Origin of the sequence: Streptomyces sp. NPDC060209, from assembly GCF_042728155.1 — a bacterium.
In the GTDB taxonomy this organism is placed as follows: domain Bacteria; phylum Actinomycetota; class Actinomycetes; order Streptomycetales; family Streptomycetaceae; genus Streptomyces.
Map to the genome: position 1 here is coordinate 1 of NZ_JBHWZS010000027.1, position 53,419 is coordinate 53,419.

At 70.3% G+C, this 53,419-nt stretch carries 52 protein-coding genes; 35 read left to right on the forward strand and 17 right to left on the reverse strand.

The window, feature by feature from the left end:
- Nucleotides 1–38 precede the first annotated feature (38 nt).
- The gene (locus ACFWFI_RS08130; RefSeq protein ID WP_387387001.1) at nt 39–905 is read right to left on the reverse strand and encodes a chitosanase; all 867 of its coding nucleotides are present in this window, start codon (nt 903–905) and stop codon (nt 39–41) included.
- A 104-nt stretch (nt 906–1,009) separates the two neighbouring features.
- Nucleotides 1,010–1,813, reverse strand: a complete 804-nt coding sequence (locus ACFWFI_RS08135) for a chitosanase (protein ID WP_387387003.1) — start codon at nt 1,811–1,813, stop codon at nt 1,010–1,012.
- 64 nt (nt 1,814–1,877) lie between these two features.
- On the opposite strand from ACFWFI_RS08135, the gene ACFWFI_RS08140 reads away from it, so the two are divergent.
- Nucleotides 1,878–2,561: an alpha/beta fold hydrolase gene (locus ACFWFI_RS08140; RefSeq protein ID WP_387387006.1), complete on the forward strand. Its 684-nt coding sequence runs from the start codon at nt 1,878–1,880 to the stop codon at nt 2,559–2,561.
- Between the two features lie 53 nt (nt 2,562–2,614).
- On the forward strand, nt 2,615–4,759 hold the full coding sequence (locus tag ACFWFI_RS08145) for a hypothetical protein (RefSeq protein ID WP_387387009.1): 2,145 nt from the start codon (nt 2,615–2,617) through the stop codon (nt 4,757–4,759).
- An 86-nt stretch (nt 4,760–4,845) separates the two neighbouring features.
- Here ACFWFI_RS08145 and ACFWFI_RS08150 read toward each other — a convergent pair whose 3' ends face one another.
- Nucleotides 4,846–5,454 carry a TIGR03086 family metal-binding protein gene (locus ACFWFI_RS08150; RefSeq protein WP_387387011.1) on the reverse strand — a complete coding sequence of 203 codons (609 nt, stop codon included), beginning with the start codon at nt 5,452–5,454 and terminating at the stop codon, nt 4,846–4,848.
- A gap of 117 nt (nt 5,455–5,571) precedes the next feature.
- Between ACFWFI_RS08150 and ACFWFI_RS08155 the strand changes: the two genes are divergently transcribed.
- The 3 genes from ACFWFI_RS08155 to ACFWFI_RS08165 all read left to right on the forward strand — a co-directional run bounded on the left by ACFWFI_RS08155 (nt 5,572) and on the right by ACFWFI_RS08165 (nt 8,697).
- Complete coding sequence (locus ACFWFI_RS08155) at nt 5,572–6,564, forward strand: fibronectin type III domain-containing protein (protein WP_387387013.1); 993 nt, start codon at nt 5,572–5,574, stop codon at nt 6,562–6,564.
- Between the two features lie 99 nt (nt 6,565–6,663).
- Nucleotides 6,664–7,236 carry a QsdR family transcriptional regulator gene (locus tag ACFWFI_RS08160; RefSeq protein WP_387387016.1) on the forward strand — a complete coding sequence of 191 codons (573 nt, stop codon included), beginning with the start codon at nt 6,664–6,666 and terminating at the stop codon, nt 7,234–7,236.
- A 111-nt stretch (nt 7,237–7,347) separates the two neighbouring features.
- Entirely contained in the window at nt 7,348–8,697 is a 1,350-nt protein-coding gene (locus ACFWFI_RS08165; protein WP_387387018.1) for an alpha/beta fold hydrolase, read from the forward strand.
- An 89-nt stretch (nt 8,698–8,786) separates the two neighbouring features.
- On the opposite strand, the gene ACFWFI_RS08170 is transcribed toward ACFWFI_RS08165, so the two are convergent.
- Nucleotides 8,787–9,449, reverse strand: coding sequence for a lysophospholipid acyltransferase family protein (locus ACFWFI_RS08170; RefSeq protein WP_387387021.1), 663 nt, complete (start codon nt 9,447–9,449; stop codon nt 8,787–8,789).
- Nucleotides 9,450–9,705: 256 nt separating this feature from the next.
- Between ACFWFI_RS08170 and ACFWFI_RS08175 the strand changes: the two genes are divergently transcribed.
- Both ACFWFI_RS08175 and ACFWFI_RS08180 read left to right on the forward strand, forming a co-directional pair.
- On the forward strand, nt 9,706–10,557 hold the full coding sequence (locus ACFWFI_RS08175; protein WP_387387023.1) for a maleylpyruvate isomerase family mycothiol-dependent enzyme: 852 nt from the start codon (nt 9,706–9,708) through the stop codon (nt 10,555–10,557).
- 127 nt (nt 10,558–10,684) lie between these two features.
- Complete coding sequence (locus ACFWFI_RS08180) at nt 10,685–11,041, forward strand: hypothetical protein (protein ID WP_387387025.1); 357 nt, start codon at nt 10,685–10,687, stop codon at nt 11,039–11,041.
- A gap of 33 nt (nt 11,042–11,074) precedes the next feature.
- On the opposite strand, the gene aceB is transcribed toward ACFWFI_RS08180, so the two are convergent.
- Together aceB and ACFWFI_RS08190 are read right to left on the reverse strand one after the other, a co-directional pair.
- On the reverse strand, nt 11,075–12,694 hold the full coding sequence (gene aceB / locus ACFWFI_RS08185; protein ID WP_387387026.1) for a malate synthase A: 1,620 nt from the start codon (nt 12,692–12,694) through the stop codon (nt 11,075–11,077).
- Nucleotides 12,695–12,948: 254 nt separating this feature from the next.
- Complete coding sequence (locus ACFWFI_RS08190; RefSeq protein WP_387387028.1) at nt 12,949–13,554, reverse strand: nucleotidyltransferase family protein; 606 nt, start codon at nt 13,552–13,554, stop codon at nt 12,949–12,951.
- A gap of 202 nt (nt 13,555–13,756) precedes the next feature.
- Between ACFWFI_RS08190 and ACFWFI_RS08195 the strand changes: the two genes are divergently transcribed.
- The gene (locus ACFWFI_RS08195) at nt 13,757–14,062 is read left to right on the forward strand and encodes a DUF5955 family protein (protein ID WP_387387121.1); all 306 of its coding nucleotides are present in this window, start codon (nt 13,757–13,759) and stop codon (nt 14,060–14,062) included.
- Between the two features lie 139 nt (nt 14,063–14,201).
- Here the strand turns inward: ACFWFI_RS08195 and ACFWFI_RS08200 are convergent, their stop codons facing one another.
- Entirely contained in the window at nt 14,202–15,002 is an 801-nt protein-coding gene (locus ACFWFI_RS08200) for an IclR family transcriptional regulator (RefSeq protein ID WP_356531687.1), read from the reverse strand.
- A 332-nt stretch (nt 15,003–15,334) separates the two neighbouring features.
- Between ACFWFI_RS08200 and allB the strand changes: the two genes are divergently transcribed.
- The 3 genes from allB (at nt 15,335) to ACFWFI_RS08215 (ending at nt 18,230) form a co-directional block, all read left to right on the forward strand.
- The gene (gene allB / locus ACFWFI_RS08205) at nt 15,335–16,678 is read left to right on the forward strand and encodes an allantoinase AllB (protein ID WP_387387032.1); all 1,344 of its coding nucleotides are present in this window, start codon (nt 15,335–15,337) and stop codon (nt 16,676–16,678) included.
- Nucleotides 16,679–16,680: 2 nt separating this feature from the next.
- Nucleotides 16,681–17,796 (forward strand): allantoicase, encoded by a 1,116-nt coding sequence (gene alc, locus ACFWFI_RS08210; RefSeq protein WP_387387035.1) that lies wholly within the window; start codon nt 16,681–16,683, stop codon nt 17,794–17,796.
- 104 nt (nt 17,797–17,900) lie between these two features.
- Nucleotides 17,901–18,230: a putative quinol monooxygenase gene (locus ACFWFI_RS08215; protein WP_387387038.1), complete on the forward strand. Its 330-nt coding sequence runs from the start codon at nt 17,901–17,903 to the stop codon at nt 18,228–18,230.
- A 53-nt stretch (nt 18,231–18,283) separates the two neighbouring features.
- On the opposite strand, the gene ACFWFI_RS08220 is transcribed toward ACFWFI_RS08215, so the two are convergent.
- Nucleotides 18,284–19,120 (reverse strand): aldo/keto reductase, encoded by an 837-nt coding sequence (locus tag ACFWFI_RS08220; protein WP_387387042.1) that lies wholly within the window; start codon nt 19,118–19,120, stop codon nt 18,284–18,286.
- A gap of 203 nt (nt 19,121–19,323) precedes the next feature.
- Between ACFWFI_RS08220 and ACFWFI_RS08225 the strand changes: the two genes are divergently transcribed.
- On the forward strand, nt 19,324–19,947 hold the full coding sequence (locus tag ACFWFI_RS08225) for a dihydrofolate reductase family protein (RefSeq protein WP_387387046.1): 624 nt from the start codon (nt 19,324–19,326) through the stop codon (nt 19,945–19,947).
- A 22-nt stretch (nt 19,948–19,969) separates the two neighbouring features.
- On the opposite strand, the gene ACFWFI_RS08230 is transcribed toward ACFWFI_RS08225, so the two are convergent.
- From ACFWFI_RS08230 to ACFWFI_RS08240, 3 genes are all read right to left on the reverse strand, one after another.
- Entirely contained in the window at nt 19,970–20,584 is a 615-nt protein-coding gene (locus ACFWFI_RS08230; RefSeq protein ID WP_387387049.1) for a TIGR03086 family metal-binding protein, read from the reverse strand.
- A 9-nt stretch (nt 20,585–20,593) separates the two neighbouring features.
- Nucleotides 20,594–21,061 carry a hypothetical protein gene (locus ACFWFI_RS08235; RefSeq protein WP_387387052.1) on the reverse strand — a complete coding sequence of 156 codons (468 nt, stop codon included), beginning with the start codon at nt 21,059–21,061 and terminating at the stop codon, nt 20,594–20,596.
- 97 nt (nt 21,062–21,158) lie between these two features.
- A complete protein-coding gene (locus ACFWFI_RS08240; RefSeq protein WP_387387054.1) occupies nt 21,159–21,812 on the reverse strand; it encodes a TetR/AcrR family transcriptional regulator in 654 nt (217 codons plus the stop codon).
- Between the two features lie 222 nt (nt 21,813–22,034).
- Between ACFWFI_RS08240 and ACFWFI_RS08245 the strand changes: the two genes are divergently transcribed.
- The gene (locus ACFWFI_RS08245) at nt 22,035–22,955 is read left to right on the forward strand and encodes a DMT family transporter (RefSeq protein WP_387387123.1); all 921 of its coding nucleotides are present in this window, start codon (nt 22,035–22,037) and stop codon (nt 22,953–22,955) included.
- Here ACFWFI_RS08245 and ACFWFI_RS08250 read toward each other — a convergent pair.
- Complete coding sequence (locus tag ACFWFI_RS08250; RefSeq protein ID WP_387387056.1) at nt 22,945–23,148, reverse strand: hypothetical protein; 204 nt, start codon at nt 23,146–23,148, stop codon at nt 22,945–22,947. The two genes, ACFWFI_RS08245 and ACFWFI_RS08250, sit on opposite strands and share 11 nt — an antisense overlap.
- Before the next feature lie 143 nt (nt 23,149–23,291).
- Between ACFWFI_RS08250 and ACFWFI_RS08255 the strand changes: the two genes are divergently transcribed.
- From ACFWFI_RS08255 to ACFWFI_RS08275, 5 genes are read left to right on the forward strand one after another with little or no spacing between them, the layout of a single operon-like run.
- Entirely contained in the window at nt 23,292–24,509 is a 1,218-nt protein-coding gene (locus tag ACFWFI_RS08255; protein WP_387387058.1) for a sensor histidine kinase, read from the forward strand.
- Entirely contained in the window at nt 24,506–25,234 is a 729-nt protein-coding gene (locus tag ACFWFI_RS08260; protein ID WP_387387061.1) for a response regulator, read from the forward strand. Before ACFWFI_RS08255 ends, ACFWFI_RS08260 begins: the two co-directional genes overlap by 4 nt.
- A gap of 30 nt (nt 25,235–25,264) precedes the next feature.
- The gene (locus tag ACFWFI_RS08265) at nt 25,265–26,437 is read left to right on the forward strand and encodes a cytochrome P450 family protein (protein WP_387387063.1); all 1,173 of its coding nucleotides are present in this window, start codon (nt 25,265–25,267) and stop codon (nt 26,435–26,437) included.
- Between the two features lie 15 nt (nt 26,438–26,452).
- Nucleotides 26,453–26,872 (forward strand): PaaI family thioesterase, encoded by a 420-nt coding sequence (locus tag ACFWFI_RS08270; RefSeq protein WP_387387065.1) that lies wholly within the window; start codon nt 26,453–26,455, stop codon nt 26,870–26,872.
- Between the two features lie 16 nt (nt 26,873–26,888).
- Nucleotides 26,889–28,085, forward strand: a complete 1,197-nt coding sequence (locus tag ACFWFI_RS08275; RefSeq protein ID WP_387387067.1) for a cytochrome P450 family protein — start codon at nt 26,889–26,891, stop codon at nt 28,083–28,085.
- 6 nt (nt 28,086–28,091) lie between these two features.
- Here ACFWFI_RS08275 and ACFWFI_RS08280 read toward each other — a convergent pair whose 3' ends face one another.
- On the reverse strand, nt 28,092–29,096 hold the full coding sequence (locus tag ACFWFI_RS08280; RefSeq protein ID WP_387387070.1) for a Gfo/Idh/MocA family protein: 1,005 nt from the start codon (nt 29,094–29,096) through the stop codon (nt 28,092–28,094).
- Nucleotides 29,097–29,189: 93 nt separating this feature from the next.
- Here ACFWFI_RS08280 and ACFWFI_RS08285 point away from each other — a divergent pair, with 93 nt between their 5' ends.
- From ACFWFI_RS08285 to ACFWFI_RS08330, 10 genes are all read left to right on the forward strand, one after another.
- Complete coding sequence (locus tag ACFWFI_RS08285; RefSeq protein WP_387387073.1) at nt 29,190–29,951, forward strand: GntR family transcriptional regulator; 762 nt, start codon at nt 29,190–29,192, stop codon at nt 29,949–29,951.
- A 242-nt stretch (nt 29,952–30,193) separates the two neighbouring features.
- Complete coding sequence (locus tag ACFWFI_RS08290; RefSeq protein WP_387387075.1) at nt 30,194–31,177, forward strand: sugar ABC transporter substrate-binding protein; 984 nt, start codon at nt 30,194–30,196, stop codon at nt 31,175–31,177.
- Complete coding sequence (locus ACFWFI_RS08295; protein WP_387387077.1) at nt 31,174–32,223, forward strand: ABC transporter permease; 1,050 nt, start codon at nt 31,174–31,176, stop codon at nt 32,221–32,223. The genes ACFWFI_RS08290 and ACFWFI_RS08295 overlap by 4 nt, the downstream gene beginning before the upstream one ends.
- Nucleotides 32,220–33,080 (forward strand): ATP-binding cassette domain-containing protein, encoded by an 861-nt coding sequence (locus tag ACFWFI_RS08300; protein ID WP_387387081.1) that lies wholly within the window; start codon nt 32,220–32,222, stop codon nt 33,078–33,080. The genes ACFWFI_RS08295 and ACFWFI_RS08300 overlap by 4 nt, the downstream gene beginning before the upstream one ends.
- Nucleotides 33,081–33,212: 132 nt before the next feature.
- Nucleotides 33,213–34,379, forward strand: coding sequence for an ROK family glucokinase (locus ACFWFI_RS08305; RefSeq protein ID WP_387387083.1), 1,167 nt, complete (start codon nt 33,213–33,215; stop codon nt 34,377–34,379).
- A gap of 75 nt (nt 34,380–34,454) precedes the next feature.
- Nucleotides 34,455–35,156 carry a hypothetical protein gene (locus ACFWFI_RS08310; RefSeq protein ID WP_387387085.1) on the forward strand — a complete coding sequence of 234 codons (702 nt, stop codon included), beginning with the start codon at nt 34,455–34,457 and terminating at the stop codon, nt 35,154–35,156.
- A gap of 669 nt (nt 35,157–35,825) precedes the next feature.
- Nucleotides 35,826–37,088, forward strand: a complete 1,263-nt coding sequence (locus tag ACFWFI_RS08315; protein WP_387387126.1) for a bifunctional 3-oxoadipate enol-lactonase/4-carboxymuconolactone decarboxylase PcaDC — start codon at nt 35,826–35,828, stop codon at nt 37,086–37,088.
- Nucleotides 37,089–37,100: 12 nt separating this feature from the next.
- Nucleotides 37,101–37,748: an MBL fold metallo-hydrolase gene (locus ACFWFI_RS08320; RefSeq protein WP_387387087.1), complete on the forward strand. Its 648-nt coding sequence runs from the start codon at nt 37,101–37,103 to the stop codon at nt 37,746–37,748.
- Between the two features lie 34 nt (nt 37,749–37,782).
- Nucleotides 37,783–38,562: an exodeoxyribonuclease III gene (locus ACFWFI_RS08325; protein WP_387387089.1), complete on the forward strand. Its 780-nt coding sequence runs from the start codon at nt 37,783–37,785 to the stop codon at nt 38,560–38,562.
- Between the two features lie 107 nt (nt 38,563–38,669).
- Nucleotides 38,670–39,419: a Clp protease N-terminal domain-containing protein gene (locus ACFWFI_RS08330; RefSeq protein WP_387387091.1), complete on the forward strand. Its 750-nt coding sequence runs from the start codon at nt 38,670–38,672 to the stop codon at nt 39,417–39,419.
- 83 nt (nt 39,420–39,502) lie between these two features.
- On the opposite strand, the gene ACFWFI_RS08335 is transcribed toward ACFWFI_RS08330, so the two are convergent.
- Nucleotides 39,503–40,282 (reverse strand): SDR family NAD(P)-dependent oxidoreductase, encoded by a 780-nt coding sequence (locus ACFWFI_RS08335; RefSeq protein WP_387387094.1) that lies wholly within the window; start codon nt 40,280–40,282, stop codon nt 39,503–39,505.
- A 107-nt stretch (nt 40,283–40,389) separates the two neighbouring features.
- Between ACFWFI_RS08335 and ACFWFI_RS08340 the strand changes: the two genes are divergently transcribed.
- The 5 genes from ACFWFI_RS08340 (at nt 40,390) to ACFWFI_RS08360 (ending at nt 44,156) form a co-directional block, all read left to right on the forward strand.
- Entirely contained in the window at nt 40,390–40,851 is a 462-nt protein-coding gene (locus tag ACFWFI_RS08340) for a DUF6278 family protein (protein ID WP_387387096.1), read from the forward strand.
- Between the two features lie 102 nt (nt 40,852–40,953).
- Nucleotides 40,954–41,697, forward strand: coding sequence for an amino acid ABC transporter ATP-binding protein (locus ACFWFI_RS08345; protein WP_387387099.1), 744 nt, complete (start codon nt 40,954–40,956; stop codon nt 41,695–41,697).
- 11 nt (nt 41,698–41,708) lie between these two features.
- Nucleotides 41,709–42,623 (forward strand): glutamate ABC transporter substrate-binding protein, encoded by a 915-nt coding sequence (locus ACFWFI_RS08350; protein ID WP_387387101.1) that lies wholly within the window; start codon nt 41,709–41,711, stop codon nt 42,621–42,623.
- 16 nt (nt 42,624–42,639) lie between these two features.
- Nucleotides 42,640–43,284: an amino acid ABC transporter permease gene (locus tag ACFWFI_RS08355; protein ID WP_387387104.1), complete on the forward strand. Its 645-nt coding sequence runs from the start codon at nt 42,640–42,642 to the stop codon at nt 43,282–43,284.
- Nucleotides 43,281–44,156, forward strand: a complete 876-nt coding sequence (locus ACFWFI_RS08360) for an amino acid ABC transporter permease (protein WP_387387106.1) — start codon at nt 43,281–43,283, stop codon at nt 44,154–44,156. The genes ACFWFI_RS08355 and ACFWFI_RS08360 overlap by 4 nt, the downstream gene beginning before the upstream one ends.
- Before the next feature lie 249 nt (nt 44,157–44,405).
- Here the strand turns inward: ACFWFI_RS08360 and ACFWFI_RS08365 are convergent, their stop codons facing one another.
- The 3 genes from ACFWFI_RS08365 to ACFWFI_RS08375 form a co-directional block, all read right to left on the reverse strand.
- Complete coding sequence (locus ACFWFI_RS08365) at nt 44,406–44,825, reverse strand: hypothetical protein (protein WP_387387108.1); 420 nt, start codon at nt 44,823–44,825, stop codon at nt 44,406–44,408.
- 46 nt (nt 44,826–44,871) lie between these two features.
- Complete coding sequence (locus ACFWFI_RS08370) at nt 44,872–46,158, reverse strand: phospholipase D-like domain-containing protein (RefSeq protein ID WP_387387111.1); 1,287 nt, start codon at nt 46,156–46,158, stop codon at nt 44,872–44,874.
- Nucleotides 46,159–46,587: 429 nt separating this feature from the next.
- Nucleotides 46,588–46,770 (reverse strand): hypothetical protein, encoded by a 183-nt coding sequence (locus ACFWFI_RS08375; RefSeq protein ID WP_387387114.1) that lies wholly within the window; start codon nt 46,768–46,770, stop codon nt 46,588–46,590.
- Between ACFWFI_RS08375 and ACFWFI_RS08380 the strand changes: the two genes are divergently transcribed.
- Both ACFWFI_RS08380 and ACFWFI_RS08385 read left to right on the forward strand, forming a co-directional pair.
- Complete coding sequence (locus ACFWFI_RS08380) at nt 46,769–52,930, forward strand: RHS repeat domain-containing protein (RefSeq protein WP_387387116.1); 6,162 nt, start codon at nt 46,769–46,771, stop codon at nt 52,928–52,930. The genes ACFWFI_RS08375 and ACFWFI_RS08380 overlap by 2 nt on opposite strands.
- Nucleotides 52,931–52,966: 36 nt before the next feature.
- Complete coding sequence (locus ACFWFI_RS08385; RefSeq protein WP_387387119.1) at nt 52,967–53,377, forward strand: hypothetical protein; 411 nt, start codon at nt 52,967–52,969, stop codon at nt 53,375–53,377.
- Nucleotides 53,378–53,419 lie beyond the last annotated feature (42 nt).

The window sequence follows — 53,419 nt, forward strand, 5'->3', positions numbered from 1 at the left end:
CTTCACGGGGCCCGCACGCGCACGCTGGGCGGGTGGCGTCAGCCGATGTGGAAGCTGTCGCCGTAGACCTGCCAGTCGAGCGGCGGGTCCAGATTCAGATTGCCGTTCCGCAGGAACACCCGCTGGGCGGTGTCCACCCGGCTGGTGTCCGAATGGGCCTCCTCCTGCTTCATCGCCCAGACCCGCGCGTCCAGGAACGCGTCGAGGTAAGCCACCTCGTCACCGCCCTGCGACGGCGGGTTCGCCTGCGCCAGCGCCATCTGCCGGATCGCTCCGAAGCCCGTGCTGTCGTTCCCGCCGCCGTGCATCACGACGGCGTCGTAGTACGCGAACTGACCCAGTGTGCCGAGGCCGTCGGCCTTGCCCTGGCGCACCGCCGGGTCGAAGTACACCCGGTCGCGCTCGTCGTTCTGGGCCTGCTGGAACGCGGGGTCCGACGCGGCCTCGGCCCAGTGGCCGGTGAAGCCGGGGTCGAGCCCCTCGTGCGAGTCGGTCCCGTCCACCTTCCGCAGCGCGGGCAGGTACGAAGCCAGGACGTTGCCCGGCTTCCGCTCGGTGTACAGCTCCACCAGGTCGAGCATGTCCCCGGTGCCGGAGCAGAATCCGATGATGCCGGCGGTGTAGCCGCGGCCGTCGCCGATGTCCTCGATGTAGTCGTACTGGGCCTTCCAGTCGAGCGTGGAGTTCTCCGCGCTCGACACCAGCTGCATCGCGATGTCCTTCTTCGCGGGGTCGTCGAGACCGGTCGCGGCTGCCTCCAGGTGTGCGGCCGACGGCGTGGGGGCGCCGGCGTGGGCGGTCGCCGGAATCGCCGTGAAGGTCAGCCCGAGGGCCAGCACGGCGAGTCCGACGGTGCGGGTGAATCGGGTGGTGCGACGCGAGGTGCTGTTGTGGGGGTGATGCACCAGTCCTCCAGCAGGAGTTCGTCGTTCCGATATTCTGTTAGGAAACTTTCCTACCAGAGCTCGGAGCGCGCGGTAACCCCCCGTGCACGGACGGCCCGGAGTCTTCAGCTCGCGTCGATGCGGAAGCTCTCCCCGTAGACCTTCCACACCAGCGGGGTCTCCAGCTGGAGCTTTCCCTCTCGTACGAAGACGCGTTGGGCGGTCTCCACGCGGCTGGTGTCGCTGTGCGAGGGCTCCTTGCGGATCGCGGCCACCCTGGCGTCCAGGAAGGCGTTCAGATACGCCTCCTCGTCACCGCCCTCGGACGGCGGTTCGGCCTCGGCGACGGCCTGGGCGCGTATCGTCCGGAAGCCGACCGTGCCCTCGGCGTCGGCGTAGCCGTGCATCACATAGGCGTCGTAGTAGATGAACTGCCCCAGGGCGCTGAGCCCGTCCGCCTCGGCGCGCTCGACCGCCGGATCGAAGTAGGTTTCGTCCCGCTCGGCGTCCTGCGCCGATCTGAGCACGGGATCCGCCGCCGCCTTCTCCCAGGCCGCGGTGAAGGTGTCGCCGAGCCCTTCGTGCGAGTCGGTACCGTTCACCGCGCGCAGCGCCGGCAGGAAGTCCTCCAGGGCGTTACCCGGGCGCTTCGCCGTGTAGCGCTCGACGACCTTCAGCAGGTCCCCGGTGCCGGAGCAGAATCCGATGATGCCGGCGGTGTAGCCGCGGCCGTCGCCGATGTCCTCGATGTAGTCGTACTGGGCCTTCCAGTCGAGCGTGGAGTTCTCCGCGCTCGACACCAGCCGCATCGCGATGTCCTTCTTCGCGGGGTCGTCGAGCCCCTTTTCGGGAGAGCCGGAACCGGACCCGGAGCAGCCGGTGAGGACGAGGGCCGCGACGGCGGCGAGGGCGAGACGTCTGTGCTTCACGCACCAAGCGTGCCAGGTCGGGGGCCGGTGCCGGCCGAGGCCCGGCGCCTGTAGCGTTCGGAATATGGAAGATCAGTCTGTTGTGGACGTCGGCGATGTGCGGCTGGCGTATCGAACCTGGGGCGACCCCTTCGGCTCGCCCGTCGTGCTCCTGCACGGGCTCGGCGGCTCGTCCCTGAGCTGGGAGGCGGTGGGCACCCTGCTCGGCGAGGAGTGGAGGGTGTACGCCATCGATCTGCGCGGGCACGGCGAGAGTGACTGGCCCGACGAGTACGGCTTCGAGCAGATGCGGGACGACGTCCTGGAGTTCCTCGACGCCTGCGAGCTCGACCGGGTCGGCCTCGTCGGCCACTCGATGGGCGGAGTGGTCGCCTATCTGCTGGCCGAGGAGCACGCGGACCGGGTGGAGCGGCTGGTACTCGTCGAGACCCCGCCGCCGTTCCCGGGACAGTTGGTCGCCGACACTCGTCCGACGGGACCGGTGGACTACGACGAGAACGCCCTGGCGGCCGTCCGGGCGCAGATCGCCGAGCCGGACCCCCACTGGGAGGAGGAGCTGGGGCAGATCGTCGCTCCGACACTGATGATCGCGGGGGGCCCGGAGAGCGGTATGCCGCAGGATCGGCTGGCCGACATGGCCTCGCTCATCCCCGACTGCCGGCTGATCACCCTGGGCGGCGGTCACCAGGTGCACAAGAAGCACGCGGATCAGGTCGCCCAGCAGATCACCGAGTTCTTCACCAGCTGAGGCAGCCCCCGCGCACGGGGGTGCTGTCAGTGCCGGGTGCCATGATCCGCGGCATGGATCTCAGCCGCTTCCTCGCCGAAGTCGACACCCACCCGTGGGCCGGTCTCACGCACGCCTACGGCAGCGCCGCCGATGTGCCCGACTGCCTGCGGGGGCTGGCGGGGGAGGACGACGAGAAGGCCGCGGAGGCTCTCTCCGACCTGTACGGCAGCATCCTTCACCAGGGGTCGGTGTACGAGGCCACGGCCCACGCCGTGCCGTTTCTCGCCCGGATCGCCGCCGCCGGGATCCGTACCGCGGACGTGGTGGCCCTGCTCGGCGGCATAGCGGAGAACGGCGTGGACGACGGCGAGAGCGACGAGGCCGCCGCCCGCCGTGCCGTGACCGCCGAACTGCCTCTGCTGCTGGCGTCGCTGGAGGCCGGGGACAGCGGCGTACGCCAGGCGGCGGCCTGGGCCGCGGCCATGACCGGCGCGACGGGCGACGTGTACGGGGCGCTCCGTGACCGCTTCGCGGCCGAGACCGATCCACAGGTCCTGGCCGAACTGCTGGGCGGTCTGGTCCACCTGGATCCGGCGGGCACGGCCGCGCTCGCCTCGGAGGCAATCGGGCCCGACAGGCCGGCCGAGGTCCGCATCGCCGCCCTGATGGGATGCGTGGACGCGGGGGCGGACTGGGGTCCGGATCACCACGACGCCATGCTCGCGCTGCTGCCGGCCGACCACCTTGTCGCCGACCGCATGGACCTCGACCGCAGCGAGCCCCTCCAGTACGTCGTCTCGGCCCTGCTGCTCAGGAACACTCCCGCGGACCGCGACGGCGCGTACGGGCTGCTGGGTGCCGCGCTGCGCACCGGGCGGCCCGGGGTGCTCGCCGAGGCCGTCTGGGCGTCGGAGTCCGTCGTGCAGGTCTCGCGAAGTGCGCGGGAGCGGCTCGCGGGCCCGCTGTGCGACGCGATCCGCCGGGACCCGACGATCACGGAGACGGTGCTGCCCCTGCTCCGGCTGCTCGGCGGACACGCCGCCGAAGCCGGCCCCCTGCTGGCGGAACTCGCCTCGCGGGACGACGGACAGGCTGACCAGGCACTCGCGGCGCTGGTCGACGTCGACACCGACCGGGCCGTGCCGTTCCTCGCCCGTGACCTCGCCCGGCGCCCCCGGGCCCTCGACGCCGCGTGCGGAGGTCTGCTCGGCTCACCCCGCGTTCCCTGTGACGCCGCCCTGCTCACAGCCGTGCGCGCCCGCCTGGCCGAGCCGGACGCGCTCAGCGGCCAGGAACCCTACCGGTACGCGGCCCTGCTCGAAGCCTGGGGGAGCAGGGCGTCCTCGGCCCTGCCCGAAGTGCTGGCCGCGCTCGGGAAGTTCCCGCAGCAGATGACGAGGGCGGTGGCCGCGGTCTGCGGCCCCGAGGACCGGGCCACGGCGGGCCGGGTGCTGCGCCGGGAAGCCCGGTCGGGGCAGGAAGGGAGGCTCGCCGCGGCCCGGGTCCTGTTCGAACTCACCGACGAAGCGCAGCCCTTGCTGACCGTCCTGGCGGAGAGGCTGGCGGACGGTGACGCGCACGGGGTGCGTGAGGCCGCGTCGGTCGCCGCCGCCATGGGCCCACGCGCGGCGGGACTGCTGGCAGCCCTGTCCGCCGCCACGAGCGACCCCGCCGCGAACCGCACCGTCCCGGATCTCGACGCCGACGTCGCCGTCGCAGAGGCGTTGTGGCGGATCGCGGGCCGTGCGGAGCAAGCGGTGCCTCTGCTGCGGGCCGCGCTGGGGGAGACCGAGCTGAGCTGGACGCGGTGGACGGTGGCCCGGGCCGCACGAGTCACCGCACTGCTGGGCGGCGAGGGACGACCGCTCACCGAGGCCCTGGAGCGGCTGCTTCCGGAGCCGCTCCACAGCCCGGTGATCGTGCTCGCGCTGCACGCCGTCGCCCCGGAGAGGCTGGACGTGCGTGCGGCGGCGGGGCTCCTGCTGGACTCGGCGGAGCAGGACGCGGACCCCTTCACCGCTCTCGACGCGCTCTTGGAGCTGGGCCCCAGCGCCATGACCGGCGAACACCGCCGCCGGCTGACGCAGCTGGCCGAGCGGGATGTGCGGGTGACCGCCTCGGGCGCGGACACGGCCACCACATCCGCCGACGGACGGTTCCAGGAGCGGGCGCGGGAGGTGCTGCGGGCGCTGCGGGGCCCCGACGAGGAGGCCTGACGGCCGCGGGGCGGGCCGGGTGCCCGCCCGGCCCCGGAGCGGCTCGGTTCCCCGCCGCCCCGGAGCGCACGTGCGTCCGGAGGCCGTCAGCCGCCCGGTTGCCAGTCGGGCCGGCGCCCGCTCAGCGCGATCACCCGGTCGACCAGTGGCGCGTCGGCAGGCACGGGGACCGGCGGGCCGAAGATCGCGTCGGGGCCGGACCTGTCGTCGTCCCCGGGCGCCAGCAGCGCTTCCGAGGAGTGCAGGCTCGCCTCGTCCGCCCGGAAGTCCTGTCCCGTCGATCTGGCCAGGTCCCAGCCGTGCACGACCAGCTCGTTCCGTACGACCAGTCCGGCGATCTGCCCGGGCAGATCGACCCCGCCCGCCTGGGTCATGCCCTCCTGGGCGGCCGGGGAGCGCCAGGCCGCGACCAGCTCGTCCAGCAGGGGTGGCAGCGCCGTGCGCCAGTCGGCGGGAAGTACCGGCAGGGACGATGTCGGGGGAGTGCCGGTCGAGGTGCCGATCTTCTTGTGGGCCGCGTCGCGGAAGGCGACGGTCAGCCCCAGCAGGTGCCCGAGCAGCTCCCGTACCGAGTAGTCGGGACAGGGCGTGGGGCCGGCCAGCTGCCGGTCGTCGACGGTGCCGATCAGCTCGCGGATCTGCCGCGCCGCCGGTTCGAGATCGAGGCCGGGTGCGGTTCCCTCATGCGTTTCCATACCCTTCAGACCCTTTCCGGGCCCGGAACTCATCGCGGACATTGCGGAACGTTCCGATCCGCCCTCTTGTCGGCGGCCCCGACACCGTGGCATATAGGTCTGGACCATTGCTGTCGGATGGAAGGCATCACCGTGCAACGCCCCCACGCACGCACCGCGTTGGCCTGTTCCGCCGCGCTGCTCCTCGCCGCGCTCACCGCCTGTGGCGGCTCCGCCGAAGCGGACACCAAGAACCCGACAGCCCCCGAGGGGGTGACAGCACAGGCCGGCAGCGCCACCTCCGTACACGTCATGTGGGAGCGGTCCTCGGACAACGAGGGCGTCACCGGCTACGACGTCTACCGCGAGGGGAGGAAGGCCGCCTCGGTGGACGCGGCGAAGCTGATGACCGACATCGACGGTCTCACCGCGTCCACGGCCTACACCTTCACCGTCAGGGCCCGTGACGCAGCCGGAAACCTCTCCGCCCCGAGCGCCGGCGCCCCCGTCACCACACCCGCGACGGCGCCCGCCGACGAGAAACCGCCGACCGGACCGACGAAACTGCGGGGCGAGGCGGACAGCGGCCGAACGGTCACCTTGTCCTGGGGCGGCTCCACGGACGACGTGGGCGTCACCTCGTACGACGTCTACCAGGAGGATTCCAGGATCCACAGCGTCTCCGGCACGCAGACCACGGCACGGCTCACGGGACTGCGGCCCGGCACCGTCTACACCTTCACGGTCCGCGCACGTGACGCCGCCGACCGGTCCTCGCCGGACAGCGACGCGCTCGACCTCACCACCCCGTCCGAGCCGGGCGCCCCCGCGAGCACGGCGCCCACCGGGCTGCGGACGAAGACGACTGCGCAGGGCAAGGAGTCCCTGGTCGACCTCTCCTGGGACCAGCCGGACACCGGCGGCACGATTCCGGCGTACCAGTTGTTCCTCAACGGCAAGCTGACCACCACGATCGTCTGGGGCGGCACACCGCCCACGGGCCGCGCGACCTACCGGCTCACCCTGACCGACCCGCCCGGCACCCGCTACTCACTCAAGATCCGGCCCAAGCTCCCCGACGGGAAGTGGGGTGACTTCTCGGCCCAGCGAACGGTGGTCCTCCCCGGCTGACGGCCGCGGCCCGGCGGCCGCTCGTCCCCGACCGCGCCCACGCGCTAAGGTACCGGGCCCCGGCGGCGGTGCCGGAGTCGGCAGAGGAGGCAGTCGGCCATGCCAGGTGCGCGGTCTTCCCGACGTGTGGTCACCCGGGGCCATGTCGTGCACAGCGCCTGCCGGTACTTCCTGCGGCACGGCACGGTGGACATGGACGCGCTCGCCCAGGACCTCGCGGTCAGCAGGGCCACCCTCTACCGCGTGGTCGGCAGCCGCGACGCGCTCCTGGCCGACGTGCTGTGGGAGCTGGCGGACCACCTCCTGGACCGGGCGCGGCGCCGGCGTACCCGTGCGGGCGTGGACGGAGTCCTGGAGATCACCCGCTACTTCGTCACCGCCCTGCGCGGCTCCGCCCCCTTCGAAGGTTTCCTGCGTACCGAACCGGAGACGGCGCGGCGCCTGCTGACCGGTGGCTGTGTGCACCGGCGTGCCGTCATGGCCCAGCGGAGCATCCTGCTGGAAGCGGGGGAGAGGGACCGCCTCTGGCCTCGTTCCGGCATCGACGATCTCGCCTATCTCTATGTGCGGGTCGTCGAATCCGCCCTGTACTCGGAGCTGTTGAGCAGGCGCCGGCCGGACCTCGCCCTGGCCGAACGCACTGCCCGCGCCGTACTCCAGCAAACCCGCTGAACGCCCTCCGGCGCGACCTGAGACCGCTGTCTCACCTTTGGACCGGCATGTGGTGACCCGTCGGGGCCGGCCGTAGTTTCCCACTCCGACGACGGCAACTCGGAGGACACGATGACTGGTTCCCAGCCGGCCCGGGCGGGCCGGGCCACGCTGCTCGCGGTGTTTCTGGCACTCGTCGGAACACTCGCCGCCCTGACCGCCCCGACGCACGCCGCCACCGCACCGCGCGCCACGGTCAATCCCGTGATCTTCGTGCACGGTCAGGAGGGCTCGGCCCAGCAGTGGCAGTCCCAGGCCAAGCGGTTCTCCGGCAACGGCTACCGCGACGACCTGCTGTACGTCCACGAGTACGACACCTCCATCGCGACGGACGACCACGCGATCGCCGGACTGGAGGAACTGGTCGACACCGTCCTGGCGCGCACAGGCGCGCAGAAGGTCGACCTCCTCGCCCACTCGCGCGGCACGCGGGTGGCGCAGGCCTATCTCTCCCTGCCGGAGCGTGCGGAGGAGGTCGCCAAGTACGTGAACCTGGACGGCCGTACGGCGGCCGCCCAGCCCGGCGGGGTGCCCACCCTCGCCATCTGGAGCAGCCTCCAGCCGAACGGCTCGATCGTCGGCGCGCTCAACGTCCACGAGCCACGGGCGGGACACACGGAGAGCGCCACGTCCGCGGAGAGCTTCGCCCACATCTACGCGTTCCTACGGGGCAGGCCACCGCTCACCACGCGGGTGCTGCCCGAGCCGTCGGCCTCCGTGGAGATCGCAGGCCGCGCGGTCCACTTCCCGCAGAACAAGGGGCTCGCGGGCCGCCTGGAGGTGTGGAGACTCGACTCCGCCACCGGCGCACGGGCCGCACTTCTCCCGCAGCACGTGGTCCGGGTCGGCGCGGACGGTGCCTTCGGCCCGCTCGGAGTGAGTGGACGAGGACACTACGAGCTGGCGCTCATCCGTCCCGGAGAGCGGACCAACCACTTCTACTTCGAACCGTTCGAGCGCGGCGACCGCTTCGTGCGCCTGCTCGTCTCCCCGCCGGGCGGTGTCTCGGACTCCATCGACGCATGCCCCGGGCACACGGCGCTCACCGTCGTCCGCGCACGCGAATGGCGGGCCGGAACGGCGGACGACGACCGTCTCCGCATCGGCGGGACCGATGTGCTGAATCCCGCAGTGTCACCCCAACTCCGGCAGATACTCGGTCTGTTCGCGTTCGACAAGGGATGCGACGGAGTCAGCCACCTGGACGCGGCGCTACCGCCCTTCGACCGCGTCCCGTTCCTGACGGCCACCGACCTGTCCCTTCCGGCCGACGGCCGGGCTCGTGGAACGATCCCTGTCACGCAGACGATGCGGGGGGCCGGAGGGGTGGAGGAGACCATCGCCGTGGCGAACTGGCCCTCCGACCGCCATACCGTGTCGCTGCTCTTCAAGGACTACGTGGACATCCCTTCCGGCGGGTGAGGGATGCCGCTCTTCCCGGCCGGTCCGGTCCGGCCGGGAACAGCGCCTCGGCGCTCGGCCCGTCCTGCCCTACCAGGACGGAACGCACCTCAAGCGGCGAGCGCGGCGGGTTCTCCGAGCTGTGCGGCGGCCGTCCGCCAGGCTGCCGTCACCGCTGTGCGGGCCTGCTCGGTCCGGGCGGCCCCGTCCGCTGTCAGCTCGAGTGGTTCTCCGATGTGCACGTGCAGCTCCGGGCGGCGCAGCGGCGCCGTGAACAGGCCCGCGAGTTGCTTGGCCACGCTTCCCGAGGTGACCCGACGGGCGCCGGCCTGGCCGACGGGCACCACCGGCGCCCCGGTTCGCTGGACGAGCCGGGACAAGCCGCTGCGGAAGGCCCCGGGTGCTGCTTCTGCGGCATCCGCGCGTTGCGGGATGCCGCCCTCCGCGTAGATCAGAACCAGGCGTCCGCGCTCGAGCGCTTCGGCGGCTCCGTCCAGGGCGTTCGCCGCGCGCCGGTCGCCCCGGTGGACGGGGATGTGCCCTTCGAGGGCGAGCGCGCGGCCGAGCACCGGGACGCGCCACAGTCCGGCGGCCGCCATGACGACCGGACGGACCCCGAGGCGGTGCAGGGCGGCGAGCACGACGGCGGGGTCGGCGAGCGAGGTGTGGTTCGCCGCGATGATGCTGCCGGGGGCGAGTTCGGCGCCCGCGTCGGCGGTGATCGTGAGGCGGCCGACAGCGGGTACCAGGACGTCGGCGAAGCGGCTGAGCATGTCCGGATCTCCTGAGCTCGACAATGCTGATGTCCATCGTCGGCTGTGGGAGTGACCGGAGCCTGAGTAGCCGCACTCATCTTTGGTGCCCGGTGCCAACTCGTTGACATGGGCCCTCCCTCGGGCGTGGGCGTGCTCGAAGAAGTCGTCCCGGGGCCGGATGAGGCGGCGGTCGAAGGGGTCCGACAGGCGCTTCAGGGCGCGGGCAGCACCAATTCGCTCGCACCCGGGGCCGCTCGAGTGCCAGGCTCCGCCCATGAGTCCTCGGACCGATGAGATGCCCGACGCCCCATGGCTCGGCACACCGATCGATGCCCGCCCCCTGTTCGGACCTGAACTGGCCTCGCTCCTGGACCTGCTGCGCACGCTGGGACCCGCTGAATGGGCCGCGGAGGCGGTGCCGGGCTGGAGCGTGAAGGATCTCGCCGCCCACATCCTCGGTGACTACCACGGCCGCCTGAGCCGGCACACGGACGAGTCTCGGCCCGCTCCCTCGCCGGGAGAGACCCTGGAGGCGTTCATCCACCGCATCAACCAGGAGGGGGTCGACTTCCACGCCGGCGACACCCCGGCCGAGCTCATCGCCGCTCTCGGGGTGGCAGGCGCTCAGGTCGACGCCATGTTCGCATCCCTCGACCTCCGTTCGGCGAGGGTGGGAGTGTCCTGGGCAGGCGTGGACCCGGCGCCGGGATGGCTGGACATCGCACGCGAGTTCACCGAGTACTGGACGCACCGCCAGCAGATCCGCCACGCCACGGGACGCGGCACGGACCCCGGGCCTCGCGCTCTTGCCGCCACCCTGGACACCTTCATGCGAGCTCTGCCGCACACGCTGCGTGACACGCCCGCGGCCCCCGGAACGCAGGTCCGGGTGGTGGTCGAAGGCTCGTCCGGAGGCACCTGGACCGTGACGGCCGGCGAGGAGCGGTGGTCGCTCGCTCCGCCCCCCGACGGGCGGCCCAAGGCGTCCGTGACGCTGGACGCGGAGACCGCCTGGCGCCTGTGCACGCGGGGCATCGAACCTGCCGCCGCCCTCGCCCGCGCCCACATCCAGGGCCGACGTCCTCTGGCCGAAGCCGTCTGCCGGATCGTGTCCGTCGTCCGCTGAGGACCGAACCGGACGCCATCGCAGGCAACCGTTTCGCCAGCACGCTTGAACGTGTTCAATAATGGTGCTGCGCTCGGCCGTACCGAGTGACCGCACGCCCATGTGCCGAGCCGAGAGGGCCGCACCGATGAGTCGTACCCACTGTCGCCGAGGCGCCCGGATCCTGGCCGTCACCTACATCGTCGCCATGGTTGCCGGGGGGCTCCTCGTGGGCGCCCAAGATTCCTCCCACGCGAGTTCGTTGTCGTTCCGGCTGTCCCTGCCAGGGCTGAACGTCCTGTACGTCTTCGTCCTCATGCCGCTCACAGCCGTGTTCGGCGATTTCGCCGGGGAAGCGGGCGACGCCGGAGCCGGCAGTCCTGCTCTCGCGTGCGGGCTGGGGGCGGCCACGAATGTCCTGCTGGTGCGAGCCGCCGTGTGTCTCGCCCGCATGGTCGCCGCCGACCTGCCCGCATGCCGGAAGCGCCGCACTCCGGCGCGGTGACCCGCGGGGGTGCGGCGCTTCGGCGTGCAGGCGTCAGCCCAGCTGTTCGTACGCAGGCAGCGTCAGGAAGTCCGCGTAGTCCTGGTCCAGCGAGACCTGGAGCAGCAGGTCGTGGGCCTGCTGCCACTTGCCGGACTCGAAGGTCTCGTCGCCGATCTCCGCGCGGATCGTGGCGAGTTCCTCGGCCGCGACCTTGCGGGCGAGGTCGGCGGTGGCGTGCTCGCCGTTCTCGAAGACCACGTCCGCGTTGATCCACTGCCAGATCTGCGAGCGCGAGATCTCGGCGGTGGCGGCGTCCTCCATCAGGTTGAAGATGGCGACCGCGCCCATGCCCCGCAGCCACGCCTCGATGTAACGGATGCCGACGGCCACCGCGTTGCGCAGGCCGTCGTACGAGGGCTTCGCGTCCAGGGTGTCGATGGCGATCAGGTCGCCTGCCGCCACCGAGACGTCCTCGCGCAGGCGGTCCTTCTGGTTCGGCCTGTCGCCGAGGACCGCGTCGAAGGAGGCCATCGCGATCGGGACCAGGTCCGGGTGGGCCACCCACGAGCCGTCGAAGCCGTCGCCCGCCTCGCGGTCCTTGTCGGCCTTGACCTTCTCGAAGGCGACCTTGTTGACCTCGGCGTCGCGCCGTGAGGGGATGAAGGCCGCCATGCCGCCGATGGCGTGCGCGCCGCGCTTGTGGCAGGTGCGGACCAGGAGTTCGGTGTACGCCCGCATGAACGGGGCGGTCATCGTGACCAGGTTGCGGTCCGGCAGGACGAACTTCGAGCCGCCGTCGCGGAAGTTCTTGACGATGGAGAAGAGGTAGTCCCAGCGGCCCGCGTTCAGCCCGGAGGCGTGGTCGCGGAGCTCGTAGAGGATCTCCTCCATCTCGTACGCGGCGGTGATCGTCTCGATCAGGACGGTCGCGCGGACCGTTCCCTGCGGGATGCCGACGTAGTCCTGGGCGAAGACGAAGATGTCGTTCCAGAGGCGGGCCTCCAGGTGCGACTCCGTCTTCGGCAGGTAGAAGTACGGGCCCTTGCCGAGGTCGATGAGGCGCTGCGCGTTGTGGAAGAAGTAGAGGCCGAAGTCGACCAGCGCGCCGGGCACCGGGGTGCCGTCGAGCTGGAGGTGGCGCTCGTTCAGGTGCCAGCCGCGCGGGCGCGTGACGACGGTCGCGAGCTCCTCGGCGGGCTTGAGGGCGTACGACTTGCCCGACTTCGGGTCGGTGAAGTCGATGTTCCGGGTGTACGCGTCGATCAGGTTGAGCTGGCCGGTGACCACGTTCTCCCACGTGGGGGCGGACGCGTCCTCGAAGTCGGCGAGCCAGACCCTGGCGCCCGAGTTCAGGGCGTTGATGGTCATCTTGCGGTCGGTGGGACCGGTGATCTCCACCCGGCGGTCGTCCAGCGCGGCCGGGGCCGGGGCGACCTTCCAGGTGTCGTCCACGCGGACCGCTTCCGTCTCCGGCAGGAAGTCCAGCGTGGAGGTGCGGGCGATCTCGGCGCGGCGCTCGCCGCGGCGGGCGAGCAGCTCGTCACGCCGGGGCGTGAACCGCCGGTGCAGCTCGGCCACGAACGCGAGGGCCGCATCGGTCAGGACCTCGTCCTGCCTCGGCAGGGGCTCGGCATCGACGATGGCCAGCGGGGACGGCGCTGGTGCGGACATGAGCTGTCACTCCTTCAGCGGGTGGTGCGGCGGCATCCCACGGCCGCCGGGTCGCCCGGGACGGCACGGGGTGCCAGGGCTCCGAGATACGGCCATGGGTACCGCCGAGGACCGGAAGCGGAACCATGAGCTTCTGATCAGTGGATATTAGTTTCCTCATGGTGGAAGTTCAATGGTTTGTTGATATCGAGATTCTCCGGGTCGACAGACGTGCCGTCGTGGTGGCGCGGCGTGCCAGGTCCGATACGGTCCGTTCATTCAAGGTGTGTCAGGTCCTCCACCGTGTCGATGTCGTGTGCCTGAGCGACATCGGAACACTCGACGAGCGTGATCGCATCGCGATGCGCCCGCAGGTACGCCCGCGCCCCCTGGTCGCCGATCGCACCCGCCGAGATGTCCGCCCAGTGGTCGGCCCCGAACAGCACGGGATGGCCGCGCTCCCCGTCGTACGCGGCGGCCGCCAGGGTCGCCCGGGAGCGGAATGCCGAGCGGACCCGGGCCACCGCCTCCGCCCCGATGCCCGGCTGGTCGACCAGGAGGACGAGGGCCGCGTCTGTATGCGAACCGGCGAGGGAGTCCAGCCCCGCCCGGAGCGAGGAGCCCATGCCCTCCTCCCACGACGGGTTCAACGCCACCTCGCAGGCCGAGAGGTCCGCCAGGGTCCGCACCTCCTCGGCCGCGGCGCCCAGGACGACATGCACAGGGCCGCACCCGCCGTTGCGCAGCGCGCGCACCGCGTGCTCGACCAGGGGGCGGCCGCGGTGCTCCAGCAGGGCCTTCGGCCGGCCGCCGAGGCGACGGCCGCCGCCCGCGGCGAGCAGTACCCCGGCGACCACGGGGATCCGTTGTGAATGAGCCATGTGCTCTGGATACCACTGCGTCGTTCGTACCGGCGGATTGGCTGTCACCCCTCAGGGGTACCCTCGTTCCTTGTCCGCACCGTGGCGGACGCCACCTTCGGTGGCGTTGACTTGCGGACGGCCCCAGGTATTTGACCGCCGCCCGGGGTCAGGTCACACACCGGCACAATGACGTGCGAGGGGGAGTGCTTTGTTGCGAAGCGTGGGGCAGGAGCGGTTGACCGGAAGCGGCGAGGACCCGAGGGTGACGGAGCTGCGTACGGCTGTCTCCCGGCTCCGTCGCGAACTTGCCGGGCATCCGGTCGAGTTCCCGGACCGGGGTATCGCCGAGGACGAGCTGGCCGCACTGAACGCCATGGCGGTCAGCGGGAGGCCCGAGATCCCCCGGCTGCGCCGTTCGCTGCTGCTGGTCGCGGGGGCGATCGGCTCGGTCAGCGCGCTGGCGCCCGGCCTGCGGGACGTACGGATCGCCGTGGACCTCTTCGGGGAGCCGCCGCGCCAACCGTGAGGTCAGCGGCGGATCAGCCGGCGTGCGGTGGCCGCGGCGACCGCCGAGGTCCATCAGGCGGTGGGCGGCCGCCGCACGGGCCCTGATGAACGGGCCCGCCGTGCTGCTCGGCTGTCCGGGCGGGGGGAGCCGGCCGGCCTCAGGAGGCCGGGCCGCTGCTCGCCAGCGCCTCGGAGAGTTCCTTCGCGATCTGCTGCAGGATCGGCACGATGCGCTCGGTCGCAGTCTCCGTCACCCGGCCCGCGGGTCCGGAGATGGAGATGGCGGCCGAGGTGGGGGAGTCCGGCACCGGGACCGCGAGGCAGCGGACGCCGATCTCCTGCTCGTTGTCGTCCACCGCGTAGCCCGCCCTCCGCACCTGTTCCAGCGCGTCGAGGAAACCGTCCGGCGTGGTGATCGTCTTCTCTGTGGCCGCAGGCATGCCCGTGCGGGCCAGGAGGGCTCGCACCTCGTCCGCCGGGGTGTGCGCGAGGAGCGCCTTGCCGACACCGGTGGAGTGGGGGAGCACCCGTCGGCCGACCTCGGTGAACATCCGCATCGAGTGCTTCGACGGCACCTGGGCGACGTAGACGATCTCGTCCCCGTCGAGCAGCGCCATGTTCGCCGTCTCACCGGTCTCCTCGACCAGCCGCTGGAGATACGGCCGCGCCCAGGTGCCCAGCAGCCGGGACGCGGACTCTCCGAGGCGGATCAGGCGCGGGCCCAGCGCGTAACGCCGGTTGGGCTGCTGGCGTACGTAACCGCACACCACCAGGGTGCGCATCAGCCGGTGGATGGTCGGGAGCGGGAGTCCGCTGCTCGCGGACAGCTCGCTGAGCCCGACCTCGCCCCCGGCATCCGCCATGCGCTCCAGCAGATCGAAGGCGCGCTCGAGGGACTGCACGCCGCCGCTGGGACCGGCGGGCTTGGAGTCGGATGTGCTGGCGTGGGACGGCGGCACGTCAACGGTCCTTTCGAAGCGGAGGCAAGGCAGCAGCCTACCGGGCTGTTCCCGATCGGCCCACTGCTCCCGGTGCGGCGTCCTTGCCGGTCAGGACCTGTTTTGTCCTGGTGTCGGCGGTCCGGCCCGTGTTCGGCCCGAAGCACGGTGATGCCGCTCCTGGCTCATTCTACGTTCCGCCTGTCGAAAATGAACTTTTACTTCGTGGAAATCTACAATCCGCGCCGTCCGTGATCCACTGGTCGTCGCATGAAGGAAGTGAGGTCTTGACGGGCCGCTTTCCCGAGTGAAGACTCCTTCAACAAATCGTTGAATCTGCGTGAGGAGCACAGGTGTCCGGTGTGGACGTGAAACTGGTACTCCGCTCGACGCGCGTCGTCACCCCCGAGGGAACCCGCGCCGCAGCGGTCCTCGTCGCCGGCGGGGAGATCGAGGCGGTCCTGCCGTACGACACCGAGGTGCCGGGCGGCGCCCGCGTCGAGGACTTCGGCGACGACGTCCTGATGCCGGGGCTCGTCGACACCCATGTCCACGTGAACGACCCCGGCCGCACCGAGTGGGAGGGCTTCTGGACAGCCACCCGCGCCGCGGCGGCGGGCGGCATCACGACCCTGCTCGACATGCCGCTCAACTCCCTCCCGCCGACCACCACGGTCGAGAATCTGCGCGTCAAGCAGCAGGTGGCCGCCCCCAAGGCGCACATCGACACCGGCTTCTGGGGCGGTGCGGTCCCGTCCAACACGAAGGACCTGCGTCCGCTGTACGAGGCCGGGGTGTTCGGCTTCAAGTGCTTCCTCTCGCCCTCCGGCGTCGAGGAGTTCCCCGAGTTGGACCAGGAGCAGCTGGCCCGTTCCATGGCGGAGATCGCCGGCTTCGGCGGCCTGCTGATCGTGCACGCCGAGGATCCGCACCACTTGGCCGAAGCCCCGCAGAAGAGCGGGGAGAAGTACACCGACTTCCTGGCGTCCCGTCCGCGCGACGCCGAGAACGCCGCGATCGAGGGCCTCATCGCCCATGCCAAGAGGCTGAACGCCCGCGTCCACGTCCTGCACCTCTCCTCCAGCGACGCGCTGCCGCTGATCGCCGCCGCCAAGCGCGAGGGGGTACGCGTCACCGTCGAGTCGTGCCCGCACTTCCTCACTCTGACCGCCGAGGAAGTCCCGGACGGCGCCACGGAGTTCAAGTGCTGTCCGCCCATCCGGGAGGGCGCCAACCAGGACGCGCTCTGGGCCGGGCTCGCCGACGGCACGATCGACTGCATCGTCTCCGACCACTCGCCCTGCACCGCGGACCTCAAGACCCCCGACTTCGCCTCCGCGTGGGGCGGGATCTCCTCGCTGCAGCTGGGTCTGCCCGCGATCTGGACCGAGGCACGCCGACGCGGTCACACCCTCGACGACGTGGCCCGCTGGATGTCCGCCGCCCCCGCCGGCCTCGCCGGACTCACCCGCAAGGGAGCCATCGAGGCCGGACGGGACGCGGACTTCGCGGTCCTCGCCCCCGACGAGACCTTCACCGTCGATCCGGCCGGGCTCTTCCACCGCAACCAGGTCACCGCCTACGCGGGGAAGACCCTGCACGGCGTCGTCAAGTCCACCTGGCTGCGCGGCACGCGGATCGCGGCCGACGGCGTACTCGCCGAGCCCACCGGCCGTCTCCTCGAAAGGAACCACTGACCATGACGGCGACACCGCACTTCACCGGCGACGCGAGCCCGTACGGCGGGGGCGACCCCTACGCCGACTACCGCACCGCCGACTTCCCCTTCACTCATCTCGTGGACCTCGCCGACCGGCGCCTCGGCGCGGGCGTCATCGCCGCCAACGACGAGTTCTTCGCCGAGCGCGAGAACCTGCTGAAGCCGGAGCCGGCGGAGTTCGACCCCGAGCGCTTCGGGCACAAGGGCAAGATCATGGACGGCTGGGAGACCCGCCGCCGGCGCGGTGCGAGCGCCGCCGAGCCGCACCCCACCGACGAGGACCACGACTGGGCCCTCGTGCGCCTCGGTGCTCCCGGAGTGGTGCGCGGGCTGATCGTCGACACCGCACACTTCCGCGGCAACTACCCGCAGTCGGTCTCCGTCGAAGGGGCCTCACTGCCGGGTTCCCCGTCCCCCGAGGACCTCCTCGCGCCCGACGTGAAGTGGACAACCCTCGTTCCCCGTACGGCTGTCGGCGGCCATGCCGCAAACGGCTTCGAGGTCGACGCGGCGCAGCGCTTCACCCATCTGCGGGTCAACCAGCACCCCGACGGGGGCATAGCCCGCCTGCGCGTCCACGGTGAGGTGGCACCCGACCCGGCGTGGCTGGCCGCCCTCGGTACGTTCGACCTGGTGGCCCTGGAGAACGGCGGCGAGGTCGAGGACGCGTCCGACCGCTTCTACTCCCCGGCCACCAACACCATCGCGCCGGGCCGCTCCCGCAAGATGGACGACGGCTGGGAGACCCGCCGCCGGCGCGACAAGGGCAACGACTGGATCCGGTACCGGCTGGCCGAGCAGTCCGAGATCCGGGCCGTCGAGATCGACACCGCCTACCTCAAGGGCAACGCGGCTGGCTGGGCCGCCATTTCGGTCAGTGACGGCGAAGGCGGTGAGTCGGCGGACCTGCTGCCCCGCACCCGGCTCCAGCCCGACACGAACCACCGCTTCGTCCTGCCGGAGCCCGTCCGTGGCACGCACGTCAGGATCGACATCTTCCCGGACGGCGGGATCTCCCGGCTGCGGCTCTTCGGCACGCTGACCGAGGAAGGGGTGGCACGGCTGGCCGCCCGTCACGAGGCGCTCGGCGGATAGCTTTCCCGCGCGCTGCGCGCCACGGTCGGGTGTGCCGGTTCATGCCCGGCCTGTGGGGATATGGGACCCTGGTCGGGACGCCGCCGCCCCGACCAGGAGTCGCCATGATCTTCATCGCCGTCAAGTTCACCGTGCTTACCGCCGAGCGGGACAACTGGCTCCCGGCCGTCGAGGAGTTCACCCTCGCCACCCGTCAGGAGCCGGGAAACCTCTTCTTCGACTGGTCCTACAGCGTCGAGAACCCGGACCAGTTCGTCCTGCTGGAGGCGTTCGCCTCGCAGGAGGCGGGCGTGTCGCATGTGAACTCCGAGCACTTCAAGGCGGCGATCGACACCATGTCGGAACTCGTCAGCGAGGTCCCGGAGATCATCAACGTCGAGGTGCCCGGGGACGACTGGTCCCGGATGTCGGAGGTCACCCCGCGCAACCGGTGACCGTGCCCGTCATCGACCGGTGGCCGGCCCCGCGCAACCGGTGACCACCGCCGTCAGAACTCCTCGTGCGTATCGGGGTCCCCGCCGAAGCGGTGCGGCGGCCGGGCCCCGATCCGGTCCAGCTCCTGCTGGGTCAGCTCGAAGCCGAACAGGTCGAGATTCTCCCGCTGCCGCCCGGGATCGGCGGACTTCGGGATCGGCACCGCTCCCAGCTGGGTGTGCCACCGCAGCACGACCTGGCCCGGCGTCACACCATGGGCCTCGGCGGCGGCGATCACTTCCGGGGCCTCCAGCACCTGACGCCCCCGGGCCAGCGGACTCCAGCTCTCCGTGACGATGCCCTTCGCGGTGTGCACCGCCCGCAGCTCCTCCTGCGGGAGCAGCGGATGCATCTCGATCTGGTTCACCACGGGCAGCACCCCCGTCTCCCGCTCCAGCCGGTCCAGATGTTCCGCCGTGAAGTTGGAGACGCCGATGGCGCGCACGAGGCCGTCCTCGCGGAGCTTGATCATGGCCTTCCAGGTGTCGAGGTACTTGTCCACCCGGGGCAGCGGCCAGTGGATGAGATAGAGGTCGACGTAGTCCAGCCCCAGATTGCTCCGCGACTCCTCGAAGGAGGCCAGCGTCTCCTCGTACCCGTGGTGGCGGCCGGGCACCTTGGTCGTGACGAAGAGTTCCCGCCTCGGCACTCCGGAGCGGGCGATCCCGCGGCCGGTGCCGGTCTCGTTCCTGTAGTTCAGCGCGGTATCCACGAGCCGGTACCCGACCTGCAGCGCACCGGCGACGGCCTTCTCGGCCGCCTCGTCGTCGAGCGGCCAGGTACCGAGGCCCACCGCGGGGATGGTGCTGCCGTCGTGGAGATTGCGGACCGGGGGCGGTGTCTGGCTCATGGTCTCCCATTTCGTTCGCTTACGGTCCCCGCCAGCGTAGGACGGGCCGCCGGGAGGGGCGCGCGGCGCGGCGCCGGTCGGCCGCGGGCGGATCCTGCCGGGCGCACCGCTGGATTCCGGCCGAAAGTGGTGTCGGAAAAGGTGGAAGCACACGGACTGCCGGGACCCGGGACCCATGGCAGCGAGACGTAAGGAGCAGGACCATGGCGCAGCTGACTCTCACCACGTTCGTGTCGCTCGACGGAGTGATGCAGGCGCCCGGAGGTCCCGACGAGGACACCACAGGCGGTTTCGAGTACGGCGGATGGCTGGTCCCCTTCGCGGACGAGGGCATGGGGACCTTCATGGAGGAGGTCTTCGACCGCGCGGGTGCCTTTCTCCTCGGACGGCGTACGTACGACATCTTCTCCGCCTACTGGCCCGAGGTCACCGACCCGCAGGACCCCATCGCTTCACGTCTCAACACCCTGCCCAAGCACGTCGTCTCCACCACCCTCACCGACCCGGCTTGGGAGAACACCACGGTGGTCCCGGGCGACGTGCCTGCCGAGGTCGCCAGGCTCAAGGAACGGACGGCGGAAGGCGAACTGCAGATCCACGGGAGCGGCACCCTTGCGCAGTCCCTCATGGCCCATGACCTGATCGACGAGGTCAACCTCCTGGTCCACCCGGTCTACCTGGGCAGCGGCAGACGGCTGTTCCCGGACGGAGGGCGGCCGACGGCCTTCGAGCTGACCGGAGCCCGGACCACCGGGAGCGGCATCGCGATCAACACCTACCGGCCGGCGGGACGTGCGCGGTTCGGAACCTTCGAGCCCGAGGGATGACCGAGGCGGTCCGCCGCGAAGGTCACCGCACCTCCGGCGGTGTCCAGCGGGCGGGGCGTCCCAGGGCCGCGAGGACGAGGGGAAGTGTGCCGGGCACGTCGGGACCCGTCGTGTCCTGCGGGGGGAGCGACGGGCGGAACGCGGAGTCGGGAGCGCGCCGTCCGGCACCGTCCGGTACGGCCAGTGCGATCGGCAGGGCCGCGCGCAGCACGGGTTCCGGCAGGCGGAGGGGGAGTCCGAGTGCGACCGCCACGTCCCACGCGTGCACCACGTGGTCGACGAAGTGGAACTCGACGGCCCGCTTGCCGGGCACCGCCCGCGTGCTGATCTCCGGCAGTGCGAACGGCCTGTCGAGCACCCCGGGGGAGGCGAAGGCGTCCAGGAGTACCCCGGCGGCGGCCCGGTAGGCGCCGGCCGGGTCGTCCCCGGGATCGGCCGTCCGCCAGAAGGCGGCTTCCGCTCCCTCGCCACGTGCCGCCGCCGCGAACCCGTGGTGCTGCGCGGCCATGTGTGCCACCAGGTCCCGCAGATTCCACCGGTCACACGGGGTCGGCCGACGCCAGTCGCCGGGGCGGGCGCGGTCCACGACGCGGACGGACTCCAGGACGGCGGCGCGGTCGAGCCGGACGATGTCCATGAATGCCTCTCAGTCCCAGGGTTCCGAGCCGGTGAGGATCCGCTCCGTGTACGCCCACACCGGGGCCAGCAGGTGGTCGGCTGCGGCTTCGCGACGGGCGCCCGGCTCGGAGAGCGCGGCCGTCGTCGTCTCGCGCAGGAGCGACCGCGTCACTCCGCGCCCCCGGAACGCCCGGACGACGCGCGTGTGATCCGGCCGGGCGACGAACCGCATCAGGGATGCCTCATCGGTCCAGACGGTGACCGATCCCGACCGGTTGAGCCGGGGGCCGGTGTCCATCCAGAGCCGGATGGCGACCGCCCCGGGCGTCAGAGGCCAGCTGCGCCGCAGCCGGAAGCCCTCGGCTGCGACGGCGGGCGTGCCCCACGGACGGTGTGTGACGAATTCGGTGACGCTGACGACTACGGCCGAGCCGGGACCGGTGCTGTGCGCGGCCGGACCGGGCTTCCAGGACGTCTTCCATATGACGGGCGGCATAGCCGGACCTTCCGTCCAGTCGGGCAGGCGAGGTGAACGGACCGGACTCGTGTCCCGGCCTCCCGCCGACCATATAACTAAACGAACGAGCGTGCAGTTATTTACGATCGGGGATCGCGGGCAGCGTGGAAGGGTCGGTGGCGCCGGCGTGCAGGCGCCACAAGATGGCCCGCGCCGCCTTGGTGTAGCCGGGATTGTTGTTGTGCAGCACGGACTCCGCGTTGGCCAGCTCCATGAACGCGATGAGCTCGAAGGCCAGCTGCGAGACGTCCGTGTCGGCGGCGAGTTCGCCCCGCACCCTGGCCTCCTCGACGGTCTCCTCCACGAAGGTGACCCAGCCCGTCTGCGTGGAGGCCAGCGCGTCGTGCACCTTGCCCTCCCTGGAGTCGAACTCGGCGATGGTCGCGTAGAAGAAGCAACCGCCGCTGAACACCCGGCGCTGCGAGTAGGAGAGCCAGCTCTCGCACATCCGCCAGACGCGGCCCAGACCGGGGGGAACCGCCCTGGTCGGTGTCAGCACGTGTTCGACGAAGACGGTCACGGCGGCGCGCACGGTGGCGAGCTGCAGCTCCTCCTTGGAGCCGAAGAGGGCGAACACGCCGCTCTTGCTCAGCTTCAGCTCCGTGGCCAGCCGGCCGAGCGACAGGCCCTCCAGTCCTTCGGTCGAGGCGACGTGGACCGCGCGCCCCAGCACCAGCTGCCTGGTCTGGTTCCCCCGCTCGACCCGTCCGTCCAGCCGCGCTCCACCCATGTGCCAACTCCGTGTGTCCGAGCGTCCCAAGACCGACATTCTAGGAGGAGCCGACACGGTCGTATGACCGCTTCGACCGGTGACGACCCCTGCGAACACGTGGCCGAGTCACCCTGTGGACAGAGGTTCCCGAGGGGGGTGGCCGTTCGATACGGTGTTCGCTCCCGTGTGAGCCGGCGAAGTCTCCACATCGTTCCCGCTGTGGAGAACCAGGAGAACCAGGTGTCCTCTGCCGTCCTGCCCGCTCTCGCCCGCCCCCGCCGGGCGTGGGTCACCGACCTGCCGCTGCTGCTCGTCGCCGCCGTCTGGGGTGCCAGCTACCTCGCGGCCAAGGGCATCACCACGACGCACACCGTGATCGCCGTCCTCGTGCTCCGCTTCGCGATCGTGCTGCCGGCCCTGGCCGTCGCCGGGTGGCGCGGGCTGAGGGCGCTGAGCGGCGCGCAGTGGCGTGGTGCGGGCCTGCTGGGACTCGTACTCAGCGGAATCTTCCTGCTCGAGACGTACGGCGTCGTGCACACGTCGGCGACCAACGCGGGGCTCATCATCAGCCTCACGATGATCTTCACCCCGCTCGCCGAGGCGGCCGTGACCCGGGTCCGGCCGCCGGCGGCCTTCCTCGCGGCGGCGGGCCTCTCGGTCGCCGGCGTGGTGCTGCTGACCCAGGGCGGCGGTTTCACCAGCCCCTCGACAGGCGATCTCCTGATGCTGCTCGCCGCCCTCGCCCGCACGGTCCACGTCCTGGCGATGGCACGGATCAAGGCGGTCCAGGACGCCGACTCGCTCTCCCTGACCACTGTGCAGCTCGGCAGCGCCGTCGCGGTATTCGCCGTACTGGCCGCCGTCCCCGGGACCGGACCGGCGCCCTGGACGGTGGCGGCGGACTTCGGCGCCGCCGAGTGGGCGGGGCTGCTCTTCCTGTCCGTCTTCTGCACGCTGTTCGCGTTCTTCGTGCAGATGTGGTCCGTACGCCGCACCTCGCCGTCCCGGGTCAGTCTGCTGCTCGGCACGGAACCGCTCTGGGCCGCCGCCGTCGGCATCGCGATCGGCGGCGAGCGCCTCGGCGTCCTGGGAGTGCTCGGCGCGGTGCTCGTGCTGGCGGGCACCGCGTGGGGGCGCCGCCGCGCAGATGTCACGCCCTGATCGAGTCCGCCGCGATCATCACGGCCGCGCCCGTCACGACCAGCACGATGTTGACGAAGAGCCCGTAATCGTCGAGGAAGTCCAGCTTCGCCACCACCGCCCAGAGGCGGAACCAGCCCGTCCACTCGTACAGCAGCCCGGCGGCACCCTGCGCGAACACGATGAACCCGACCGTTTCCACGAATTTCTTCATTGTCCGAGCGTGGACCGGACCGCCCGGCGCCCGCGTCGGTCATCGGTCTGCGGGCGCCCGACGGAAGTCTCGGATCGTACGACTTCGGTATCTCCCTCGGGCTGAACGGGCCGGAGCGTCCGGCGGCTGCGTACTTTGTCGGTATGACCCGTACGGAATACCCCTGGCTGCTGCCCTCGGCACTGGCCGATCACGAGCGGCCCGGCCACCCGGGCAGACCGCGCCGGACCGTGCGGGACTGGGTCGTCGACATCACGCTCTTCCTCTGCGCCGCCGCGTTCGGGACGGCCGCCCTCTCGGCGATCGAGGCCGACCCGACCACACCGGACGGGGTCGTCCTCGCCGACTCGCTGATCGGGGCGGCGGCATGCTGTGGGCTCTGGGTCCGGCGGAGATGGCCCGTGGCGGTCGCCGTGACCCTGACCGTCGTCAGCCTCGTCGAGCCCGTCGCGGCAGGGGCCATGCTGATCGGCCTGTTCAGCCTGGCCGTGCACCGGCCGTTCAAGCCGGTGGCGTTCATCGGCGCGGGCGCACTGGTCGTCGCGCCCCTGCAGCCGATGCTGCGCCCGGACCCCGAGACCTCCTTCGTCGCCTCCGCCATCATCGGCGTCCTGCTGATTCTCCTCGTGCTCAGCTGGGGCATGGTCGTACGCTCACGGCGGCAGCTGGTCGTCACCCTGCGCGAACGCGCGCACCGGGCCGAGACCGAGGCCGCGCTCCGCGCCGAGCAGGCCCAGCGGCTGGCGAGGGAGGCCATCGCCCGCGAGATGCACGACGTCCTCGCCCACCGGCTGACCCTGCTCAGCGTCCACGCCGGCGCCCTCGAATTCCGGCCCGACGCGCCCCCGGCCGAGGTCGGAAGGGCCGCGGGAGTCATCCGGGACAGCGCCCACGAAGCGCTCCAGGACCTCCGCGAGATCATCGGGGTGCTGCGTGCCCCGGGCGAAGGCGACGAGGGCAACAGGCCCCAGCCCACCCTCGTCACGCTGGACGCACTGATCGACGAGTCCCGCTCGGCCGGCATGGAGGTCACCCTGGACAACAGCGTCGCCGACCCTGCCAGGGCGCCCGCGGCCACCGGGCGCACGGTCTACCGCATCGCCCAGGAGGCACTGACCAACGCCCGGAAGCACGCTCCCGGGGCCCCCGTAGGAGTCACCGTGGCCGGCGGACCGGGCGACGGGCTGACCATCGAGGTCGGCAACCCCGCTCCCGCCGAACCCTTCGAACCGGTCCCCGGATCCGGTCAGGGGCTCATCGGCCTCACCGAACGCGCGAGCCTGGCCGGCGGCAGTCTGGACCACGGGCCCAGGCCCGACGGCGGATTCACGGTCCGGGCCCGGCTACCGTGGCCGGCATGAGCACTCCCACGTCTCCGGAGGCCCCACCGGTCCGGCTGGTCGTCGTCGACGACGATCCGCTCGTACGCGCCGGACTCACCCTGATGCTCGGCGGCGCCGGAAGCATCGACATCGTGGGGGAGGGCGCCGACGGCACCGAGGTCGCCGCCCTCGTCGACCGTTCGCATCCCGACGTCGTGCTCATGGACATCCGGATGCCTGGCATGGACGGGCTGGCCGCGACCGAGGAGCTCCGACGCCGGCCCGGCGCCCCCGAGGTCATCGTCCTGACCACCTTCCACGCCGACGAGCAGGTGCTGCGGGCCATCCGCGCGGGCGCGGCGGGGTTCGTCCTCAAGGACACCCCGCCGGCGCAGATCGTCGAGGCGGTCCTGCGGGTCGCGGCCGGCGAGCCCGTCCTCTCGCCCGCCGTCACGCGCAGGCTCATGGCCCGCGCGGCAGGCGAACCGGAGGACGACCGGCATTCCCGCAGGACACGTGCCCGGCAGCGGTTCGCCGGACTGGGGGAGCGCGAGCAGGACGTGGCCTCGGCCGTCGGACGGGGCAGCTCCAACGCGGAGATCGCGGCGGAACTCCACCTGAGCGTGGCCACCGTGAAGACGCACGTCTCCCGGATCCTCGCGAGGCTCGGCCTCAACAACCGGGTACAGGTCGCCTTGTTGGTGCACGACGCGGGTCTCCTCCATGAGGACGAGGACGGGACGGGAGACGGCCGCCTAGGCTGAACCGGTCAGACCGGAAGAGGGGGCGGGACGATGTCAGTGGTCGATCTGCGCGGGGCGCGGGACTTCGGCGCGAATCCGTATCCGTACTACGCGAAGCTGCGCGCCGAAGGGCCGGTGCACCCGGTCCGTACCGACGACTTCGAGCGGATCTGGATGATCGTCGGCTACGAGGAGGCCCGCGCGGCCCTCGCGGACCAGCGGTTCAGCAAGGACTGGCGGACGACGGACCTCTGGTCGGCGTCGGAGAACCCGATCAACGCCAACATGCTGGAGATGGACGCCCCGCACCACACCCGGCTGCGCAAACTCGTCGCACGCGAATTCACCGCCCGGCGGATCTCCGCGCTGCGCCCACGGGTCGAGCAGATCACCGAGAACCTGCTCGACGCGATGGTGCCCGCCGGGAGCGCCGACCTCATCGACGCGTTCGCCTTCCCGCTGCCGATGACCGTGATCTGCGAACTCCTCGGCGTACCCGACATCGACCGGGACGCCTTCCGCCGGCTGTCCAACGCCATCGTCACACCGGTCTCGGCGGAGAAGGAGGGCGAGGCGGTCCAGGCGATGGGGATCTACCTCGACGAGCTGATCGAGGACAAACGCTGCTCCCCGGGCGACGACCTGATGAGCGCCCTGATCCAGGCACGCCACGAGGAGGGCGACCGCCTGTCGCCGGACGAACTCATCGGCATGGCCTTCCTGCTCCTGGTGGCGGGACACGAGACCACCGTGAACCTGATCTCCAACGGTGTACGCGCCCTGCTCGACCATCCGGAGCAGCTGGCCCTGCTCCGTGCCCGGCCGGAGCTCATCGACGGCGCGGTCGAGGAGATGCTCCGCTACGACGGACCTGTCGGGACGGCGACTTTCAGGTTCGCCCGTGAACCCGTCGCGATCGGCCCGGTCGTCATTCCGCAGGGCGAGACGGTGCTGGTCGCCCTGGGCTCCGGAGGCCGGGACCCCGGGCGTTATCCGGACCCGGACACCTTCGACATCCGGCGCGAGGCTCAGGGGCACCTGGCCTTCGGGCACGGCATCCACTTCTGCCTGGGCGCGCCACTGGCCCGGATGGAGGGCCGCATCGCGATCCGCGCGCTGCTGGAGCGCTGCCCCGGACTCGCGCGGGACCCGGAGGGCGGGGAGCCGGACTGGCTGCCAGGGCTGCTGCTCCGGGGGGTCCGTCGTCTGCCGGTGCGCTGGTGATGTGTGATGACGTCCATGACTGAACTCTCCTTCGACACGGCACAGCAGGTCCTCGACAGCCAGCCGTTCAGCGGGCTCGTCGGCGCGCGGATCACCGGGTTCGGGGACGGCGCGGCCGTCCTCGAGGTCGACGTGCGCGAGGAACTCACCCAGCAGAACGGGTTCCTGCACGGCGGGGTGCTGTCCTACGCCGCCGACAACGCGCTCACCTTCGCCGCCGGGACGACGCTCGGACCCGCCGTCCTGACCGGCGGCTTCTCGATCCAGTACGTCCGCCCGGCGAGCGGCCGAACCCTGACCGCCCGTGCCGAGGTGGTCCATACCGGCCGCAGGCAGGCCGTCGTGCGCTGCGATCTGTACACCGTGGACGACGAGGGGGCCGAGACACTGTGCGCGGTGGCGCAGGGGACGGTGCTCTCCGCCCGCCCGTCCTGACCTGAAGGGAACCGCCTTGACCACTGAAACCCTGCTCGACCTCGGCGCACTCGGCGACGACTTCATCCGCGACCCGTATCCCGTCTACGCGCGCTTACGGGCCCTCGGCCCGGTGCACCGGGTCCGCGTCCCGGAGGGGGCGCAGGCCTGGCTCGTCGTCGGGTACGAGGCGGGGCGGGCGCTCCTCGCCGACCAACGGCTCTCCAAGGAGTGGCGCAGGGCGTCGCCCTCGCTGGGCGTCAGCAAGGTGTCCGCGGGGACGTCCATGCTGAGCTCCGACGCCCCGGCCCACACCCGGCTGCGCAGGCTCGTGGCACGGGAGTTCACCCCACGCCGCATGGAACGGCTCGCCCCGCGCGTCCAGGAGATGACGGACGAACTCCTCGACTCCATGACCGACGGGCCCGCCCGGAGCGCCGACCTGGTCAAGGCGCTGTCGTTCCCGCTGCCGATGGCCGTCATCTGCGAGCTGCTGGGTGTGCCGTCCCTGGACCGGCAGGCATTCCGTGAATGGTCCAACACCGCCGTGTCGTCCCTGGACGCCGACGCGCGCGGCCGGGCCACCGCCGCCATGACCGAATACCTGAGCGGGCTGCTCGCGGAGAAGCGCGAGGCCCCTGGGGACGATCTGATGAGCGCGCTGATCCACACGTCGGACGACGACGGCGATCAGCTCTCGGCCGATGAGCTCATGGGCATGGCGTGGCTGCTGCTCGTCGCGGGACACGAGACCACGGTCAACCTCATCTCCAACGGCGTCCTGAGCCTGCTGAACCACCCCGACCAACTGTCTCTGCTGAGAGCCGACTTCGGTCTCATCGACAACACGGTCGAGGAGACCCTCCGCTACGAGGGACCCGTCGAGACCCCTACGTACCGCTTCACCACCGAGCCGCTCGACGTCTCGGGCACGGTGATCCCCGGCGGTGGCGAGCTCGTCCTGGTCGCGATGGCCGACTGCGACCGCGATCCCGCCCGCTACCCGGACGCCGACCGCTTCGACATCACGCGGGACGCCCGCGGACACGTCGCCTTCGGCCACGGCATCCACTACTGCCTGGGAGCGCCGCTGGCCCGCATCGAGGCCCGGATCGCCATCCGGTCGCTCCTGGAACGCTGCCCGGGGCTGCGTCTCGACACGGACCCGGCCCGCCTGTCCTGGCGTACGGGCATGCTGATCCGGGGCCCGCTGAGCCTGCCGGTGGCCTGGTAGCGGTCTTCAGGCCTCGGCGATCTCCGTCATCCTCACGGGACGGCGCTGCCCGCGCGACAGCTCGCACGCCTCGGCGATGCGCAGGGCGTGCAGCGCCTCCCGGCCGTCGCACGGGTTCGCCAGCTCCCCGCGTACGACGCCGAGGAACGCGTCCAGTTCGGCCTCGTAGGCCGGGGCGAACCGCTCCAGGAAGCCCGGCCACGGCTTGGCCGGCGCGGGAGGACCCTGCGGCTCGGCGGACGTGAGCGGCGTACGGTCGTCGAGCCCGACCGCGATCTGATCCTGTTCGCCCGCCAGCTCCATGCGGACGTCGTAGCCCGCCCCGTTGCACCGGGTGGCCGTCGCCGTGGCCAGCGTGCCGTCGTCCAGCGTCAGCAGTGCCGCCGCCGTGTCCACGTCGCCCGCCTCCCGGAACATCGCCGGGCCCGCGTCCGATCCCGTCGCGTACACCTCCGTCACCTCACGGCCCGTCACCCAGCGCAGGATGTCGAAGTCGTGCACCAGGCAGTCCCTGAACAGGCCGCCCGAGAGCGGCAGATACGCGGCGGGCGGGGGAGCGGGGTCGGAGGTCGTCGCCCGCACGGTGTGCAGCCGGCCCAGGGAGCCGCCGCGCACGGCGCTGCGCGCCGCGGCGTAGCCCGCGTCGAAGCGGCGCATGAAACCGAGCTGGAGCACGGTGCCCGCGCGCTCGACCTCGCGCAGCGCGCCCAGTGTCCCCGCCAGGTCCAGTGCGATCGGCTTCTCGCAGAAGGCGGGCAGGCCGGCCCGTGCCGCCCGGCCGATGAGGTCCGCGTGCGCCGAGGTGGCCGAGGCGATCACCACCGCGTCCACCCCCGCGCCGAGCACCTCCTCGGCGGACGCGACGGCGATGGCCCCCGTCCGCGCCGCGACCTGTGCCGCGCGGACGGTGTCCGGATCCGCCACCAGCAGGGAGGTGACCGCGGGATGGCGTGCCAGGACGCCCGCGTGGAAGGAACCGATCCGGCCCGTGCCGATGAGTCCGATGCGCATGGACCCAACGTGCCGCCCCCCAGGCGCACTGTCAACTATATGTCCTGACAAACAGAAGGGTGTGGCGCGACGGTACGGGGTACGCTCCGTGCCGTGCCCAAACCCGCCGCCGACTCCGCCGCCCTGGGGCTGGGCGTGGACCGCACCAGCCCCGTCCCGCTCTACTACCAGCTGGCCCAGCAGCTGGAGGCGGCCATCGAGAAGGGGCGGCTCGCACCCGGCAGTCTCCTCGGCAACGAACTGGAGCTCGCCGCACGGCTCGGACTGTCCCGGCCCACCGTCCGCCAGGCCATCCAGTCGCTCGTCGACAAGGGGCTGATGGTGCGCCGGCGCGGTGTCGGCACCCAGGTCGTGCACAGCCGCATCAAGCGCCCGCTCGAACTGAGCAGCCTCTACGACGATCTGGAGACCGCCGGCCGGAAGCCGGCGACCCGGGTCCTGCGCAACACGGTCGAGCCGGCGACGCCCGAGATCGCCGCCGCACTCGGTGTCGAGGAGGGCAGTGACGTCCATCTCGTCGAGCGGGTGCGGTACGCGCACGACGAGCCCATGGCGCTTCTGCGCAACCACCTCCCGCCCCGGCTGCTCGACCTCGGCACGGAGCGGCTGGAGTCGACCGGCCTGTACCGGATGATGCGGGCCTCGGGAATCACCCTGCACAGCGCCCGGCAGTCCGTGGGGGCCCGCGCCGCCACCGTGGAGGAGGGCGAACTGCTCGCGGAGCCCGCCGGGGCGCCGTTGCTGACGATGGAGCGCACCACCTTCGACGACGGCGGCCGGGCGGTCGAATTCGGCTCGCACGTCTACCGGGCCTCGCGGTACGCCTTCGAGTTCCAGCTGCTGGTCCGGCCCTGAGCTGCCCGGCCGTGCACCCTCGGGTCAGTATGTTCGGACAAGAGCATTGACGCGGTCATGCTAGGTCGCTAGAACGACGGGAGGGCGCGGCCCGCGCCCCTGCCGGGCGATGCCGGTCCGGGCTCGGGGATACTTGGCCCGCCGGGCGGCGAGTCCGCTCTCCCCGGCTTCACCAGGCAGCACAGCGAGCAGCACTAGAAGGGCACGGCGTCGTGGCAAGGGTTCGGACAGGGGTACGCGCGATGGGCGCCGTGCTGGCAGCGGTACTGGCGGCCTCCCTCGCGGGATGCAGCAGCACCGGCGGCAAGCGGGCGGAGGAGCGCGCCGCCCAGCAGGCGGCCGAGGGCCGGTCCGCGGTGAACACGCCCCGCTGGACGTTCGCCATGGTCACCCACTCGGGTGATGGCGACACCTTCTGGGACATCGTCCAGAAGGGTGCCGAGCAGGCGGCCGTCAAGGACAACATCAACTTCCTGTACTCGCACAACGACGAGGGACAGCAGCAGGCCGAGCTCGTCCAGACCGCCATCGACAAGAAGGTCGACGGCCTGATCGTCTCGCTGGCCAAGCCCGACTCGATGAAGACCGTCGTGGCCAAAGCCGTCAAGGCCGGCATCCCCGTCATCACGGTGAACTCGGGATCCGCCGAGTCCAAGGCCTTCGGCGCGCTCACCCACATCGGCCAGGACGAGTCCATCGCGGGCGAGGCCGTCGGCGACGAGCTCGACGAGCGCGGCCGCAAGAAGGTGCTCTGCGTCCTGCACGAGCAGGGCAACGTCGGCCACGAGCAGCGCTGCGCCGGGGCGAAGAAGACCTTCGACGGGACGATGCAGAACCTCTACGTCGACGGCACCAACATGCCCGACGTCCAGGCTTCCATCGAGGCCAAGCTCGACTCGGACAAGAGCATCGACGCGGTCGTCACCCTCGGCGCCCCCTTCGCCGCCGCGGCCGTCAAGGCGAAGCAGACCGCGGGCAGCAAGGCCGAGATCGACACCTTCGACCTCAACGCGAGCGTGGCCACCGGACTGCAGAACGAGTCGCTCGGCTTCGCCGTCGACCAGCAGCCCTACCTCCAGGGGTACGAGGCGGTCGACCTGCTCTGGCTCTACCGCTACAACAAGAACGTGCTCGGCGGCGGCCTGCCCGTCCTGACCGGCCCGCAGATCATCACCGCCGATGACGCCGACGCGCTCGCCGAGTACACGAAGCGGGGGACACGATGACGGTGACCGGGCAACCGGCGGCGCCCCGCACCGACGAACGCCTGCTGCGCACCTCCCCGCTGCGCAAGCTGCTCGGCCGGCCCGAGCTCGGCTCGGTCGTCGGGGCCGCGGCCGTCTTCCTCTTCTTCGCGTTCTTCGCCGACAGCTTCCTGCAGGCCTCCAGCCTCGGCACGGTGCTGTACGCGGCCTCCACCATCGGGATCATGGCGGCGCCCGTGGCGCTCCTGATGATCGGCGGGGAGTTCGACCTGTCCGCCGGCGTGATGGTGACCAGCTCCGCGCTGATCTCCTCGATGTTCAGCTACCAGATGACCGCCAACGTCTGGGTGGGCGTCTTCGTTTCGCTGCTGGTCACCCTGGGTTTCGGCGCCTTCAACGGTTTCATGCTGACCCGCACCAAACTCCCGAGCTTCATCATCACGCTCGGCACGTTCCTGATGCTGACCGGCCTGAATCTGGGCTTCACCAAGCTGATCAGCGGCACCGTGTCGACCAAGGCCATCGGGGACATGGAGGGCTTCGACTCCGCCCGCAAGGTCTTCGCGTCCTACCTCACCATCGGCGACGTCGAGCTGAAGGTCACCATCCTGTGGTGGGCGGCGCTCGTCGCGATCGCCACCTGGATCCTGATCCGCACCCGCTTCGGCAACTGGATCTTCGCAGTCGGCGGTGAGGCCGACGCCGCACGCGCGGTGGGCGTCCCGGTGATCCGTACGCGGATCGGGCTCTACCTCGGTGTCGCCTTCGGTGCTTGGGTCTCCGGGCAGCACCTGCTGTTCTCCTACGACGTGGTGCAGTCCGGCGAGGGTGTCGGCAACGAGCTGATCTACATCATCGCGGCCGTGATCGGCGGCTGTCTGATCACCGGCGGTTACGGCTCCGCGATCGGGTCCGCGATCGGCGCGATCATCTTCGGCATGACCAGCAAGGGCATCGTGTACGCGGAGTGGAACCCCGACTGGTTCAAGTTCTTCCTGGGGGCGATGCTGCTCCTGGCCACCCTGCTCAACGCATGGGTACGCAAGCGTGCGGAGGCGACGAAATGACGGCCACCCAGGCTCCGGCTCCCCGGGACACGGCCGGCCCGGCGCTCGTCGAGCTCGACGACGTCAGCAAGTACTACGGCAACATCAAGGCTCTGGAGAACGTCTCGCTGGAGGTCCACGCGGGGGAGATCTCCTGCGTCCTCGGCGACAACGGCGCCGGCAAGTCCACCCTGATCAAGATCATCGCGGGGCTGCACCGGCACGACGCCGGGACGTTCCTGATCGAGGGCGAGGAAACCACACTCGCCAATCCGCGCGACGCCCTGGACCGGGGCATCGCCACCGTCTACCAGGACCTGGCCGTCGTCCCGCTCATGCCGGTCTGGCGCAACTTCTTCCTCGGCTCGGAGCCGACGAAGGGGACCGGCCCGTTCAAGCGCCTCGACGTACGGCAGATGCGTGAGACGACCCGCACGGAGTTGTTGCGGATGGGCATCGACCTGCGCGACGTCGACCAGCCCATCGGCACCCTGTCGGGCGGCGAACGCCAGTGCGTGGCCATCGCCCGTGCCGTGTACTTCGGTGCGAAGGTTCTCGTCCTGGACGAGCCGACCGCCGCGCTCGGCGTCAAGCAGTCGGGGGTCGTACTGAAGTACGTCGCGGCCGCCAGGGACGCCGGGCTCGGCGTGGTTCTCATCACGCACAACCCTCACCACGCCTACCTCGTGGGCGACCGGTTCGTCCTGCTCAAGCGTGGCGCGATGTCCGGGAGCCACACCAAGGGCGACGTCACACTGGACGAACTGACCCGCCAGATGGCCGGTGGGAGCGAGCTCGACGAGCTCAGCCACGAGCTCGAACGAGCCCCGTCGCCCGGCCACCTCGGCGGCCGTCCGGTCGAGGACGACACCCCATAAGTCCCGTTTTGCATCCCCCGCTCCCGGACCGAAGGCCGATTCCGGGGGCGGGGGAATGGCAGAATCGTGCAAGGCGGGCGCCGTCCGCCGCCGGACGGATCACCGACCGGCCCCCCGACCTGCGCAGGGACGATGAGCACGTACCGCGACTTCACACACCGCGGCTCCGCCCGCGCGACCGTCCTGCGGACCGTCGGCACCAGGGAGCGGCGCTCGCACCTCACGGCGCCCAGGGTTCCGACCGTCGGCATCGACATCGGCGGGACGAAGGTGATGGCCGGCGTCGTCGACGCCGACGGCAACATCCTGGAGACCCTGCGCACCGAGACGCCTGACAAGTCGAAGAGCCCGAAGGTCGTCGAGGACACCATCGTCGAACTGGTCCTGGACCTCTCCGACCGGCACGACGTGCACGCCGTCGGGATCGGCGCGGCGGGCTGGGTCGACGCGGACCGCTCCAAGGTGCTGTTCGCCCCGCACCTCGCCTGGCGTGACGAGCCCCTCCGCGACGCCATCGCCTCCCGGCTCGTGGTCCCCGTGATGGTCGACAACGACGCCAACACGGCGGCCTGGGCGGAATGGCGCTTCGGCGCAGGCCGGGGCGAGGACCATCTGGTCATGATCACGCTGGGCACCGGCATCGGCGGCGCGATCCTGGAGGACGGGCACGTCAAGCGCGGCAAGTACGGCGTCGCGGGTGAGTTCGGCCATATGCAGGTGGTGCCCGGCGGGCACCGCTGCCCGTGCGGCAACCGCGGCTGCTGGGAGCAGTACAGCTCGGGCAACGCCCTCGTGCGCGAGGCCAGGGAGCTGGCCGCGGCGGACTCCCCGGTGGCCCACGGCATCATCGAGCGGGTCAAGGGCAACATCCCCGAGATCACCGGGCCGCTCATCACCGAACTGGCCCGTGAGGGCGACGCGATGTGCGTCGAGCTCCTCCAGGACATCGGTCAGTGGCTCGGCGTCGGCATCGCCAATCTCGCCGCTGCCCTGGACCCGTCCTGCTTCGTCATCGGCGGCGGCGTCAGCGCGGCCGACGACCTGCTGATCGGCCCCGCCAGGGACGCCTTCAAGCGCCACCTCACCGGTCGTGGCTACCGCCCCGAGGCCCGGATCGCGAAGGCGCAGCTCGGCCCCGAGGCGGGTATGGTCGGCGCCGCCGACCTCGCGCGCCTGGTCGCCCGGAGGTTCCGGCGGACCAACCGCCGCCGGGTCGAGCGCTACGAGCGGTACGCGCAGTTCTACGACCAGGCGGCCACCACCATCCGGAACACGCGGGGCACGCGTAACGCCGACTGATCCGGGTGCCGCGCAGCCGCGGCACCCGGCCACCCGCACTCCGCTCCGTACCGCAGCTTCGAGGGATCACCGACCATGACCGCAGCCGAGCACCACATCGTGCCGCGCCAGCCCCCTTCGTCCGGCTCCTCGGGGTCCTCCGGGTCGTCCGGTTCCTCGGGCTCCTCGGGTTCCTCGGGCTCCTCGGGTTCCTCGGGCTCCTCGGGCTCCACCGGACCCTCCGGCTCCGGAGAGGGCGACGGGACGCCTCCGCAGGACCGGCGCAGGGTGATCCGCCGCCGCCTGATCACGCTGACCATCATCGTCCTGCTCATCGGCATCCCCGCCGGCTACCTGGTGATCTCCGCGGGACAGAGCCGTCGCTCCGGCAAGGACAAGGAGGCCGAGGCGGCCGCCCAGGGACTGCGCGAGGACTGGCCGTCCGGCATGCAGCGCCGGATCTTCGAACTGCCCATTCCGGGCAATGCGACCGGGGTCCAGTACTACGAGACGAACAACTGGAAAGCCAGCCGCATGTACGTGAAGTTCCGTACGACCTCCGCCGGGCTCGACCGCTTCCTGAGCGGTGTCGGCACCGGACGGGCCGCGCTGGAGACGGACGAGGTCACCATCGGCCAACGGGACATCAAGATCACCGGGTGGCTCTTCGGACCGGGCGTCGACTGGTCGGGAACGACCCACAAGAACAAGGACCCGCGCCCCACCCAGAACATCACCGTCAACATGACCGATCCGGCGGCTCCGGTCGTCTACGTGGTCTCCGCGGCGACCCCCTGACGCGGACCGGACGGGCCGCTCATTACCCTGGAGCGAGTGAGTGAAGTGAGCGAGACGACCCCGCAGCCCGCCCGGCCCCCGCGGACGGCCAACCCCGAACCCCTTCAGGGCGAGGTGATCCGGCAGCTGCCCCCGGCGCCCCAGCCCGTGACCGGGCAGCAGTACGCGCAGGCACCCGGGCCGACGGCCGTCCAGCCACAGCAGGCGACCACCCCGCCTCCGCAGCAGGTGTCCGTCCCGCCCTCGCAGCCGGTTTCCGTGCCTTCGCAGCAGGCGCCCGTGCCGCAGTACACGCAGCCGCACGCGCAGCAGGCGCCCGGCCCGCAGTACGCCCAGTCTCAGGTTCCGCACCCGGTGCAGGCTCCGCCGCACGCGCAGCAGGTCCCCGGGCAGCAGTACGCCCAGTCGCAGGTCACACAGCCGCTGTCGGTCCAGCCGGATGCGCAGCAGGTCACCGGGCCGCAGCGTGCCCAGCCGGACGCGCAGCAGGTCACCGGGCCCCAGCATGCCCAGCCGGACGCGCAGCAGGTCACCGGGCCCCAGCATGCCCAGCCGCGGGTTCCGCAGCAGCCCCAGGGCTCCGGCGGCGCGCAGCCGGGTGGCCCGGCTCCCCAGGTGCCTGAGCCCGGCCCCGGGCCGCAGGCGGCGCAGGGACCGCAGCCCGGTCGGCTGCTCCAGTACCGCTTCGACGGGCCGGAGGACGCCCCGGTCCTGGTCATCGGGCCCTCGCTCGGCACCACCTGGCACATGTGGGACCGCCAGATACCCGACCTCTCCCAGCACTGGAGGGTCTTCCGCTACGACCTCCCGGGGCACGGCGGAGCCCCCGCCCACCCCGCCGCCGCGGTCACCGACCTCGCCGACCGCCTCCTCGCCACCCTGGACAGCGTCGGCGTCCAGCGCTTCGGATACGCGGGCTGCTCCATCGGCGGCGCCGTCGGTGCCGATCTCGCGCTCCGCCATCCGCACCGGGTCGCCGCCCTGGCCCTCGTCGCCGCGTCACCGCGCTTCGGCACCGCCGACGAATTCCGGCAGCGCGGAGTGATCGTCCGCAGCAACGGCCTGGAGCCGATCGCCCGCACCTCCCCGGAACGCTGGTTCACCCCCGGCTTCGCCGCCGCCCAGCCGGCCATCGTCGAGTGGGCCGTCCAGATGGTCCGTACCACCGACCCCGGCTGCTACATCGCCTCCTGCGAAGCCCTGGCCGCCTTCGACATCCGTACGGAACTCCCCCGCATCGGGGTGCCGACCCTCGTCCTGGTCGGCGCCGAGGACAAGGTCACCGGCCCCGCCGAGGCCAGGACCCTGGTCGCCGGCATCCCGGACGCCCGGCTCGCCCTCGTTCCCGGCGCCTCCCACCTGGCCCCGGTCGAGCAGCCGGCCGCCGTCACCGATCTGCTGCTCATGCACTTCTCGACCGCCTGGCAGGACACCCTGGGGTCGACGCCCGTACCGCCGTCCCCGGGTTTCGCCGCCCCGTTCGCACCGGTCGTCCCCGTCGCCGAGATCGCTGCCGCCGCTGACCTGCCCGACGCTTCCCCCACGGGACGCAGTGACCGTTACGACCGGGGCATGAAGGTCCGGCGCGAGGTGCTGGGCGACGCCCATGTGGATGCCGCGACGGCCGCGTCCGACGGCTTCACCGACGACTTCCAGGAACTCCTCACCCGCTACGCCTGGGGCGAGATCTGGAGCAGGGAAGGCCTCGACCGCAAGGCCCGCAGCTGTGTCTCCCTCACCGCGGTCGTCGCGTCCGGACACCTGGGCGGCCTCGCGCAGCACGTCAGGGCGGCCCTGCGCAACGGACTCACACCCGTCGAGATCAAGGAGGTGCTGCTCCAGACGGCCGTCTACTGCGGCATCCCGGCGGCAGGTGCGGCGTTCGAGATCGCACAGTCCGTGATCCAGGAGGAAACCACCCCGCCGGCGTAGCAGGATGGTGGCATGAACGCCTCGTCTCTCACGCTCGTCAAGAAGACCCACTCCTGCGTCCGCCTGGAGCGGAACGGGCAGTCGCTCGTCATCGATCCCGGCGGATTCACCGAGGAGGACGCGGCGCTCGGTGCCGACGCGATCCTGGTGACGCACGAACACCCGGACCACTTCGACGAGTCGAGGCTGCGCGCCGCGTTGGAGTCGAACCCCGCCGCACAGGTGTGGACCCTGCGCAGCGTGGCCGAGCAGCTGTCCGCCGCGTACCCGGGACGCGTGCACACGGTCGGTCACGGCGACACGTTCACCGCCGCCGGGCTCGACGTACAGGTGCACGGCGAACTGCACGCGGTGATCCACCCGGACATCCCGAGGGTCACCAACATCGGGTTCCTCGTGGATGGTTCGGTCTTCCATCCGGGCGACGCCCTCACGGTGCCCGACCACCCCGTGGACACGCTGATGCTCCCGGTCATGGCCCCCTGGAACAAGATCTCGGAGGTCATCGACTACGTACGCGAGGTGAAGCCGCGCCGTGCGATCGACATCCACGACGCCCTGCTCACCGACCTGGCCCGGCCGATCTACGACAAGCAGATCGGCGCCCTGGGCGGAGCGGACCACGGCCGGCTGACCCCGGGCGACGCGACCCGTCTCTGACCCGGCTGTCAGTGGGAGCGGTTAGGTTTACTGCATGCGCATCGCGACCTGGAACGTCAATTCGATCACTGCCCGGCTTCCGAGGCTGCTGGCCTGGCTGGAGAGCAGCGGCACCGACGTGCTGTGCCTCCAGGAGACCAAGTGCACGCTCGAGCAGTTCCCCGCCGAGGCGCTGCGCGAAGCGGGCTACGAGTCCGCGGTCAACGCCACGGGCCGGTGGAACGGCGTCGCGGTGCTCTCGCGTGTCGGCCTCGCGGACGTCGTGACGGGCCTCCCCGGCGGCCCGGAATACGAGGGCGTGCAGGAGCCGAGGGCGGTCTCCGCGACCTGCGGGGGCGCCCGAGTCTGGTCCGTCTACGTCCCCAACGGCCGCGAGGTCGAACACGATCACTACGCCTACAAGCTGCGCTGGCTGGAGGCCCTGCAGCAGGCCGTCGCCGAGGACGCGGCGGGGACGCTGCCGTTCGCGGTCCTCGGCGACTACAACATCGCGCCCACCGACGAGGACGTCTGGGACCCGGCGCTCTTCGTGGGTGCCACACACGTCACCCCCGCCGAGCGGGACGCGCTCGCGGCGCTGCGCGAGAAGGGCCTCTCCGACGTGGTGCCGCGCCCCCTCAAGTACGACCACCCGTACACCTACTGGGACTACCGCCAGCTCTCCTTCCCGAAGAACAAGGGCATGCGCATCGACCTCGTCTACGGCAACGCCCCCTTCGCGGCGGCGGTCAAGGACAGCTACGTCGACCGCGAGGAGCGCAAGGGCAAGGGAGCCTCGGACCACGCCCCGGTGGTCGTGGACCTCGACGTCTGAGGGCCTTGCGCCGGTCCGGCGCGGGGCGACGCGTCTTCAGATGTCTTCAGGGCCCCAGGTGTCAACTTCGGGTTGACGCCCCTGTGGTGTCAACCTAGGGTTGCCTCATGACGAAGCCGCTGCGCGCCAATCCGCCGATCCGCCTCGACGACCTGATCGACGCGATCAAGAAGACCCATACCGACGCACTGGAGCAGCTGTCCGGAGCCGTGGTCGCGGCGGATCACCTGGGCGAGATCGCCGACCACCTCATCGGCCACTTCGTGGACCAGGCGCGCCGCTCAGGCGCGTCGTGGACCGACATCGGCCGGAGCATGGGTGTCACCCGGCAGGCCGCCCAGAAGAGGTTCGTGCCCAAGAAGCCCGGCGAGGCCTCGGACCTGGACCAGGGCCAGGGCTTCGGCCAGTTCGACGAACAGGCCAGGAACGTCGTCATGGGTGCGCACAACGAGGCCCATGCCGCCCGCAACGACGAGGTGCGCGCGGAGCACCTCGTCCTGGGTCTCCTGGCCGAGTCGGACTCCGTCGGCTCCCAGGTGATCACCGGTCAGGGCGTGTCGCCGGCGGCGGTCCGCGAGGCGGCGTCACTCGCCCTGCCGGCGGCGGCCGACGAGGTCCCCGAGCTGATCCCGTACGACGCAGGGGCCCGCAAGGTCCTGGAGCTCACCTTCCGGGAGGCGCTGCGCCTCGGCCACGACTTCGTCGGGACCGGGCACATCGTGCTGGCCCTGCTGGAGTTCGAAGGAGGTGCGGGCGTGCTCACGGGGCTGGGCATCGACAAGGACGTGACGTCGGCCGCGGTCGCCAAGGCGGTCGCCGGCGAAATCGGGGAGCAGGCTCCGGTCGCCGAAGGCTAGGGCCTCTCGTTCGGATCTTGCCGGGTTCGCGTGCCCTGGTGCCGCACCTCGCCGGGGCGGCATCAGGCGTCACCCGGCGGGCGTCAGTGCACCGAGAACCCGCCGTCGACGAACAGTGACTGCCCGGTGACGTAGGAAGAGGCGGCGCTCGCCAGGAACACCGCGGCGCCCGCGAAGTCCTCGGCCAGTCCGTTGCGTCCCACCATCGTGCGTGCCGCCAGCGCCGCCACCCGCTCCGGGTCGGACGAGAGCCGCTGGTTGAGGGGCGTCATCACGAATCCGGGCACCAGTGTGTTGCAGGTGACGCCGTGCGGGGACCACGCCTCGGCCTGCGAGCGGGCCAGCGACTCCAACGCCCCCTTGGAGACCCCGTACGCGCCGCTCTGTACGAACGCCCGGTGTGCCTGCTGGGAAGTGATGTGGATGATCCGGCCGTAGCCGCGTTCGGCCATGCCCGGTCCGAACCGGCGGCCCAGCAGATAGGGGGCCTTGAGGTTCACCGTCATCGTGGTGTCCCAGACGTCCTCGTCGAGCTCGCTCATCGGCGGCCGCAGGTTGACGCCCGCGCAGTTGACGAGGATGTCGGGTTCACCGAACGCGGCCGCGGCCTTGTCGCCGGCCGCACGCACGCCCTCGGCGGTCGCGAGGTCGGCGCTCACCCACGCGGCCCGGCAGCCGGCGGCGTCGAGTTCGCCGACGGTCCGCACCAGTTCTGCCTCCCTGCGTGCCACGACCACCACACTCGCACCGGCGTGTGCGAGCGCCTCGGTGATGCCCCGCCCGATGCCCGAGCTGCCGCCGGTGACCACGGCGACCCGGCCTTCGAGCGAGAAGAGTTCGGAAAGATAGTTCTGCGACGTCATGCCCGTACCTTAGGTACATGGCCGGATCATGTACGGGGTGGGTCCCGGAACCGGTACAGGCGCGTGCCCTGCGATGCGGAACGCGCCCGGGGTGGGATCCTGGTGGCATGAACATCCCTTTCCTGGACAACTGGCGCAAGCGCCAGGGCGGTACACGGGAGGTGGCTCTCGCGGCCGCCGTCGAGACCGATCCGGACGGCGTGGCCGAGCTGTTCGCGGAATGCGAGTTGCTGCGCGCCCGAGCAGGGCAGTGCGGTCTCGAACTCGACGACAGTCCCGCCTCGTTGTCCGCGCTCGACCAGTTGCCGCCCATCTGGCGGGACGACCCTGAGGAGCTGCCCTGGGTGGGCAACGATGCCGGCCTCTACCTCGGCACCGTGCTGGTGCGTACCGTCCCCGGGGCCGCCTGGGACATCCTGGCGGGCGGAAAGCCGGTGGTGCGCCTGGCTTCGGGCCGGGAGATCGATGTCGTCGGCGCCGGTCTTGACTGGGCGATGTCAGGCAGCCCCGAGCTCTCCGAGATGTACGCGGAGTCGGCGGAGAGCGGCCCGGAGGCCAAAACGCGATAAACAGCCTTATGCGCCGCCGGTGCGTGTCGGCCCCGAAGCGTGTGCGCACCCCGGATAGTTTGCGCTGACCTCGACACAAGCGATAAGTGGGTAGGGCAGCGTATGGCCGTCGATCCGTTGATCGAGCTGCGGGACGTCAACAAGCACTTCGGGAAGTTGCACGTACTGCAGGACATCAATCTCACCGTCGGCCGCGGGGAGGTGGTGGTGGTCATCGGCCCCTCCGGATCGGGCAAATCAACGCTCTGCCGGGCCATCAACCGACTTGAGACGATCGAGTCCGGCCACATCGCCATCGACGGCAAGCCGCTCCCCGAGGAGGGGAAGGGACTCGCGGAGCTCCGGGCCGAAGTGGGCATGGTCTTCCAGTCGTTCAACCTGTTCGCCCACAAGACCGTGCTGGCGAACGTCTCGCTCGCCCAGCTCAAGGTCCGCAAGCGCAAGAAGGACGAGGCCGACCAGCGCTCCCGGGAACTGCTGGAGCGGGTCGGACTCGCCTCGCAGGCCGACAAGTTCCCCGCCCAGCTCTCCGGCGGCCAGCAGCAGCGCGTCGCCATCGCCCGCGCCCTCGCCATGGATCCCAAGGCGCTCCTCTTCGACGAGCCCACCTCCGCGCTCGACCCGGAGATGATCAACGAGGTCCTCGAGGTCATGCAGCAGCTCGCCCGCGAGGGCATGACCATGGTGGTCGTCACGCACGAGATGGGCTTCGCCCGCTCCGCCGCCAACCGCGTGGTCTTCATGTCCGACGGATGCATCATCGAGGACCGCACTCCGGAGGACTTCTTCACGTCCCCGGAGAGCGACCGCGCCAAGGACTTCCTGTCCAAGATCCTCAAGCACTGACAGGGGGCACCGTGTTGCGTACGAGGAACATCGCGGCCGTGCTGGTCTGCCTCCTGATCGCCGCCCTCTCGGCCGGCTGCGGCAGGGAGGGCAGCCCGCCGGTCAAGGGGCCCAAGGCCGGGGCGCTGCCCCAGTACAAGGTCGACACCGGCTTCGAGCTGCCGGAGTCGAAGACCTGGAAGAAGGCCAAGAAGCGTGGCTATCTCGTCGTCGGCGCAAAGGAGGACCAGCCGTACCTCGGCGAGAAGGACCCTGCCACCGGTGTCTACTCGGGCTTCGACATCGAGATCGCCCGCATGATGGCGGCCTCGCTCGGCTTCGAGCCGGACACGATCCGCTTCCGGACCATCGCCTCCGCCAACCGTGAGACGGCACTGCAGAACGGACAGATCGACTACTACGTCGGCACCTACACGATCAACGACATGCGCAAGAAGCTCGTCGGCTTCGCCGGCCCGTACTACATGGCCGGCCAGGGGCTGCTGGTGCGCACCGACGAGAACGACATCCACGGCCCTCAGGACCTGGCGGGCAAGACCGTCTGTTCTGCCGCCGGGTCCACGCCGTACCAGCGCATCGCCGCCGACTACCCCGAGGCGGATCTCGTCGCCTACGACACCTACTCGATCTGCGTCGACAACCTGCTGACCTTCCAGGTCGACGTCGTCACCACCGACGACGCCATCCTGCTCGGCTTCGCGGCCAAGGCGCCGGACGAGATGAAGGTGGTCGGCAAGCCCTTCTCCGAGGAGCCGTACGGCATCGGCGTCCCGCGCAGCGACAACGCGCTGCGCTTCGCGCTCAACGACGCACTGGAGGAGAACGAGAAGAACGGCAACTGGAAGAAGGCGTTCGAAGCGACTCTGGGCCTGTCCGGGGTGCCCGCGCCGACACCGCCGCCCATCGACCGCTACCCGGCGAACTGAGGGGCGGGCCAACACCATGGACGTACTGACAGAAAACTGGTCGCTCTACGGCAAGGGCTTCCTCGGCACCCTCGAACTCACCGTCTACGCCTCGATCCTGGCGCTCGTGCTCGGCTTCGTCATGGCGTCGTTCCGGGTCGCACCCGTCGGCTCGCTCCGGGTGATCGGCACCGTATGGGTCGCGGTGCTCCGCAACACCCCGCTGACGCTCCTGTTCTTCGCCGTACTGCTGGGCCTGCCGCGCTTCGGTCTGGTCCTGCCCTTCCAGGTCTTCGCGGTCCTGGCGCTCGGCTGCTACACCTCGGCCTTCATCTGCGAGGCCCTGCGCTCCGGCATCAACACCGTGCCGACGGGGCAGGGCGAAGCCGCTCGGAGCCTCGGGATGTCCTTCGGGCAGACCCTGAACAACGTGGTGCTGCCACAGGCCTTCCGGTCGGTGATCCCACCGGTGGGATCGACGCTCATCGCCCTCGCCAAGAACTCCGCGATCGCCGGCGCCTTCAGCGTCACCGAACTCCTGGGCACGTACAAGACCCTGAACGAACTCGGCTACAGCATCATCTGGACCTTCGTCTGGATCGCCGTCGGATACCTGATCATCACCCTCGCCATCAGTGCGCTCTTCAACTTTTTGGAGAAGCGCTGGGGAGTCGCCCGATGACCCACGCCACCGCCTCCGCGACCGCGCTCTACGACATCCCGGGGCCTGTCACCCGCAAGCGGCACTTCCTCTACGGAATCCTGTCGACCGTCGTGATCCTCGCGCTGTTCGGCTGGATCCTCTACCTGCTCTTCGACACGGACCAGTTCACCAGCGCGAAATGGACACCCTTCACGTACAAGGGCATCCAGGAGCTGCTGCTGCGCGGCCTGGGCAACACGCTCAAAGCCTTCGCCTACGCGGCGGTCCTCTCCCTCGCGCTCGGGGCGGTACTCGCCGTCGGACGGCTCTCCGCCCACAAGCCCGTGCGCTGGATCTCGACCCTGCTGGTCGAGTTCTTCAGAGCCATGCCCGTGCTGGTGATGATCTTCTTCATCTTCGTCGCGCTCAAGGTCCAGCCGCTGCCCGCGCTGGTGGCCGGGCTGACCCTCTACAACGGTTCCGTGCTGGCGGAGGTGTTCCGCACCGGGATCAACTCCGTGGAGCGGGGTCAGCGGGAGGCGGCCTACGCGCTGGGCATGCGCAAGACGCAGGTCACCACCCACGTCCTGGCCCCGCAGGCCGTCCGCGCGATGCTGCCCACCATCATCAGCCAGCTGGTCGTGGCGCTCAAGGACACCTCGCTGGGCTATCTGATCACTTACGAGGAGTTCCTCCACGCGGGCAAGCTGATCGCGTCGAACCTCGACTACGATCTGCCGTTCATTCCCGTGGTCATGGTGATCTCGCCCATCTACATCGGCATGTGCATGCTGCTCTCCTGGTTCGCCACCTGGGTTGCCAGACGGGAGCGGCGTAACCCGAAGACGGAGGGGACGGGCGTCGCCGCCGCCGAACCGGGAACGTTGCTGCCGGGCCGCCGCGCGCGATAGCCGTCGGTGAGCCCGCCCGGCAGCAGCCGGTGATCACTCCTCGCACCGCGGACCCGTGTCCGTACCCGCTGGGGAGAAGGTCAGCTGTGAGCCGGCCGGGTCGCGGCCGATGCGCGAGGACCGGCGGAGGCCGCCTGGCGGGACTTGACCGGTGCGGACCCCGTGGGCGTGGAGTGCTGCTCCATGGCCACGGGGTCCGCGCCGCCCTGACACCGGCCCGCAGAGAGGTCTCCGGGCCGGTGCGCCGTGTCAGCTGATCGTGTAGGGCTCGGCGCAGATGTAGTCGACGCCTGCCTCGGTGAGGCACTCCTGCACGGTGATCGGCGCACGGAGCGTGAAGCTCCCGGTGCGGACCTCGTCCAGCCCCGAAGCGCTGACGCTGACGAGAGTGACGCACGAACCGTCGCATGCGGCACGCAGGTTGACGCGCGCACCGTGGCTGTCGGCCTTCGTGTCCTTGATGTTCGCGGTGACCGTGTATGTGCCGGCCGAAGGGCCGGCCGAGATGGTTCCCCAGGCGTGGGCCCCGACCACGTCCGCCACCGTGCCGGTTGCGTTCCACGAGGTGGCGGCCGCAGCGTGGCCAGGGGCTGTTGCCAGGGCGAGGGCGCACACGGCGCTCGCCGAAGTGACAAGGACGCGTGAGGTGACTGGCTGTCTCGACCGCACGATGACTCCTCTGGTTGGGTGGTTGCCGGGCCGGCGGGGTGCGGGCCTACTCGGGCTGGTTGACGACGCCCTTGCAGGCAGGTGTGTTGTCGTTCACGCCCGGGGCGGCAGCCGCCTTGACGGCGTTGAAGTTCGCGACGTAGGCGTCATGGGCCGCCGAGTCGTCCACCTTCAGAAGTGCCTCGTCGTTCTCCCGCAGGGCCGGGCCGCTGTAGTTGTGGCTGCCCGTCCACAGGACCTTGTTCACGGTGCCGTCGTACTTGCCGTCGATCAGCAGGTACTTGCTGTGCACGATGCGGGCGGCGGTCGCCGAGTTGCTGTCGTGGTCGTCGTAGTAGCAGACGGGGGAGAAGCCGGAGGCGGAGTGGAGGGTCTCCCACGTGCCGGCGGTTCCGCTGCTGTCCTTGCTGTCCGTCGAGGAGTAGACGAGTTCCACCGAGCAGCCGGCGTTCTTCAGCGCGACCAGCTTGTCGGCGACGCCCTGCCGGGTGAACTTGAACATCGCGACCCGCACCTTGCTGTGCTTGGTCGCGCCGTCCTGGGTGTAGGTGCAGGTGACGTTGTCGAGCGTGTTCCAGATCGTGTCCGTGGAGTTGCCGGTGCCCGGGTAGTAGGGGAAGAAGTACACCTTGTACGGGCTCCAGGAGCTCGAGGTGTAACGCCAGTTCTGCCAGTCCTTGCCGACGAGTGTGGTGAAGTACCCGCTGTAGGCGTTGTAGATGCCGGTGTTGTAGGCGACGACGTAGGCGTCGTTCCAGAAGGCGCTGTACGCCGAGGGCGACAGGTTGGACGACGTCTGCAGCACCACGTCCGACGCACCGTCGACCTGCGAGAACAGCCAGAACTTGTTGTGGTTGATGGAGGCGCCGAACTCCGTGCGGCCCAGGCATGACTTTCCGGCCGGACAGAGGGTGACGAAGGAGCCCTGTGTGGTGTCGGTTCCGAGCGCGTCGCGCAGGATCCCGTAGCCGGCGTCGCTGGGGCGGGAGCTGACAGTCGACTCGTCCAGGACCATCTGGACGTCGACGCCGCGCTGGTGGGCGTCGGCGAGCGCCTGCGCCACGCCTTGGTCCCACAGGTGGTAGAGCGCGACCTTGATCGAAGACCCGGCCGGGCTGGAACCCACGTAGTCCAGGATCTTGGTGCGGATGGCGTTCTGCTCGGCGGCCGTGCCGAGCGGGTTGTTGAAGATGGGGCCGGACTGTTCGACGGCGAACGGTGATACATCCGCTTCGGCGCCCGAGGCAGCGGTCGGGGAAAGCCCGACCGCCATCAGCGACACCGTCGCGGCGACGGCTCCCGCAGCAGCTCTTCCGTGTGCACCGAGGCGCATGGGTTTCCTCCCGAGTACGTGCACACCGTCCTCTCCCCTGAGGCGGCCGTGCGACTCGGGGATCATGCCAGACGTTCCCGCGCGGTCAAAGCATTCACCGGATCCAGCCAACTTCCCCTGACAGCAACAAATACGGACTCGACCATCACGCTTCTATGCGTGTAGCGTCCGCTGCCGGTGTGCCGGGTTCATGACATCTCTCGATGAGCGGCGCTGTCTCCCGCACATCGTCAACTGTCATGTGGGGGAAGTCTCGGTGAGTCTCAGACATAGGGCCGTCGCGCTTGCGACGGCCAAAATGATGTTCGTGGGGTTGGTCTCGTCGGCCGTCCTGGCGCCGGCGGCGGCACTGGCCGCGTCCGACCGGCCCAGCGTTCCAGGACGATCGACGGGATCGGCACTGTCCCAGCCCGCGGAACCGGGCACGCTTCACGCGCCGAAGGTGACCTGGCCGGAAGCCCGTTCCGCGACGGTCGACGTGCCTGCGGCCGGTGCGGCCGCACGCGCGGTCACGGCCGGGAGCACGGCCGCTTCACGCTCGGCACAGGATTCCTCCGTGGTGTCGATCGGAGCCGCGACCTCGGCGTTGCTGAGGCAGGCGGTCGGACCCATGACCTCCCCGCCGGCGTCGGTGCGGGTGGACGTCCTCGACCGGGCGACCGTGGAACGCGTGGGCGGCGTCGGCATGGGGCTTCGGGTGGCGCGGGAGGACGGCGCCCCTTCCGCCGGGGCCGTCGCCGCGACGCTGGACTACTCCGGTTTCGCACACGCCTACGGCGGCGACTTCGCGTCACGGCTGCGCCTCGTCGAATACCCGGCGTGCGCCCTGACCACCCCTCACAAGAAGGGGTGCGACCAGGCGCGGACGGTCGAGGGGCAGAGCAACGACGTGCAGTCCGGGAAGCTCACGGCCCCCGTCCAGGCGGCCCCGGACACCGGGGCGCGTTCCCTCGCGTCGGGGGCCGTCTACGCACTGGCTTCGGGGTCGTCCTCGGACACCGGTGACTACCGCGCGACCGCGATCAAGCCTTCGGGCAAGTGGGACGTCTCCCTCTCCTCCGGCGCGTTCACCTACGCGGTGCCCATCGAGGTGCCGCAGCCCCCAGTCGGGATGGCGCCGGACCTCTCCCTGTCGTACAACTCCCAGAGTGTCGACGGCCGGACCTCGGCCTCCAACAACCAGGCGTCCTGGGTCGGGATGGGCTGGGACCTGAACGTGGGCGCCATCGAGCGCCGCTACATCAACTGCGCCGACGACGGCCACAAGACCTTCGGCGACCTGTGCTGGGACTCACCGAACTCGACGTCCGATCCCAACGGCGCCGTCTACACCATCCAGCTCGACGGTGTCACCTCCGAACTCATCCAGGACGGCACCGGCACCGGATCGTTCCGCATCAAGGACGACCCGGGCTGGCGGGTGCAGAAGCTCAACGGCGGCTACGGCTCGGACAACACGGACGAGTACTGGGTCGTCACCAAGCAGGACGGGACGCGCTACTACTTCGGCTGGGGCCGGACCGAACGTCCGAACCTCGACAACGTCAAGGAGAAGACGAACTCCGTCCTCACGGTCCCCGTCATCGGCGACGACGAGGGCGAACCCTGCCACAGCTCGTACCCCGAGCCCTGCAAGCAGGCCTGGCGCTGGAGCATGGACCGCGTCGTCACCTCCAACGAGGTCGAGAACTCCTACTTCTACAACAAGGAGACGAACTACTACCGTTCGGTCGCGGCCGCCGACAAGGCCCGTGGCTACGACGCCGGGTCGTACCTCTCGCGGATCGACTACGGATGGTCCTCCCAGATCCCCGGTGCCCAGCTGCCGGCGATGATCGACCTCCAGCACGTCAACCGCTGCGTCGAGCGCATGGCGGAGGCGGACCCTCTCAACAACACGCCCGCCGCCTGTCCCAGCATCGACGCGAAGCCCGAGTCGTACCCGGACGTGCCGGTCGACCTGATCTGCGACGGTCCGGAGGACGGCGAGACCTGCGCCGGCAAGACGTACTACCCGACGTTCTTCCAGCGTGACCTGTTGTGGGACATCAACATCCACGTCCGGGACACCAACACGTCCGGTTGGGACCTGGTCAAGCAGTACCAGTTCAAGTACGCCTTGATGAATCCGTCGGGATCCGTGGGCGACCAGCTCTGGCTGGACTACGTCCAGCGCCGGGGCTACGCCGGTGACGACATCGACATGCCGACCATCAACTTCAACGGTGAGTGGCAGGACAACAAGGTCGGCGCCGGGGAACTGAACTTCCGGCGGGTCAACAAGGTCTTCACCGACGCCGGCTCCACCGTCACCGCGACCTACGGGCACGCGACCGACGACGCGGGCGCCATCGACCGGACCTGCCCGGAGAGCGGTGCGCCCTCCCAGTCGGACAACCACTACGAATGCTTCTGGCAGAAGTGGGTGCCCGAAGGGGCGGACGAGGAGCGCACCGGCTGGTTCAAAAAGTTCGTCACCAAACGCGTCCAGGTGGACCCGGGCAAGGCCAATGACGGGGCACCACCGCTGATCACCGACTACGAGTACGACGGCGCCCCCGGCTGGCGCTACACCAACGACCCCCTGGTCGACGACGACGACGAGACGTGGTCCGACTGGCGGGGTTACGCCAAGGTGCTCGTCACCACCGGGGCCGGCGAGAACCGGCACTCCACGTATCACTGGCTCTACCAGGGTCTCGACGGCGACCGGACATCCAAGACCGACGCCACCAAGACCCGCAGCGCCAAGATCGCCGACTCCGACGGCACCGAGTGGACCGACAGCGCCTGGCTGGCCGGGCAGACGCTGGAGACCTCCAGCCGTGACCACAACGGGGACTCCCAGGAGAGGGAGTGGCACGAGTACTGGTCCCACAACACCGCCCAGTACGTGGGCATGCCCGACGCCCGCATCGTGCGGGAGGACAAGGTGCGTTCCCTGGAGAAGGTGACCAGCTCCGCCGACGGCTCGGGCTGGCGGGAGCACATCGTCGAGACCGAGTTCGACGACTCGGAGAAGGCCTCCACCGTCTTCGGCCTGCCGATGCGCGTCGACGACTGGGGCGAGAGCAACGTCTCGGACAACAGCTGCACCGAATACGGCCGTGCCTACAACACCGACGACCTCACCGACGACACCGACGGCACGAAGCGCTGGATGGTCTACCAGGACGACGAGCGGCACTACAGCGTCTCCTGCAGCGCCGTGGACGACGACGAGACCGCCGGAACGCCCGCTGCCCACATGGACAAGCGGGTGACCGCGTTCTACGACGGCGCCCTGTCGTTCGCCGAGAACGACAAGAACCTGGTCGACGGCAACGCCACCGAGGTGCGCACCTACACCTCCGAGACCGCATGGCACACCATGAAGGCCCAGTTCGACACCGCGGGCCGGCAGACCAAGACCTGGGACGGCAAGAACCAGGCCACCACCATCGCCTACAAGCCGCAGACCTCCTGGCCCGTGGACGGAGTCACCACCACCACGCCGGACCCCGACGGATCGGGCCCGGGCGTACCCCTGACCACCACCCGGTACCTCTCCCGCTTCTGGGGCGAGGCATGGAAGACGGTGGACGCCAACGGCAGCGTCACCCAGCTCGTCTACGACGCCGTCGGCCGGCTGTCCAAGGTGTTCAAGCCCAGCGAGGCGGCGAACTACCCCGACGGAACCGCGTCGATGAACTTCGACTACCAGGTCCCGGTCGCCTCCTCGGAGACAGGCGTGCCGCGGGTCGCCACCGGTGACCCGGTGCGCACCACGACCCGTGTGCTCCAGTCAGGCACGACGTATCTGTCCTCCTACACCTACAGCGACGGCCTGGGCCGCGAGCGCGAGAGACAGACCACCGCCCCCAACGGCACCGGGCGCGACGTCCAGATCACGCGCTACGACTCGTCGGGGAACGTGGCCGGCACCTCCGGTCCGTTCTTCAACGCCTCGGCCTCTGGGTCGGGCCTCGTCAACCCCGCCGTCGCCTCCGTCCCGTCCTACACCGACCTGAAGACCGACTGGGCCGGGCGCACGATCCTCTCCCAGGTGCAGGCCAAGGGAGTCGTGCAGGCGTCGAACAAGACGGTCACGCAGTACCAGGGCGCCGACGAGGTGACCGTCTTCCCGCCGGTCGGAAGTCCGACCAAGACCGTGCGGGACGCGTTCGGCCTCACCAGCAAGGTGGTGGAGAACCTGGGAGCCCAGCAGCTCACCACCACGTACGAGTACACCCGCAAGGGCCAGCTCAAGTACGTACACGACTCGGCGGGCAACACGTCCCACTACGTGTACGACTGGGCCAACGAGAGGGTGCTCAGCGAAGAGCCCGATGCCGGCGCGACCAGCACCGTATTCGACGCGAACGGCCAGATCCAGACGGTCACCGACGGGCGGGGCACCACGCTCACCTACGCCTACGACACCCTGAACCGGCCGACGACGACCAAGCAGGGCTCGACCGTCCTGTCGGAGAAGACCTACGACACGGCGGCGCTGGGCAAGGGGCTGCTCGCCACATCGACCAGCTGGAGCGCCGGCCAGGCGTACACGTCCAAGGTCGACGGCTACGACTCCCGAGGGCGGGCGACCGCCAAGACCTTCGCGATGCCCGACGACGGAGCCGGACTCGCCGGGTCGTACCAGACGAAGTACCACTACGACCTGGCCGACCACGTCACGGCCGTCGACTACCCCGCGCTGGGAGGACTGCCGGCCGAGAGCGTGACCACCACGTACAAGGACGGCCGGGCGACCGGCGTCTCGAGCCCCCTGGCCACGTACGTCTCGAACGTCGGCTATGACGACACCGGACGTCTGGCGTCGCGGAGCCTGGGTTCCGCGGGGGCCGACACCAGTGTGGTGCGGAAGTTCGGATACGAGGACGCCAACGGCTCGGGCTGGCTCAAGAGCATCACCACCGACACCACAGCCGGGGGCACCACCAGGACAGTTCAGAACGACACCTACGCACGCAACAACGGTGGACAGGTCACCGCCCTGCGTGAGGGGTCGGACAACCAGCAGCAGTGCTTCACCTACGACGACCTGCGCAGGCTCACGGGCGCCTGGACCACAGCTGCCACCGCCTGCACCGGCACCCCGGCGTCCGACTTCGCCGGCCCCGACCCCTACCAGACCAGCTACGCCTACGACCGGATCGGCAACATACAGGCGGTCACGGACAAGGCGTCCGCCTCGGCCACCGCGGTCACCAGCGACTACAAGTACCCCGGATACAGCGCCGACGAGTCCACCTACACCCCGGACCAGCCCCGGCCGCACGCCGCCACCGCCGTGGTGCGCAGCAGCGGCGGATCCGACAGCTACACCTACAACGGCGCCGGCCAGATGACCGGCCGAACCGTCGCATCCGTCCCCTCCGTACTCGACTGGGACCCCCAGGGGCACCTCGCCAAGGTGACGCAGAAGAAGGCGGGCGGGGACGAGGTCTCCACCTACGTCTACGACGCCGACGGCAACCCCATCGTCCGTAACACCCCCAAGGAGAAGGTCCTCTACCTGGAGGGCCACGAACTCCACCGCACCGACAAGACCCGTGCGACCCGGTACTACGCCGTGGACGGCGGAAGTGTCGCCATGCGCACCGCGTCCGACACGGACTCGAACGGCAAGCTCACCTGGCTGCTCTCCGACGGGCAGGCCTCCAGCCAGCTGATGATCACAGCGGTCGGTGGAGTCATGCTCCGCAGGCGCACCACTCCGTTCGGGAAGCAGCGCGGCACCACGGCGAACCTGCCGGCCGAGATGGACCGGGGCTTCGTCGGAAAGGCGGAGGACGACAGTACGGGCCTCTCGCTCATGGGGGCACGGGTCTACGACCCGAACCTCGGGCGCTTCCTGAGCACCGACCCGGTGACCACGCCGGAGCAGCCGCAGACGCTCAACCTCTACAGCTACGCCCGGAACAACCCGGTCAACCTGACCGACTCGACCGGTCTGTACTCGTGGGACGACTTCAAGGATGACGTCAAGGGCACGGGCAAGGCGGTCTTCGCCAGCACCTGGGTGGCGACGGTGGACAAGGTGGGGCACGGTGTGGGCAACAGCCTCAAGGCCGTGAACACCCTGGTCGACATGCCGGATCTCATCTCCCACCACATCGGAGGTCCGCCGGACGATCCCAACTCGGTGCGGATCTTCTGGGAGTGGGCCACCGACAGCGGCCCGCGCGACCGTGAGCTGAAGGGGAACAACCGCTTCACCAAGACCCTCAAGACCCATGCCCATGTCAAGCAGACCCGGACGAAGATCGCACAGGACCTGAGGTCGGGCAAGCTGGAGGCCGGGGACACCGGAAAGAGGAACTACAGTCTGGGCGGCTCGATCTCGGACAGCCTGGGCAAGCTGTACAGCGACTTCACCGGCAATCTCACGGCCGCGTTCCTCGGGTCGTACACCCTCAATTACAAGGTCACCTCGATCGACAAGGGAGAGGGGACGGCGCGAGTCCGTTTCACCGTAAAGAATGACAGTACGATCAACTCCGCCACTCACCTCGGTGGGGTGGGCTACGGCAACTGGTGGGACAAGAACATCGCCGAGCCGCTCAACAACGAGCTGTTCAAGAAGGGCGTGATGTCCAAGAGGAGCCAGACCGTGACGTGGACGGAGACGATCCACTACGGCTCGTCCAGTTCCGGCGGAGGCGGCGGCGGAGGTGGCGGAGGCGGCGGCGGTGGCGGCGGTGGTGGAGGCGGCGCCCTGGCCGCGGCGCTCGCCTTCCTGCTGTGGCTGCTCAGCCTGTTCTTCTAGTCCACGGCACCCGCAAGAAGCACGAAAGAGGATGAGATGAGACAGGTGTCGACCCGCCGGCTCCGCCCGCTGCTCGCGATGGCGGCGCTGTTCGCCCTGGTCACGGCGTGCACCGACCAGCAGGAAGACCTGGCACCTGTCTCGTCCTCCGCAGTCGTCGGGCACTGGGCCGGCGACTGCGGTGCCACTCTTGACGTCGCGAAGGACGGTCACTTCACCTTTGCCGGTTTCCCTTCCGGGGAGGGGGCGCACGATGAGCGGCGCCTCACCGGTGAGGGCAGGTGGTACCTGTATCAGGGCGGGAAGGACGCGCCACCCCCCTCCCTCGACCTGAAGTACGAGAAGGAGCTGCTCTCGCTCTCCTTCACGCGATCGTCGAAGGGTGCGGTGACCGCGATGCGCTTCGAGGAAGAGGACCGCACCTGTACCTTCAGGCGAGGGAAATGACCTGACGGAGCACGTTCACCGTGGAGGGGCCGGCCGGAAGGC

What these genes read in the sequence shown, in the direction of transcription:
- ACFWFI_RS08325 (WP_387387089.1), top strand. Translation starts at nt 37,783, where the DNA reads ATGCGCATCGCGACCTGGAACGTCAATTCGATCACTGCCCGGCTTCCG.
- ACFWFI_RS08305 (WP_387387083.1), top strand. Translation starts at nt 33,213, where the DNA reads ATGAGCACGTACCGCGACTTCACACACCGCGGCTCCGCCCGCGCGACC.
- ACFWFI_RS08290 (WP_387387075.1), top strand. Translation starts at nt 30,194, where the DNA reads ATGGGCGCCGTGCTGGCAGCGGTACTGGCGGCCTCCCTCGCGGGATGC.
- ACFWFI_RS08320 (WP_387387087.1), top strand. Translation starts at nt 37,101, where the DNA reads ATGAACGCCTCGTCTCTCACGCTCGTCAAGAAGACCCACTCCTGCGTC.
- ACFWFI_RS08155 (WP_387387013.1), top strand. Translation starts at nt 5,572, where the DNA reads ATGGAAGGCATCACCGTGCAACGCCCCCACGCACGCACCGCGTTGGCC.
- ACFWFI_RS08380 (WP_387387116.1), top strand. Translation starts at nt 46,769, where the DNA reads ATGACCTCCCCGCCGGCGTCGGTGCGGGTGGACGTCCTCGACCGGGCG.
- ACFWFI_RS08145 (WP_387387009.1), top strand. Translation starts at nt 2,615, where the DNA reads ATGGATCTCAGCCGCTTCCTCGCCGAAGTCGACACCCACCCGTGGGCC.
- ACFWFI_RS08295 (WP_387387077.1), top strand. Translation starts at nt 31,174, where the DNA reads ATGACGGTGACCGGGCAACCGGCGGCGCCCCGCACCGACGAACGCCTG.
- ACFWFI_RS08360 (WP_387387106.1), top strand. Translation starts at nt 43,281, where the DNA reads ATGACCCACGCCACCGCCTCCGCGACCGCGCTCTACGACATCCCGGGG.
- ACFWFI_RS08140 (WP_387387006.1), top strand. Translation starts at nt 1,878, where the DNA reads ATGGAAGATCAGTCTGTTGTGGACGTCGGCGATGTGCGGCTGGCGTAT.
- ACFWFI_RS08175 (WP_387387023.1), top strand. Translation starts at nt 9,706, where the DNA reads ATGAGTCCTCGGACCGATGAGATGCCCGACGCCCCATGGCTCGGCACA.
- ACFWFI_RS08190 (WP_387387028.1), bottom strand. Translation starts at nt 13,554, where the DNA reads ATGGCTCATTCACAACGGATCCCCGTGGTCGCCGGGGTACTGCTCGCC.
- ACFWFI_RS08335 (WP_387387094.1), bottom strand. Translation starts at nt 40,282, where the DNA reads ATGACGTCGCAGAACTATCTTTCCGAACTCTTCTCGCTCGAAGGCCGG.
- ACFWFI_RS08150 (WP_387387011.1), bottom strand. Translation starts at nt 5,454, where the DNA reads ATGGAAACGCATGAGGGAACCGCACCCGGCCTCGATCTCGAACCGGCG.
- aceB (WP_387387026.1), bottom strand. Translation starts at nt 12,694, where the DNA reads ATGTCCGCACCAGCGCCGTCCCCGCTGGCCATCGTCGATGCCGAGCCC.
- ACFWFI_RS08280 (WP_387387070.1), bottom strand. Translation starts at nt 29,096, where the DNA reads ATGCGCATCGGACTCATCGGCACGGGCCGGATCGGTTCCTTCCACGCG.
- ACFWFI_RS08345 (WP_387387099.1), top strand. Translation starts at nt 40,954, where the DNA reads ATGGCCGTCGATCCGTTGATCGAGCTGCGGGACGTCAACAAGCACTTC.
- ACFWFI_RS08230 (WP_387387049.1), bottom strand. Translation starts at nt 20,584, where the DNA reads ATGGACATCGTCCGGCTCGACCGCGCCGCCGTCCTGGAGTCCGTCCGC.
- ACFWFI_RS08215 (WP_387387038.1), top strand. Translation starts at nt 17,901, where the DNA reads ATGATCTTCATCGCCGTCAAGTTCACCGTGCTTACCGCCGAGCGGGAC.
- ACFWFI_RS08170 (WP_387387021.1), bottom strand. Translation starts at nt 9,449, where the DNA reads ATGCTCAGCCGCTTCGCCGACGTCCTGGTACCCGCTGTCGGCCGCCTC.
- ACFWFI_RS08355 (WP_387387104.1), top strand. Translation starts at nt 42,640, where the DNA reads ATGGACGTACTGACAGAAAACTGGTCGCTCTACGGCAAGGGCTTCCTC.
- ACFWFI_RS08385 (WP_387387119.1), top strand. Translation starts at nt 52,967, where the DNA reads ATGAGACAGGTGTCGACCCGCCGGCTCCGCCCGCTGCTCGCGATGGCG.
- ACFWFI_RS08370 (WP_387387111.1), bottom strand. Translation starts at nt 46,158, where the DNA reads ATGCGCCTCGGTGCACACGGAAGAGCTGCTGCGGGAGCCGTCGCCGCG.
- ACFWFI_RS08220 (WP_387387042.1), bottom strand. Translation starts at nt 19,120, where the DNA reads ATGAGCCAGACACCGCCCCCGGTCCGCAATCTCCACGACGGCAGCACC.
- ACFWFI_RS08160 (WP_387387016.1), top strand. Translation starts at nt 6,664, where the DNA reads ATGCCAGGTGCGCGGTCTTCCCGACGTGTGGTCACCCGGGGCCATGTC.
- ACFWFI_RS08330 (WP_387387091.1), top strand. Translation starts at nt 38,670, where the DNA reads ATGACGAAGCCGCTGCGCGCCAATCCGCCGATCCGCCTCGACGACCTG.
- alc (WP_387387035.1), top strand. Translation starts at nt 16,681, where the DNA reads ATGACGGCGACACCGCACTTCACCGGCGACGCGAGCCCGTACGGCGGG.
- ACFWFI_RS08265 (WP_387387063.1), top strand. Translation starts at nt 25,265, where the DNA reads ATGTCAGTGGTCGATCTGCGCGGGGCGCGGGACTTCGGCGCGAATCCG.
- ACFWFI_RS08255 (WP_387387058.1), top strand. Translation starts at nt 23,292, where the DNA reads ATGACCCGTACGGAATACCCCTGGCTGCTGCCCTCGGCACTGGCCGAT.
- ACFWFI_RS08180 (WP_387387025.1), top strand. Translation starts at nt 10,685, where the DNA reads ATGAGTCGTACCCACTGTCGCCGAGGCGCCCGGATCCTGGCCGTCACC.
- ACFWFI_RS08340 (WP_387387096.1), top strand. Translation starts at nt 40,390, where the DNA reads ATGAACATCCCTTTCCTGGACAACTGGCGCAAGCGCCAGGGCGGTACA.
- ACFWFI_RS08260 (WP_387387061.1), top strand. Translation starts at nt 24,506, where the DNA reads ATGAGCACTCCCACGTCTCCGGAGGCCCCACCGGTCCGGCTGGTCGTC.
- ACFWFI_RS08250 (WP_387387056.1), bottom strand. Translation starts at nt 23,148, where the DNA reads ATGAAGAAATTCGTGGAAACGGTCGGGTTCATCGTGTTCGCGCAGGGT.
- ACFWFI_RS08165 (WP_387387018.1), top strand. Translation starts at nt 7,348, where the DNA reads ATGACTGGTTCCCAGCCGGCCCGGGCGGGCCGGGCCACGCTGCTCGCG.
- ACFWFI_RS08225 (WP_387387046.1), top strand. Translation starts at nt 19,324, where the DNA reads ATGGCGCAGCTGACTCTCACCACGTTCGTGTCGCTCGACGGAGTGATG.
- ACFWFI_RS08310 (WP_387387085.1), top strand. Translation starts at nt 34,455, where the DNA reads ATGACCGCAGCCGAGCACCACATCGTGCCGCGCCAGCCCCCTTCGTCC.
- ACFWFI_RS08235 (WP_387387052.1), bottom strand. Translation starts at nt 21,061, where the DNA reads ATGCCGCCCGTCATATGGAAGACGTCCTGGAAGCCCGGTCCGGCCGCG.
- ACFWFI_RS08270 (WP_387387065.1), top strand. Translation starts at nt 26,453, where the DNA reads ATGACTGAACTCTCCTTCGACACGGCACAGCAGGTCCTCGACAGCCAG.
- ACFWFI_RS08300 (WP_387387081.1), top strand. Translation starts at nt 32,220, where the DNA reads ATGACGGCCACCCAGGCTCCGGCTCCCCGGGACACGGCCGGCCCGGCG.
- ACFWFI_RS08375 (WP_387387114.1), bottom strand. Translation starts at nt 46,770, where the DNA reads ATGGGTCCGACCGCCTGCCTCAGCAACGCCGAGGTCGCGGCTCCGATC.
- ACFWFI_RS08240 (WP_387387054.1), bottom strand. Translation starts at nt 21,812, where the DNA reads ATGGGTGGAGCGCGGCTGGACGGACGGGTCGAGCGGGGGAACCAGACC.